This window comes from Hafnia sp. CBA7124, assembly GCF_002355555.1.
Taxonomy (GTDB): domain Bacteria; phylum Pseudomonadota; class Gammaproteobacteria; order Enterobacterales; family Enterobacteriaceae; genus Hafnia; species Hafnia alvei.
Map to the genome: position 1 here is coordinate 173,015 of NZ_AP017469.1, position 57,671 is coordinate 230,685.

The following is a 57,671-nucleotide window of genomic DNA, read 5'->3' on the forward strand; positions in this document are numbered from 1 at the left end:
CTTCTTCCAGCATGATTTTAGGGTTCTCGACCCTACTGGCGGTGGTGTTCCTGATAGCGGCTGAACCGATAAGCGTAGGTTTATTCGGGCACGCAGACTATCAACCAATAGTCCGCGCCGTGGCGTTTATCCAGATGGGGATTGCCTACGCCAACTTCTTCATGGCGGTGCTAAAAGGTTTCCGTGATGCACGTGGCAACGCGCTATCGATCATCGGCGGTAGTTTGCTGGGGGTGGTGGCGTACTATCTCTGCTATGCGTTTGGTGGCTATCCTGGCGCATTGGCTGGGCTGGCACTGGTTCCGGCCATCGTGGTGATCCCTGCGGCGTTCATGCTATTTAAACGCCAACATATACCGCTAAATTATTTTCGTCTCGGCTGGGATAAAGCCATTGCGAGTCATTTGGGCAAATTCACTATCATGGCGCTCATCACGTCGGTGACGCTGCCGGTGGCCTATGTGATGATGCGAAATCTGCTTGCTCGGTACTATAGCTGGGATGAAGTAGGGATTTGGCAAGGCGTTAGCAGTATTTCAGATGCCTACCTGCAATTTATTACGGCTTCCTTTAGCGTTTATCTGTTGCCGACGCTGTCGCGCTTGGTGAGTAAACATGAGATCAGCCGTGAAATTACGCGCTCGCTTATGTTTGTATTACCGGCGGTGGCCGCAGCGAGTTTTACCGTGTGGTTACTGCGCGATTTTGCCATTTGGTTGCTGTTTTCAAATAAATTTACGGCGATGCGCGATCTCTTTGCTTGGCAATTGGTCGGCGATGTACTGAAAGTCGGTTCCTATGTTTTTGGCTATTTAGTGATTGCTAAAGCATCGCTGCGTTTTTATGTCATGACCGAAGTTAGCCAGTTTATCTTGCTAACCGGGTTCTCGCATTGGCTGATCCCGCAGCATGGCGCTCTTGGGGCAGCTCAGGCATATATGGCGACTTACATCGTCTATTTCCTGCTCTGCACATCTGTATTCTTGATTTATCGTAGACGGGCATGACGACACTGATTCACGTTCTGGGATCGGATATCCCACACCATAATATTACCGTGCTGCGCTTCTTTAATGACGTTCTGAGTGAACGTGTGCCCGAGGGGCAGGCGCGACACTTTATGATTGCTGCACGCGATGCATCGGCTTTTAGCGCGTTTGATAAACTCGATATTGCCGTTTGGCCCGATAAAAAAAGCTTAGCTGAAGCGGTCATTAAGCGAGCTCAAGCCGATCGTTCGGTGCGTTTCTTCCTGCATGGCCAATTTAATCCCACGCTGTGGATTGCGATACTGATGGGGAAAATCAAATCGTCACAGGTGGCGTGGCATGTTTGGGGCGCAGACCTGTATGAGGATGCGACCAGCTGGAAATTCCGCCTTTTCTATTTGCTACGACGAGTGGCTCAAGGGCGAATTGGACACGTATTTGCTACGCGTGGTGATTTAATCCATTACCAGCAGCGCCATCCTCGTGTACCCGCCTCTTTGCTCTATTTCCCTACGCGTATGGATCCCGCGTTGACGCTGGAGAATCCAGCAAAATCACCGGATGGCCCGCTGACTATTTTAGTGGGGAACTCGGGCGATCGGACGAATCGTCATATTGAAGCGTTGGAATCCATCAAAGAGCAGTTTGGTGACCATAACCACATCATTATCCCACTGGGCTATCCGGCGAATAATGATGCTTATATTGCTCAAGTGAGAGACGCGGCTGAGCGTTTATTCCCTGCGGAGAATGTACAGCTCCTAACTGAGCAGGTGGCTTTTGATGATTATCTCAATATCTTACGTCGCTGTGATTTGGGCTATTTCATTTTCAATCGCCAACAGGGGATTGGGACTTTGTGCCTGTTGATTCAGTTTGGGGTGCCGTTTGTTTTGAGTCGTCAGAATCCATTCTGGCAGGATCTGGCCGAGCAGCATTTACCCGTTTTGTTTTACGGTGATTCGCTAGACCCAAGCGTGGTGCGTGAAGCACAGAGGCAGATGAGCGGGGTCGATAAGGGCCAAATTGCGTTCTTTAATCCAAACTATATTGATGGCTGGCAGCAAGCATTAGCCATTGCTGCAGGGGAGCAGGTATGACTCTAGCGCAATTAGGCGGGCTTTCGCTGGTCTACTTTTTCTCGGTCGTTTTCGTTCTATTTTTGACCTACAAAGAGTTTCGACGCGTACGTTTTAACTTCAATGTTTTCTTCTCATTGCTGTTTTTGCTGACGTTTTACTTTGGGTTCCCACTGACCTGCATGCTGGTATTCCGGTTTGATGTGACGATTGTTCCCGTTGAATATCTGCTTTATGCCCAGCTTTCAGCAACGGCATTTTATGCCATCTATTATGTTACCTATAAAACCCGCCTAAGACCGGTACAGAAGGTTAACGTTGAACGTTCGATGTTCAGTGTTAACCGTGTCGAAGCGCATTTGACATGGATTCTGCTGGCATTGATTGCGATTGGCACCGTTGGCGTGTTCTTTATGAACAACGGCTTCTTGCTATTCAAGCTGCATTCATACAGCCAGATTTTCTCCAGCGATGTATCGGGCGTGGCGCTTAAGCGCTTCTTCTATTTCTTCATTCCCGCCATGCTGGTGGTTTACTTTCTCAAGAAGGATCAGCGTGCGTGGCTGTTCTTTTTAGTGAGCACGGTAGCATTTGGTATTCTGACCTACGTGATTGTGGGGGGAACCCGCGCCAATATTATTATCGCTTTTGCGCTGTTCTTATTTATCGGCATTGTTCGCGGCTGGATCACGCTGTGGATGCTGGTGGCTGCGGGGGTTTTAGGCGTCGTCGGTATGTTCTGGCTTGCGCTTAAACGCTATGGCATGAACGTTAGCGGCGATGAGGCGTTTTATACGTTCTTATACCTCACGCGAGATACATTCTCGCCGTGGGAAAACTTAGGCTTACTGCTGCAGAATTACGACAAGATTGAATTCCAAGGGTTGGCGCCGATCATCCGTGACTTCTATGTTTTCATCCCAAGTTGGATGTGGCCGGGGCGTCCCGATCAGGTATTCAATACCGCCAACTACTTCACCTGGGAAGTGTTGAACAACCATTCCGGGCTGGCTATCTCGCCAACGCTGATTGGTTCTTTGGTCGTGATGGGCGGTGTTGCGTTTATTCCGTTGGGTGCCGTTGCAGTGGGCATGATTATTAAGTGGTTTGATTGGCTCTATGAAAAGGGCAAGCGCGAACCAAATCGCTACAAAGCCGCAGTGATGCAGGCATTTTGTTTTGGTGCGGTATTTAACATTATCGTGCTGGCGCGTGAGGGTGTGGACTCCTTTGTTTCGCGAGTGGTGTTCTTCTGCCTGATCTTTGGGCTATGCCTACTGCTGGCAAAACTACTTTATTGGTTGTTTGATAGTGCTGGGTTGATTCGACAGCACGTACGCCGGAATCGTACACCACGGGCTACGGCTCCGGTTGAAAAGGTATTACAAGGATAATGAACATGCAGACGACAAACCCCATTCCTAAATATGACATCAGGGGTATTGAGCTTTGGGGCTTCCGTGATATGCCGCACTTTCTTGAGCACCTATTTGATGACGGTGAACTGAAGACTGGTACTTTGGTTGCCATCAATGCTGAAAAGGTCATGACCGCTGAAGTGGATAAGCCTTTGCGCGACCTGATTGGTGCGGCGGAGTATAAATATTGCGATGGCATCAGCATGGTTCGTGCGATACGCCGAAAATATCCAAACGCGAATTTAAGTCGCGTAGCGGGTGCTGACTTGTGGGAAGCCATAATGCAGCGTGCGGGAGAACGTGAAATACCGATATTCTTGATCGGTGGTAAACCAGAGGTTTTGTCTGAAACCGAAGCTAAGCTACGTCAGCAATGGAACGTAAATATCGTGGGTAGCCAAGATGGCTACTTTAAACCAGAAGACCGTGCGGCGTTGTTTGAGCGCATCCGTTTGAGTGGCGCAAAGATTGTGACCGTCGCGATGGGCTCGCCTAAACAGGAAATCCTAATGCGCGACTGTCGTAACGTTTATCCCGATGCACTTTATATGGGAGTCGGTGGAACCTACGACGTATTTACTGGACACGTTAAACGAGCGCCTAAAGTCTGGCGAGAGCTTGGCTTGGAGTGGCTTTACCGCTTGCTGTCGCAGCCTACACGTTGGCGCCGTCAGCTGAAGCTGCTTAAGTTTTTAGGGTATTACTATGGCGGTCGTCTATAGCCAGCAGATCAAAGGGGCTTTTAGCCCCTTATTGTTGCCACTTTTATCTGCCAGCGGTATGTTCATTCGTCAGTGACGTCATGGATGAAAATCCATCGATAGCGGATAAACACTGATGATTTGATAGAAGTCGTAGGGTAAAGCGTCGACTTTTGCGTCAGAATGCGCAAAGTCTAATCAAACGCAATATTTATGACAAAAAGCACTAGACAGCATGGCACCAAGTCCGTAATATCCGTTCCCGCAACGGCGCTAAGCGCCCGTAGCTCAGCTGGATAGAGCGCTGCCCTCCGGAGGCAGAGGTCTCAGGTTCGAATCCTGTCGGGCGCACCAGTTTTATAAAAAGCTTTTTATTGAGCTTTGTGTGCAAGAGCTGCGGTGGTATTGAGGTAGTATGTAGTACAATACGATACCGCGTTAGAAGAATTGATGGTGGCTATAGCTCAGTTGGTAGAGCCCTGGATTGTGATTCCAGTTGTCGTGGGTTCGAGTCCCATTAGCCACCCCAGATTTAAGTGGCATTGCGAAGGTGGCGGAATTGGTAGACGCGCTAGCTTCAGGTGTTAGTGTTCTTACGGACGTGAGGGTTCAAGTCCCTCTCTTCGCACCACATCCAATCTAGAATTGGTAAATCTGTGAGTAGTAAAATGACTGAGGTCATTTAGCAGTACGAACTCTTGGTAGTCTAAAGAGTTATCGGCGAGTAGCGCAGCTTGGTAGCGCAACTGGTTTGGGACCAGTGGGTCGGAGGTTCGAATCCTCTCTCGCCGACCAATTTATGAAAGTGATTTCCTACAAAGAAATCTTTTTCAGACAGCTAGAAAACCATAATGTGAAGTTGGCATTATCGGTGAAAAGAATTGTATCGGCGAGTAGCGCAGCTTGGTAGCGCAACTGGTTTGGGACCAGTGGGTCGGAGGTTCGAATCCTCTCTCGCCGACCACTCTTGAGAAAGACCCCGCAATGCGGGGTTTTTTTTCGTCTAAAATATCTCCTTCTTTTGCACCATGTCCTATGAACCACTCAGTGATAGCTCTATCGTTTTATTTCTATTTAGCCTGTTGATTTAAAGAGACTATTTTTAACTCGTTGGCTATTCACGACAAAGGCCATATGTGATGTCTCTGAATTGAGACTTATAACTCATTAATTTAATTGAATAAATAATAATGAAGGTAATGGTGTCGTTTTTAGACGACATTTTATAGACTGAATATGAGTTCTACTATTTAGAACCACGATCTGAGCGTTAAATTCGCTGAAATCCCAACGTGCTATAAAAATGTAGCCACGCCTAAAGCCTCAGGCTTATCGAATCATGGAAAAATACGGTTTAAATTCCGTATAGAAAAAACTTGGCACGCCATGTGCATTAATTATCACGTAGATGCTCATTCACCTCCTTATGCTTGCGAAAGCTTCATAAACCTCCGAATGATGCAGAGCCAATTTACGGTGTCTATTGTCCGATTCTGATGATAGTGGTCTTGACCCTTCATCAAGCTACGGGCGTAACGTTGAGTGAGACACCAATCAGTTGTCCTAAGATCTGATTGTCCTTTTAAGCACTTGCCTTTTGGCAGGTGTTTTTTTTTGCCTAAAATAGAGCAATAAAAAAGCCCGCATAGCGGGCTTTTAAGAAGTGAAGCAATTGTTAGGATGGATTCGCAGGCTGCTCTTGTTTAAGCGTCAATAGCAATCCGTCACGTCGCATCTGCGCCGCTTCTTCTGGGCGGTGCAGTTTATCAAGTACGTCAGCCAGCCACGCGTAGTCGTAGGCGTCAGGACGCTGCTTCAGCGCGGCACGAAACGCATCGCTTGCCTGCTGCCATTCACCATGACGCATCAAGAGCTGACCCAAAGTGCTGTTAAGCAGCGCGCTTGCGCCGTGCTGCTTAATTTGCTGATTCAACAGTTTTTCTAACTGCTCAGGATTACCTGATTTCAGTTTTGGCATCAACAACACTAAACGTTCGTCAAACTTACGCTTCAAACCATCAACTAGAATTTGTTGAGCTGTATCGTGATCGTTGCATTCAATAAGATGCTCAATCATGGCCACCTGCAGCGCTGTTTCATGGCGTGTTTTACGGCTCTGGTCATTCCACCAACTCTTCAGCTCGAGGCTACCGCCGTTGGCCATACGTTCGTTCATTAGGCCAATGTAAGCTTGAAGTTGCAGCTTTTGGATCTCTTCATCGTTATACACGTTGGCTTTTGCCAAGCTCGGCAAGATCTCAAGCAATGACTGATATGCCTGCGTTTTAACATACGCCTGCTCGGCTAAACGAAGAACCTCGGGGTGGCGCGGAGCTACGTTAAGCAGTGCATCTACGCCGTGGCGGGCAGCATGATTTTCACCACGCGCCAACTGAATACGTACTCGGGTAATATCAACAGGCAGCTGGTTGCTATCAGCAACTTCTGACGCGCGTTCCAAATACTGGTTTACGCGTAGATCATCACCGCGCTGCTGAGCGGCTTCTGCGGCCAGTAAATAGTTAACGACAGGCTGTTCTGCGTGATCCGCATTGCGTGAAAGCAGTTTTTCAACCTGAGTGTAATCACCCTCGGCTAACTTCATTAAGCCTTCACGTGTTTGTTTGCGAGCGCGAGTACGCTTGCGGCCAACAAACCAACCGCGAGTGCGGGCACCGGTGCGGAATACGCGGCGCAGCACCCATTCAATCGCGAAAAGCACAACGATCAGCAGGATCAACATGATCACTAGCGATGTGACGCTGGTTTCAATGTTGTAGGTATCCGTTTGGATAAGAACATAGCCTTGATGACCAGCAAACATCGGCCCCAGAACGATCCCTGCGATCAGGATAATAAACAGCAATAAAACTTTAAGCATGTCTATTCCCCCTGCGTTGCGGGTGCTGCGGCTGGCACAGAAGGTGTTGCCATCAAATTACGCACGCGGGTTTGCATCAGCTTTTCCAACAACGGCTGGCTTTTCAGCTCTGTAGGAACATCCATATTGATGGACTGTTGGCTGAGTTCATCCAACTGGCTTAAGAAGGCTTTGGTTGTCGGGTCGTTCATGTCGAAGTAGGCACGTACCCACGTTGAGACAGTTTCAAGCGACTGTTGATAAACCTCGTTTTGATGGCGAGGAACAGCCTGTGCGGCAACCAGAAGGCGAGAACGAATATTTTCGCGTAGATAGACGTCCTGATTTGGGGCTAACAAAGGTTCGGCACTGCTATCACGACGGCGCACGGTAATAAATTCCGACATAAAGTTATGCCAGCTTTTCACCAGATTCTGTCGCCATTCGGTCAGTGAGCTCGATACTTCACCATTGTCTTCATCCATCGGCGCTTCGTCGGTGTTGTTATCTGCCAAACGCAGATCGTCAACTTGGTTTGAGAGCTGATTCAGCTTGAGAATAATGCCATCGAAGTCAATTTGGCTAACGCTGGCCAGCGAGGCAATGTCTTCGGTAATGGCGCGACGAACGTCAATCAGGCTTGGGTCATTCATTTCAGCCAAGCTTTCATCTGCGCTTTTCAACAATGCGCCCGCGGTCGTCACATCCTGATCGCTCCACAGCTTGCGGCCCGCAAGCTTGACGAGGAAGTCAGCCTGAGCCAGCAGCCAGTTTTTCGCATCACTACCGGAAATTGCGGCCACTTTCGCTTCCAGCTCTTTTAGCTGCTGCGACTGCGAGGTTTGCAACTGATCGGTCACGCTGAGCGCTTTGTTTTGCTGGTTGATTAACGCATTAATGCGCAGCTTTTCTTGAGCCTGTTCGGTATGCAATGCGGTCAGTTGGTCGCTGAGCTCATTGTTTTCAGCTTGTTGAGCCAGAGCTTGCTGATGGCCGTGATAATACAAGCCTGCGCCGAGAGCGATTGCTATAACGATAGCGATAGCACCGAGCACCGGCCCTTTTGCGGATTCTTTTTTCACAGTTTTAGCGACCTGCTCACCAGAAGTATTGTTATTGAGATTAGATGCTGGCTGGATCTCGTGTTCAGTCGCGGTGTTCGTTTCCTCAACCTTTTCAGGCGGGGTTGTCGGTTCCGTCATCTTGGCACTTCCCATAGTCAGTTATTGTAGCGCGCGGATCAGCGCGTCATTATCAGCACTTTCAGCTACCTGAATGTCTTTCCAGCCCAATTCCTGGGCGAGGGTAGCCAACCGTTCGCTAACCACAATCAAGCGGCAATGTAGAAACCACATTTGCCGATCGTAATCAGGAACTAAATCATACAGTTGTTGCAGCATTTCGCCACTTGTCACGACCAGCGTTGAAATGCCCTGTCGTCGCCAATGTGCGCTTTGCTCTGCACCATTATAGTGGATAGCACAACGTTGGTAGCATTCTGACAGTGTTACGCTCACGCCGCGTTGGGTCAATGTTTCTGCCAACAGCTCTCGTCCACCGTTGCCGCGCAGAATTAATGCCTGCTTACCCGCGATATTTCTCAGTTCTGGTAGCAATAGCAAAGATTCAGACGTTTCGGGAGGTTGAGGGTAGGCAACCGGCAAACCTGTCGCCGTATGTAAACGCAGCGCGGTTGGGCGGCCAATGGCAAAATAGTTGAGTTCGCGTGGCCATGCTATCGCGGATCGTTGTAGATACGAATGCGCATAGCGTACTGCGTGCTTCGATAGAACAAAAACTAAATCGCCTTGCTGAAGCTGTGCCAGAAGGTCTGGTAGCGCAGCGAGGCCAGTTCCCGGAGTAAAATCGATTAATGGAGCATGATAGGCCGCTCGCCCTAGGGTTCGTAGTCTACTGACTAATTCCTCACCCGCAGGTGATGGGCGAGTTACCAGGATACTCATCGTGGCGTTTGTCCTTGATACACGTCGTCTAAAATTTCACGCGCGCCGCGCTCTAGCAGTTCTTCTGCTAGCGAAACACCTAATTCAGCCGCCTGAGCGCGTGGCCCACGGCGTTCGCCACGAATAATCAGAGTGCCATCAGGCTTGCCCACCAACGCTCGTAGCCATATTTCGTCGCCATTAAGCTCTGAATAGCTGCCGATAGGAACCTGACAGCCGCCCTCTAAACGCGTGTTCATGGCGCGTTCAGCGATAACTCGAGTCGCGGTATCGCTATCGTTTAACGGTGCGAGCAAGGCTTGGGTTTTTGCATCGTCCAATCGACATTCGATGCCGACGGCGCCTTGGCCTACGGCTGGCAAGGATTGTTCTGGTGGTAATGCATAGCGGATACGCTCTTCAAGCTCTAAGCGTTTTAAACCGGCAGCGGCCAGAATAATGGCATCGTAGTCGCCGTTATCCAGTTTGGCTAATCGCGTACCCACGTTGCCACGAAGATCGCGAACGATCAGGTCGGGACGAATTTCTCTAAGCTGGCACTGGCGGCGCAGGCTTGATGTGCCGACGATACTGCCTTCAGGAAGATCTTCAAGTCGAGCATACTTCGGTGACACAAAAGCATCGCGTGGATCTTCGCGCTCGCAGATAGTCACAAGCCCCAAACCTTCAGGAAAAGCGACCGGCACATCTTTCATTGAGTGAACGGCAATATCCGCGCGCCCGTCCAGCAAAGCAAGCTCCAACTCCTTGACGAACAGGCCTTTGCCACCAACTTTTGCCAGTGGTGTATCTAATAAAACGTCACCACGCGTCACCATAGGCACCAGTTCCACGGTCAAATCCGGCCAATGGGCCTGTAGATGATCGCGCACATAATAGGCTTGCCATAACGCCAGCGGGCTTTGTCGGGTGGCGATACGGAGGATCTGATGTGGCTGAGGGGTTATTTCTAGCATGTGAATATCCATTTTTATCCTATGCTTCATCCTATCATTTTGTTCGCAAACGTGCAGCGCTGGAACCTAATGGCTGTTTGGCGGGAAAATAATCAGGAAGGAGAATGGATGAAATAGTCGGTAAGATCAAAGACAAGAAAGGCGCAACAATAAGTGTGTGGCTTTACATACTTTACGGTCAACCAGCAAGGTGTTAGATTGATCACGTTTCCAGCAATTTCTTATTAAAACATTTCTTACCAGAAAAACGGTAAGGTACGGAAACAGGCTTCTCTCAGACACTGGAATAATCAGGCGAAACGTCTTGTACCTCTACATCGAGACACTGAAACAGAGACTGGATGCGATAAATCAACTTCGAGTTGATCGCGCTTTAGCGGCCATGGGGCCGGCCTTTCAACAGGTTTACAGTCTGCTGCCAACCCTATTGCATTACCACCACCCGCTGATGCCGGGTTACCTTGATGGTAACGTTCCCCACGGCATTTGTTTCTACACGCCTGATGAAAATCAGCAAACCTACTTACATGAAATCGATCTTCGTTCTCCGGGTTCCATCGCGGCAGATCACCCAGGCCAATTGCCGATCACTGGCGTTTACTCAATGGGAAGCACCTCTTCTATTGGGCAAAGCTGTAGTTCGGATCTGGATATTTGGGTTTGCCACCAATCTTGGTTAGATGGCGAAGAGCGCAATCGATTACAGCAAAAATGTACACAGCTGGAGAAATGGGCTGCATCGCTGGGCGTTGAAGTGAGCTTCTTCCTCATCGATGAAAACCGTTTTCGTCATAACGAAAGCGGCAGTCTGGGTGGGGAAGACTGTGGGTCTACCCAGCATATCTTATTGCTTGATGAGTTCTATCGCACCGCGGTGCGTCTGGCGGGCAAACGTATTCTGTGGAATATGGTGCCAAGCGAAGAGGAAGCGCATTACGACGAATATGTCATGTCGCTGTACTCGCAGGGCGCGCTTACGCCAAACGAATGGCTCGATCTTGGTGGTCTAAGCTCGCTGTCTGCCGAAGAATACTTTGGCGCTAGCCTGTGGCAGCTCTATAAAAGCATCGATTCGCCGTACAAAGCTGTCTTGAAAACGTTGTTGCTGGAAGCTTACTCATGGGAATACCCCAACGCTGAACTGTTGGCGATCACCATCAAACAACGTTTACATAAAGGCGAAATTGTCTCGTTCGGACTCGATCCTTACTGCATGATGCTGGAACGTGTGACGCACTATCTTGAGCAAATCAATGATACCGCGCGTCTCGATCTGGCTCGCCGTTGTTTCTATCTCAAAGTGTGTGAAAAATTATCGCGTAGCCGCGCCTGCGTTGGCTGGCGGCGTGAAATTTTAAGCCAACTGGTTGAGTCTTGGGGCTGGAGTCAAGAGCGTATCGAAGTGCTTGATGACCGCGCCAATTGGAAAATTGAACGCGTGCGTGAAGCGCATAATGAACTGTTAGATGCGATGATGCAGAGCTATCGCAACCTCATTCGCTTCGCGCGCCGTAATAACCTAAGCGTCAGCGCTAGCCCGCAAGATATTGGGGTATTGACCCGTAAGCTTTACGCTGCGTTTGAAGCGTTGCCGGGTAAAGTGACGCTGGTAAACCCGCAAATTTCACCGGATTTATCAGAAAAGAACTTAACGTTTATTCATGTGCCGATTGGCCGCGCTAACCGCACCGGCTGGTACTTGTATAACCAAGCGCCGACTATCGATACCATCATTAGCCATCAGCCGTTGGAATATAACCGCTACTTAAACAAATTAGTGGCGTGGGCCTATTTCAACGGATTGCTGACGGCGGACACTAAGCTACACATCAAGAGCAACAACAACCTGTGCGATATCAATAAGCTTCAGGGCCTAGTGCATGATGTGTCGCAGCATTTCCCGATTCGCTTGCCTGCGCCATCACCGAAGGCGTTATACAGCCCGTGTGAAATCCGCCATTTGGCGATTATCGTCAACTTGGAAAATGATCCAACGGCGGCCTTCCGCAATCAGGTGGTGCATTTTGATTTCCGTAAGCTGGATGTCTTTAGCTTTGGTCAGCAGCAGCAATGCTTAGTTGGCAGTATCGACCTACTGTATCGCAACTCGTGGAATGAGGTGCGTACCCTACATTTCAGCGGTGAACAGGCGGTATTAGAAGCGCTGAAAACGATCTTAGGCAAAATGCATCAGGATGCCGCTCCGCCGGAGTCCGTTGAGGTCTTGTGCTACAGCCAGCATTTACGCGGGTTAATCCGCACGCGTCTACAGCAGCTGGTTTCTGAATGTATTGACCTTCGCTTGTCTAGCACTCGTTTAGAGCCGGGTCGCTTTAAAGCCGTACGCGTCGCTGGGCAAACGTGGGGACTGTTCTTTGAACGTCTGAGCGTATCGGTGCAGAAATTGGAAAATGCGGTTGAGTTTTATGGTGCCATTTCTAATAACAAGCTGCATGGGCTTTCTATTCAGGTAGAAACCGAGCAGGTACATTTGCCCGCCGTGGTTGATGGTTACGCCAGCGAAGGGATAATCCAATTCTTCTTTGAAGATGGGGATAACGATGGGTTTAACATCTACATTCTGGATGAAACCAACCGTGTGGAAGTTTATCACCACTGTGAAGGCAGCAAAGAGGAGCTAGTGCGCGACGTTAGCCGTTTCTATTCGTCATCGCATGACCGCTTTACCTACGGTTCAAGCTTTATCAACTTTAACCTGCCGCAGTTCTACCAGATCGTAAATGCCGATGGACGTTCTCAGGTGATGCCGTTCCGTACCAACGTGTTGCCACAGTGCAACGTCAATGACGACAACGACGGCACGCCGCTTAAGCAGCAGTTCCAGCTGCATTAATCGTAAATACAGCACCACTCCAATTCTTCCCTATTCAGCGGAGAGTTGGAGTGGGCGCTGATGCCGCTCGCGTTTCGGCTTATGCCGAAATTACCACATCTTCTTCGCCAGACTGCGCTCTGCATGCGGTTGACAGCAAAGCATAAAACTCTTCTCCGCTGCGATCGCAAATCCAGCTATTATCACGCAGGCTGAAGTGGTAACCGCCTGCTTTAGTGGCGAGCCATACCTGATGCAAGGGCTCCTGACGGTTGATCACGATTTTGCTGCCATTTTCGAAGGTCAGCGTCATCACTCCGCCATTGGTTTCATAGTCGATGTCGGCATCACCTTCATAAGCGTCAATGGCCTCTTCGATGTTTAACATCAGCTTATCTGCTAACTGGTGAAACTCGGTATCGTTCATAATCATTTCCTATTGCTTTTCAGGGTCCAACTGCGATTATAGAGAGCTTATAGGTAGGATTCACACGCATTAATACAATAAATGGTAATGACCATGAAAAAACAATTTCGTTGGGCCTTGGTGGCTATTTCCCTATTCGGCCTTGCTGGTTGCGGTTTGAAAGGGCCTTTATACTTTCCTCCGGCTGATGCCCCAGCGGCGTCGAAGAGCCAGCCAGATACACAAACTAACGCGCCTGCTGCAAATCAGGGCGCGAATACACCGTCTAATATTGCCGGTGTAGAACAAGGCCAATAATCCACGATAGCGAGAACTGTCAGGATGTTAGTTCGGTGACCACGGAAGTTAAGGCGTAGGGTGAGAGGTAGTTATGCAGTTCTCTAAAATGCACGGTTTAGGCAACGATTTCATGGTCGTTGATGCTGTTACACAAAACGTATACTTCTCGCCGGAGCTTATCCGCCGTCTATCCGATCGACATAACGGCGTTGGTTTTGATCAGATGCTGATCGTTGAACCGCCTTACGATCCTGATTTAGATTTCCATTATCGTATTTTCAACGCCGATGGGAGCGAAGTTGCGCAGTGTGGTAACGGCGCGCGCTGTTTTGCTCGTTTCGTGCGTTTGAAAGGGTTAACCAATAAACGTGAAATTCGCGTAAGCACGCAGAATGGTCGGATGGTGCTCAAGGTCAGCGATGACGAGCTGGTCACGGTAAATATGGGCGAGCCGATTTTCGAGCCGTCCAAGATCCCGTTCAAAGCCGTGAAAGCGGAAAAGACCTATATCATGCGTGCGTCTGAACATACTATTCTGTGCGGCGCGGTATCGATGGGGAATCCCCACTGCGTGCTTCAGGTTGATGATGTTGAAACGGCGCTGGTGGAAACCATCGGTCCGGTACTTGAAAGCCACGAACGCTTCCCTGAACGCGTTAACGTAGGATTCATGCAGGTCATTAACCGTAATCAGATCAAACTACGGGTGTATGAACGCGGCGCAGGTGAAACTCAGGCCTGCGGCAGCGGTGCCTGTGCGGCGGTTGCCGTGGGGATCCAGCAAGGTTTGCTGGATGAAAACGTTCAGGTTGATCTTCCCGGTGGGCGTTTGCACATTCGCTGGAAAGGGCCTGATAACCCCCTATTTATGACAGGCCCTGCGACCCACGTTTATGATGGATTTATACACCTGTAATTCATACGTTTATGAGTGAGCGATAGACAACTATGAGCGACATCGAAGATCGGGTATTGGATAATCTGGCGCTAAGTGACGCGCAGGTGATGGAGTATCTGCAACAGAATCCTGACTTCTTCATTCGTAATGCACGCAATGTTGAGCAGATGCAGATCCCTCATCCGGTGCGTGGTGCCGTTTCATTAGTTGAATGGCAACTGAACCGACAACGTCAGCACATCTTCAATTTAGAAGAGGAGATCACGTTGCTGATGGAACAGGCCAGCGCCAATGAAGTTCTGTTTAATCGCCTGCTAGAGCTCCAAGGGCATCTTGCGGGCGCAGAAAGCCTTGCTGATTTTCTCCAACGATTTAACCGCTGGGCGCGTTCTCTTGGGCTCGCCGGTGCCAATATTCGTTTGTTTAGCGACAAATGGTATCTGAATGCGCCTTCTGACTTTGCGCATTTGGCTTTGTCGCGCAATGAATTTGAAATGATGCGAATTCAACGATTGGGGAACCAAAACCACTATCTCGGTACTCTGAATGGCCCTGAGCTATTGCTGGTTTTGCCTCAGGCGAAAATGGTGGGCTCGGTCGCGCTTTCTTTGATGGGTGAGTTTGGTGACTTAGGTCTGATTATCTTCAGCAGTCGCGATAGCCATCATTATCAGCAAGGTCAAGGCACCGTGTTGCTTGATCAGCTCGCATTGCTGATGCCGGGGCTAATCAGCCGTTGGATTGAACGCCAATGAGCAGTGATACTCAGGCGCTGGAACTGCCGGTTGAGGCATTCCTGCGCTTTTTGCGCGTTGAGCGTCAGCTCAGCCCGCATACCATCGAAAGCTATCATCATCAGCTGACTGCCATTATTGAGATTGTTGCCCCCGCTGGTTTACGCGATTGGCGGCAACTCGATGCAACCCAAGTGCGTATGATAACCGCGCGTAGCAAGCGAAAAGGCCTTGAGGCTGCAAGCCTTGCCCTACGTTTGTCGGCGCTACGCAGCTTTATCGATTGGCAGGTGAGCCAAGGCGTGATGTCGGTTAATCCGGCGAAAGGCATTAGCGCACCGAAACAGGCTCGCCACTTACCCAAAAATCTCGACGTTGATGACGTAAACCGTCTGCTCGACATAGATGCGAGCGATCCCCTTGCCGTGCGCGATCGCACCATGCTGGAAGTGATGTATGGCGCGGGTCTGCGTCTTTCCGAACTGGTGGGATTAGACTGCCGCCACATGAATATGGCCTCAGGCGAGGTGTGGGTGATGGGGAAGGGGAGCAAAGAGCGAAAGCTGCCGATTGGACGTACGGCCATTCATTGGCTGGAACAGTGGCTGCCACTGCGTGAGATTTACGATCCGGTAGATGACGCTGTTTTTGTGTCTAAGCTGGGTAAGCGAATTTCGGTGCGAAGCGTGCAAAAGCGCTTTGCTGAATGGGGCGTTAAACAAGGCGTCACCAGTCATATTAACCCGCATAAGCTCCGTCACTCTTTTGCAACGCATATGCTTGAATCCAGTGGCGATCTGCGTGCAGTGCAAGAGCTGCTAGGTCATGCGAATCTGACCACCACTCAAATCTATACCCACCTCGATTTCCAACATTTGGCGAAGGTGTATGATGCAGCGCATCCACGCGCGAAACGAGGAAAATCCTGATGTGCTCGACGCTTCATTTCTATCGCCCGCTCAACGCGATCGGGGCTTTTACCTTCGATCTGGACGATACGCTTTATGATAATCACCCCGTGATTATGCGTACCGAGCGAGAGTCTCTGGCATTTTTGCAGCAAAACTTTGAACCGCTGCGCGATTGGCAAAGCATTGACTGGCAACGCCTGCGCGCTGAACTGCGGGCTGAAAATCCTGAAATTTATCACGACGTCACCGCCTGGCGATGGCAGGCTGTGCATCTGGCGTTAACGCGAAACGGTTTTAACCACGCCCAAGCTAGCGCTGGCGCAGATTCTGCGATGGAAAACTTTGCCTACTGGCGTAGCCAAATCACGGTGCCGGAGTCGACGCATAAGACGCTGCAAGCGTTAGCGGAGAAAGCGCCGTTAGCGGCAATTACCAACGGTAATGCGGATCCGAACCTATTTGGTTTAGCGGACTATTTTGCGTTTATATTGCGCTCAGGTCCTGACGGACGCGCTAAGCCTTACAACGACATGTATTGTGCCGCTCAGCAGCGCTTAAACGTTCCCATCGGAAATATTCTGCATGTGGGCGATGACCTCACCACCGACGTGGCGGGAGCCGTGCGCTGCGGCATGCAGGCCTGCTGGATCAACGACCGTGAGCGCAGCCTAACAACCGCTTCAGATAGCCGTTTGTTACCTCACGTTGAGATTTCACGGTTGGATTCGCTCACCGCGCTGATATAATCTCCAATAATCTGTATAAATTCCCAGTGAAAAAGACGTATTGCGTTTAGCGACGCGTCTGTTTCCCCATTTTAAAACGGTGCCTATGGACGTTTCCGATCTGCTCAACAGCCTTAACGATAAACAACGCGAAGCCGTTGCTGCGCCACGCAGTAATCTTCTGGTGCTGGCTGGAGCCGGAAGCGGCAAGACGCGCGTATTGGTGCATCGCATCGCGTGGCTGCTGTCGGTAGAAAACTGTTCGCCGTTTTCGATTATGGCCGTCACCTTTACCAACAAAGCCGCGGCGGAAATGCGCCACCGTATCGAACATCTGATTGGCACTAGCCAAGGCGGCATGTGGATCGGTACTTTCCACGGTTTAGCGCACCGCCTGCTGCGTGCGCACCATCTGGATGCCAATCTGCCGCAGGATTTCCAAATCCTTGATAGCGATGACCAGCTACGTTTGCTTAAACGTATCGTTAAGGCATTGAATCTGGATGAGAAACAGTGGCCGCCGCGTCAAGGCATGTGGTACATCAACAACAAAAAAGATGATGGTCTGCGCCCTCAGCACATTGAAAGCTACGGAAATCCGGTAGAACAGACATGGCTGCGCGTCTATCAGGCCTATCAAGAAGCCTGTGACCGTGCGGGGCTGGTGGATTTTGCCGAGCTGCTATTACGCGCTCACGAGCTTTGGCTCAACAAGCCTCAAATCCTCAACCACTATCGCGAACGTTTCACCAATATTCTGGTGGACGAATTCCAAGATACCAACCGGATTCAGTACGCATGGATCCAGATGTTGGCGGGCAATAGCGGCAAAGTGATGATTGTTGGCGATGACGATCAGTCGATCTATGGCTGGCGTGGCGCTCAGGTTGAGAACATCCAACGTTTTCTGGATGATTTCCCCGGTGCTGAGACTATCCGCTTAGAACAAAACTACCGTTCAACCAGCAATATACTGAAAGCCGCCAACGCCTTAATTGAAAATAACGATGGGCGCTTGGGTAAAAAGCTGTGGACCGAAGACGGCGACGGCGAAAAAATTTCGCTCTACTGCGCGTTTAATGAATTGGATGAATCACGTTTTGTGGTGAATCGGATTAAAGCGTGGCAGGACAACGGCGGCTCTCTTAACGACTGCGCCATTCTTTATCGTAGCAACGCCCAATCGCGTGTATTGGAAGAGGCACTGTTACAGGTGGCGATGCCATACCGTATTTACGGTGGACAACGATTCTTCGAACGTCAGGAAATCAAAGATGCGTTGGCGTATTTACGCCTGATTTCCAACCGTAATGACGATGCGGCGTATGAGCGTGTGGTTAACACGCCAACGCGCGGTATTGGTGATCGTACGCTGGACGTTATCCGCCAAGCCGCCCGCGATCGTCAACTGACGTTATGGCAGGCCACACACGAGCTGATCCAAGAAAAAGTGTTTGCTGGGCGAGCCTCAGGCGCACTACAGCGCTTTATCGAGCTGATTGATGCCTTAGCCAGTGATACGGCTGATATGCCGCTGCATGTACAGACAGACCGCGTGGTGCGCGATTCGGGTCTGCGTCAGATGTATGAGCAAGAAAAGGGTGAAAAAGGCCAAACGCGTATTGAGAACTTAGAAGAACTGGTGACCGCTACGCGTCAGTACAGCTATGAGGATGAAGACGAAGACTTGCTGCCGCTGCAGGCATTCCTGTCACATGCGGCGCTTGAAGCCGGTGAAGGGCAAGCAGACGCTTATCAAGACGCGGTTCAGCTCATGACGTTGCACTCGGCGAAAGGTCTGGAATTCCCACAGGTGTTTATCGTGGGGATGGAAGAGGGGATGTTCCCAAGCCAAATGTCGCTGGATGAAGGCGGTCGTTTGGAAGAAGAACGCCGCTTGGCCTACGTTGGGGTGACGCGAGCGATGCGAAAACTGACGATCACCTATGCGGAAACTCGCCGTCTGTATGGCAAAGAGGTTTATCACCGCCCATCTCGCTTTATTGGGGAATTACCAGAAGAGTGCGTAGAAGAGGTGCGCCTGCGGGCAAGCGTTACCCGCCCCGTTAAACACGCCAGTATGGGAACCCCAATCAGCGCCAATGACAGCGGTTTCAAACTCGGTCAGCGGGTGAAACACGCCACGTTTGGTGAAGGTACGGTGATCAATCTGGAAGGCAGCGGTGAGCATAGTCGCTTGCAGATTGCGTTTCAGGGCGAAGGCATTAAGTGGCTGGTTGCGGCTTATGCCAAGTTAGAGGCGATGTAATCCTGATTGAGTCCCTCTTTCCAATCTCCCCCTTTTCAGGGGGAGCGTTTGGGCGCTTATTCGGCAATCGAATATTTATCCCCAACTTGTGCCTGCGAATACCACACCATCAGTTCCTGAGTGCCAGCCTCGCCCTCTGCGGGGGCCCAAGGCGCGGAATCCTGCTCGGTGACGGGCTGATAGCCACCATGTTTAACTTCAAAAATCACGCCGCCGTGATCCAGTGACAGTACCGAATGCCAGGTTCCGGCATCCATCTCTAGAGCCACACACTCTTCGCCGAGTACCACGCGACGACTTACCACGCCTTGCTCGTCAAAATTCAGTATCACAAAGCGGCCGCTCAGCGGCAGCAAAAGCTCGAAAGTATGCGGATGGCGATGTGGACGGATGTAAGTTCCGGGCTCCATCGCGATGGCAAGACGCTGCACCGGATCGCTCAATTCTGGGTGAAAATTGCGGTGAGCGCGTAAACGAGGTGCGCTGGCCGCAGCGGCGCTCTGTTGTTTCAGATCATCAAACGTGATTTGTTTCATAGGGTGTGCCTGATTTTAGGAATAGTGGAGTCTAATGGGTGAATGCATTGCTATAAGGTAATAGATGGGTCAAGCTAGAGATATAATTTTTACCTTACATTTCCGATTGCAGCATGGTTGTCGAAAGCAAAATCCATAAATGTTTTGGTATAAAACATCCTGAGTGAATAATGTTCTGGAATTAGTCACAACGCCAGTTGACAGGCTTTTTCGTATCGGCGTAACATGCGCGCACTATTATCTGTGAGGACATACGCCTTGGACACACCCAGTAGATACTGGCTCAATGAACCCGTTAGCGGGTACAACTTCTAAGGCTATCCACTTATGCTGATAGCCTTCGTGGTTGTCAGCGACCTCTATACGTCGCTATGAGTCAGATCTGATATGGTCTGAAACAGCTGGGTGACGCTACCCCTCGTTTGTTTCCTGTGCTCCATGCGTGATCCTTAATGTCACCGCAACGGAGTTTAAAAGCATGCTAAGTGCATTTAGATTAGACAACAGCCGCTTATCCCGTCTGGAGCTGGATGACACGGAAGATCTGACTTCATCTCTGTGGGTCGACTTAGTCGAACCTGAAGAAGATGAGCGTCAACGAGTTCAAGATGAGCTAGGTCAAAGTCTGGCAACTCGCCCAGAACTGGACGATATCGAAGCATCAGCACGTTTCTTCGAAGATGAAGACGGCCTGCATATTCACTCCTTCTTCTATTATGAAGATGCGGAAGATCATGCCGGTAACTCCACCGTGGCATTTACCATCCGCGATGGTCGCCTATATACGCTACGCGAGCGCGAACTGCCGGCGTTTCGGCTGTATCGCATGCGCGCCCGTAACCAGATGCTGGCCGATGGAAACGCCTATGAGCTGTTACTCGATCTGTTCGAAACCAAAATCGAACAACTGGCAGATGAAATCGAAAACATCTACAGCGATCTGGAAAAGCTCAGCCGCGTGATTATGGAAGGTCATCAGGGCGACGAATATGATGAAGCCCTTTCGACACTGGCTGAACTGGAAGATATCGGTTGGAAGGTTCGCTTATGTTTGATGGATACCCAGCGAGCACTGAATTTCTTGGTGCGTAAGGCGCGTTTACCGGCCAGCCAGTTGGAGCAGGCGCGTGAAGTCTTGCGAGATATCGAATCCCTGCTGCCGCATAACGAATCGCTGTTCCAGAAAGTAAACTTCCTGATGCAGGCGGCAATGGGCTTTATCAACATTGAACAGAACCGCATCATCAAGATCTTCTCGGTGGTATCGGTGGTATTCCTGCCGCCAACGCTGGTGGCATCAAGCTACGGGATGAACTTTGAGTTCATGCCTGAGCTGAAATGGTCGTTCGGTTATCCGGGGGCGATTGGTTTGATGATTCTGGCGGGGCTTGCGCCGTATTTATACTTCAAGCGCAAAAACTGGCTTTAATCTGTCTCTTCTTTTCCTCCCCATCGCAGGGGAGGAAAGTCTGCTTTAGCTGCGCAATTTTCTCTGCGTATACAGCGCATCCATAATAAACAACAGCAGTGCCGCCCAAATAAAACCGAACGCCACCAGTTTGTCCTGCGTCATTTGCTCGTTGTAGAAGGTAATCGCCAGAATAAACATCAACGTTGGGCCAAGGTATTGGAAGAATCCCAGCGTAGAAAGGCGTAAGCGTGTTGCAGCGGCTGTAAAGAACAGCAATGGAATGGTGGTGACAATGCCGGCGGCCACCAACAGCAGGTTGAGCGACATGGGATTTGCACTCAAATGGCTGGTTGCGCTGTCGGCAAAGCCAAACAGGTAAATAGCCGCAATTGGCAGTAACCATAGGGTTTCAATCAGCATGCCGGTTTGAGCATCAACCGCGATTTTCTTACGAATCAGTCCGTAAAATGCAAAACTAAACGCCAGCCCAAGTGAGATCACCGGCACCGAGCCAAACTTCCAGAGCTGAATCAGTACCCCGCAGACCGCCAGCGCCAGCGCAATCCACTGCATCCGTCGGAAGCGTTCACCGAGGAAAACCACGCCCAGTAATACGTTAACCAATGGGTTGATGAAGTATCCGAGGCTGGCTTCCAGCATATGGTGATTATTCACTGCCCAGATAAACAACAGCCAGTTTCCGCCAATCAAACAAGCGCTTAGCGCGAGAAGGCCAATCTTGCCGGGGGTTTTGCCCAGAGCTCTTACTTTGGACCAATTTTTAGTCAGCGAAAGCAAAATCAGCATAAAGAAGAATGACCAGATCACGCGATGTGTCAGGATCTCGGTGGGCGGAACCTGCTGGATCAGCTTAAAGTAGGCAGGGGCGATACCCCAAATAAAATAGGCTGCCAGAGCAAACAAGATGCCTTGGCGAGTTTGTTGCGAATCCATGAAACACTTCCGAAAAAATGAATAGGCGCTGAGTCTACTGTATTTTTCTGGAATGTTTCATAGTAGTAACAGAGATGATTCAATTAAGCCTAACTTATCCCAAGATTTCACAGAAATCTGGTAAAAAATGCTACCTAGCCGACCATATACGTGGCAGTGGCTGAAGCAATATGTAGGTTTGATTCGTTATGAAGTTCAACGCGTGCAACCGCGACTTTATTACCCGCTCTGAGCAGGCTACCGCTAGCCACAAAACGTTCACCACGGCCGGGGCGTAGATAGTCCACTCGCATATCGATTGTGCCCATTTTAGACAGTCGTGCCAGCAACTCTTCCTGTGTGATTTCGTCATGGCGCAATAGGGCTGAACCCACACACACCAAGCCTGCGCAAACATCCAATACCGATGCGATAACACCGCCGTGCAAAATTTTCTGATGAGCATTGCCGACCAGCATTTCTTTGGAATCGAAAACTAGCTCGGCATAGTCTGCCTCGAAACGCTGAAGCTCTAGCCCTAACGCTCGATTAAATGGCATGTGATAAACGAAAATTTCGCTAATGAGGGCGCTAGCAGATTCGCGCGTGAGGAGCGTGGCTGACATGGTTCTGTCCTTCTTCTTACAGGTGGATAATGAATATTATTGTTAATTTTATGTTGATATTATGCTTAATTATTGTTTGGTTCCAGCACCAATAAGAATGATGAACGTTCCTGCAGAGTCCCTAACGTGTAGAATGTCGCCTTTGAATCATTGATGGCGTAACTATTAGGGGTAATAACGATGCGTAAGGGATGGATGATGTTAGCGGGACTGCTGGCGGTTCCTGCTGCGGTTCAGGCTGAAGAGGCAACGATAAAGCAGGTTCATGATAAGCCGCAGGTGAAAGGCAGCATCATCGCGAACATGTTGGTTGAACACGATAACCCATTTACGCTCTATCCTTACGATACGAACTACCTGCTTTATACTGAAACCAGCGATGTAAACAAAGAAGCCATTCAGTCTTATTCTTGGGCTGATGACGCACGCAAAGACGAAGTTAAATTCCAGCTCAGCCTCGCGTTCCCTATCATCCGTGGAATTGCCGGTGATAACTCGGTGTTAGGGATGTCTTACACGCAACGCTCGTGGTGGCAGGCTTTCAACCGTAGCGCATCTTCTCCGTTCCGTGAAACCAACTATGAGCCACAGCTTTTTGTCGGCTGGGCAACGGATTATCAGTTAGGTGATTGGACGCTTCGCGACATAGAAACCGGCTTTAATCATCAGTCTAACGGACGCTCTGATCCAACGTCGCGCAGTTGGAACCGCGTCTATGCGCGTTTAATGGCGCAAAACGGCAACTTCCAAGCGCAGATTAAACCGTGGTATCGCATTCCCGAAAGCAGCAGCAAAGATGATAACCCTGATATCACCAAATATATGGGTTACTACGAAGCCCAGATAGGCTATGAGTGGGGTGAAAGCGTCTTTACGGCGAAGGGCCACTATAACTGGAATACCGGTTACGGCGGCGGTGAGCTGGGATGGAGCTATCCGATGACGAAAACGTTGCGTTTCTACACGCAGTTGTATAGCGGCTACGGTGAATCAATGATTGATTACAATTTCAATCAAACCCGTTTTGGCGTGGGCATTATGCTCAACGATTTCATGTAATTTGCGCGCAACGCATATCCGCTAACGACAAAACCGGTGCATACGCCTAAAATAGCGCCGGTCTTAATTTATCACCCCTTTGGTTGAGGAGCAGCGTGGCAACGGCAGCCGTAATCAATGCAGAAATGCTGGCAGAGCAGGTTTTGCGCGATACTTTTGGGTATCAGCAGTTCCGTCCTGGACAGCAAACTATCATCAATGCTGCGATCGCGGGACGGGATTGTCTGGTTGTGATGCCAACCGGAGGCGGAAAGTCTCTGTGTTATCAAATCCCTGCGTTGGTGATGGATGGCTTAACGCTGGTGGTTTCTCCGTTGATTTCCCTGATGAAAGATCAGGTCGATCAGCTACAGGCGAACGGCGTTAGCGCAGCCTGTCTTAACTCCACGCAGAACCGTGAACAGCAGCAAGAGGTATACGCTGGCTGTCGCAGTGGGGCGATAAAGCTTCTCTATATCGCCCCAGAACGACTGATGATGGATAACTTTCTCGATCAGCTTCCGCACTGGCGACCTGCATTATTGGCGGTAGATGAAGCCCACTGTATTTCACAGTGGGGCCATGATTTCCGTCCTGAATACAGCGCGCTAGGTCTGATTAAGCAGCGTTTCCCTGAGATTCCGGTTATTGCGCTCACGGCCACCGCCGATGATGCCACGCGTAATGACATCGAGCGTTTGCTGTCGTTAAACGATCCGCTGGTTCAGGTTAGCAGTTTTGACCGCCCAAACATTCGTTACACGCTCATCGAAAAATTTAAACCGCTGGATCAACTGATTCGTTTCGTACAGGAACAGCGCGGCAAATCGGGCATTATTTACTGTAACAGCCGAGCCAAAGTCGAAGACACCACGGCGCGTTTGCAAAGTCGGGGCTTTAGCGTTGGGGCTTATCACGCAGGGCTCGATCACGAACATCGCTCTTCGGTACAGGAAGCATTTCAACGCGACGATCTGCAGATTGTGGTGGCAACGGTTGCGTTCGGCATGGGCATTAACAAGCCCAACGTGCGTTTTGTGGTGCACTTTGATATTCCACGTAATATCGAAGCTTACTATCAGGAAACCGGTCGCGCTGGGCGCGATGGTTTACCCGCTGAAGCCGTTCTGCTCTATGACCCTGCTGATATGGCTTGGCTGCGCCGTTGTTTAGAAGAAAAACCTGAAGGGCAGCAGAAAGAGATTGAACGCCATAAGCTAAACGCGATGAGCGCTTTCGCTGAGGCGCAAACCTGCCGTCGTTTAGTGCTGCTGAATTACTTTGGCGAAGGACGGCAAGAATCTTGCGGCAACTGCGATATTTGTCTCGATCCGCCAAAACGTTACGATGGGCTAGAGGACGCGCAAAAGGCGCTGTCAGCGATTGCTCGGGTTGGTCAGCGGTTTGGTATCGGTTATGTTGTTGAGATCCTGCGTGGGGCGAATAACACCCGTATTCGCGAGTTTGGTCACGACAAGCTGAAAGTCTATGGCCTAGGGCGTGACCATACGACCGAACACTGGGTCAGCGTATTACGCCAGCTTATTCATTTGGGCTTAGTGACGCAAAATATTGCGATGCATTCCGCGTTGCAGCTGACTGAATCGGCGCGTCCTGTTTTGCGCGGCGAAGTTCCACTTCAGTTGGCCGTGCCACGCGTCATCAATCTTAAATCACGCAGCAGCAGTAGCCATGCCAGCAAAAACTACGGTGGAAACTATGACCGTAAGCTGTTTGCCAAGCTGCGTAAGCTACGCAAAGCGATTGCTGACGAAGAGAATATCCCGCCATACGTGGTATTTAACGATGCTACGTTGCTAGAAATGTCAGAGCAGATGCCGATTCGCGCCAGCGAATTGCTGAGCATTAACGGCGTGGGGCAGCGTAAACTGGATCGCTTTGGTGCACCGTTTATGACGCTGATCCGAGAACACGTTGATGGCGATGATGAGTAGTTTTACGCGCTAACTCTGTCTCCCTCAATGTTGCTCAGGGAGACAGACAGCAGTGACTTCAATTATTCAGGCACAATCCATTCAACTTTGGCATGACCAGTACCTTCGGGTACCAGTACTTTATGCAGCCAAGGCAGAACGTCGCGCATCTGTTGTTCTAGCTTCCACGGCGGGTTGATCACAATCATGCCGGAAGCGGTCATACCGCGCTGATCGCTATCTGGGCGAACCGCCAATTCGATTTGCAAAATGCGACGAATACTGGTGTCTTGCAGATCGCGAGTCATGCGTTTGATTTGCTGACGCAGCACCACGGGATACCACAGCGCATAGACGCCGGTGGCAAAACGCTTATAGCCTTCCTGAATACCTTTCACCACGTCTTGATAATCGGTTTTCATCTCATACGGCGGATCGATCAACACGAAGCCACGGCGTGACAATGGAGGAAGCTGTGATTTGAGCTGCTGATAGCCATCGGCTTTCATTACTTTTGCGCGCTCGTCTTTAGCAAACTCATTGCGCAGCAGCGGGAAATCCGTTGGGTGCAGTTCGGTTAGATGGATTTTGTCGAAATCGCGCAGCAGCTGGCGCGCAATCAATGGTGAACCTGGGTAGTAACGCAGTTGTTCGCCACGGTTAAAGTGTTTTACCGCGCTCAGGTAGGCTTCAAGCTCGGCAGGAACATCGTCGCGTTGCCAAATACGTGCGATACCTTCGAGGTATTCGCCGGTTTTTTCTGCATGCTCACCACTGAGCTGATAACGCCCCGCGCCGGAATGCGTATCCAGATAAAGGAAAGGCTTATCCTTTTCTTTCAGCGATTCAATAATCAAACTCTGAACGGTGTGTTTGAGGACATCGGCGTGATTGCCGGCGTGAAAACTGTGGCGATAACTTAACATGTGAGGCTTCTCCTGCTCTGGGATGGCATTATCTATCAAAGCGATTGAACCCGCCAGCCATTGATTTTCGCTACACTTAACCTCATCTTAGATCTAAACAATCTTTTCAAACCGGTTGCCCGACGAATTGGGGGGCTGGTTAAGTCGATTTATACGCCGCACTGATGCGGCCAAGACCGTTAGCCTTCGTTGTTAATGGCAAAACTATATAGGACGCTTTCTTATGACCAATCCGTTACTGACGCCGTTCGACCTGCCACCATTCTCTAAAATCAAACCTGAGGACATCGTTCCTGCGGTGAAAAGCGCATTGGCAGATTGTCGTGCCGAAGTGGAGCGCGTGGTCGCGCAAGATGCGCCATTTACTTGGGATAATCTGTGCCAGCCGCTGGCTGAGGTTGACGATCGTCTGAGCCGTATTTTTTCCCCTGTCAGCCATTTGAATTCCGTGCAAAACAGCCCTGAGCTGCGTGAAGCTTACGAACAGTGCCTGCCATTGTTGTCTGAATACGGCACTTGGGTAGGTCAGCATGAAGGGCTGTATCAGGCCTACCGTAGCCTGAAAGACGGCGCGGGTTTTGCTGCGTTAACCAAACCGCAGAAGAAAGCGGTGGAAAACTCACTGCGTGATTTCGAGCTGTCTGGCATTGGTTTGCCGAAAGAAAAACAGCAGCGCTATGGCGAAATTATGGCGCGCCTGTCCGAACTGGGTTCTGCATTCAGCAACAACGTATTGGATGCGACCATGGGCTGGAGCAAGCTGATTACTGATGAAAAAGAGCTTTCAGGTCTGCCTGAAAGTGCGCTCGCGGCCGCGAAGGCGCTGGCTGAATCCAAAGAGAAAGAAGGCTGGCTGTTAACGCTGGATATCCCAAGCTATCTGCCGGTGATGACCTATGCGGACAACCGCGAGCTGCGCCATGAGATGTATCAGGCGTTTACCACGCGTGCATCCGATCAGGGGCCAAACGCAGGTCAGTGGGATAACAGCGAAATCATGGCTGAAACTCTGCAACTGCGTCACGAATTAGCTCAGCTGCTTGGCTTTAAATCCTATGCCGATAAATCATTGGCAACCAAAATGGCAGAAAACCCACAGCAGGTTCTGGCATTCCTGAATGACCTAGCCGAACGCGCTCGTCCTCAAGGTGCGCAAGAGCTGGCTGAACTGCGTGAGTTTACGCGCCAGCACTTTGATGTTACCGAGCTGGAAGCGTGGGATATCACCTACTACAGCGAAAAACAGAAACAACATCTGTACTCTATCAGCGATGAACAGCTGCGCCCTTACTTCCCTGAACAGCGCGTATTGAGCGGTTTGTTTGAGGTGGTGAAACGTATTTACGGTATCACGGCGAAAGAGCGTCATGATATTGACGTGTGGAATCCAGAGGTTCGTTTCTTCGAGCTTTATGATGCGACCGGCGAGCTGCGCGGTAGTTTCTATCTCGATCTTTATGCCCGTGAGCATAAGCGTGGCGGTGCGTGGATGGATGACTGTGTAGGCCGTCTGCGTCGTGCCGATGGTAGCCTGCAGAAGCCAGTTGCCTATCTGACCTGTAATTTTAACCGTCCAATCGGCGACAAGCCTGCGTTGTTTACACATAACGAAGTGACCACGCTGTTCCATGAGTTCGGTCATGGCCTACATCATATGCTGACCACGATTGAAACCGCAGGCGTTTCAGGGATCAACGGTGTGCCATGGGATGCCGTCGAGTTGCCAAGCCAGTTTATGGAAAACTGGTGCTGGGAGCCGGAAGCGCTGGCCTTTATCTCGGGTCATTACCAGACCAATGAGCCACTTCCGCAGGAGATGCTGGATAAAATGTTGGCGGCGAAAAACTATCAGGCCGCGCTGTTTATCCTGCGTCAGCTCGAGTTTGGGATGTTTGATTTCCGTCTGCATACTGAGTTCGATCCTGCGCAAGGCGCTCGTATTCTCGATACTCTGAAAGAAGTTAAAGCGTTAGTGGCGGTGATGCCGTCGCCAAGCTGGGGCCGTTTCCCACATGCGTTCAGCCATATCTTTGCTGGCGGCTATGCGGCGGGTTACTACAGTTATCTGTGGGCAGAGCTGCTGTCTGCTGATGCGTTCTCTCGCTTCGAGGAAGAGGGTATTTTCAACGTAGATACCGGCCGTGCGTTCTTGGATAACATCCTGTCGCAGGGTGGTTCCGATGAGCCAATGAACCTGTTCAAAAACTTCCGTGGCCGTGAGCCGAAAATTGATGCCATGCTGCGTCACTACGGTATCAAGGGCTAATGCGTTGAGTATTCAGTTAGTGTTAGAAGAGGGCGCCGACAGCGGCGCCTTATCTCATTTAGCCGAGCGCTGGGGATTGGTTCACGATCCTGACGCGATAATGGCGTTGGTATTAACGCCTGAGCATTTAGAACTCCGCAAGTTGGATGAACCCAAGCTGGGCGCGATTTTTGTCGATTTTGTCGCCGGGGCCATGGCGCATCGCCGCAAGTTTGGCGGCGGCCGTGGTGAAGCAGTGGCAAAAGCCGTGGGTATCAAAGGCAGCTATGTGCCGAGCGTTGTGGATGCGACCGCAGGATTAGGGCGCGATGCCTATGTCTTGGCATCGGTCGGGTGCCATGTGCGCATGTTGGAGCGTCATCCCGTGGTGGCGGCACTGCTTGATGATGGTTTGCAACGTGGCTATGCAGATCCTGAAATCGGCGGCTGGCTGCAAGAGCGCCTGACTTTGCTGCATGCCTCCAGTATTGATGCGTTGAAAGATCTTAGCCCTGCGCCAGAAGTGGTGTATCTCGATCCGATGTATCCGCATAAACAGAAAAGTGCGCTAGTGAAGAAAGAGATGCGTGTGTTCCAGTCACTGGTGGGTGCTGACTTGGATGCCGATGCATTATTAGCTCCTGCGCGTGCGCTGGCGACGAAACGTATCGTAGTAAAACGCCCTGATTATGCTCCGCCACTGGCGGATGTGCCTGCACATGCTGCCACTACCACTAAAAATCACCGCTTTGATATTTACACGCCGCTGAAATAGTTCTTCATGTAAATAACCCTCCCCTTCGCAGGGGAGGGAACTGTGCAGTGAGTACCGAAGAAGCTCGAATGGCCCTTTCTCTGCTAAGGGGGCGCTGGCGAGGGAGCCAATATTACCGAGTCGTAAATTAATAGCCTGAACTCGTTTTCTTCAGCGTATCGCCTTGCTTGATCGGTTTTTTATCCATCTGATCTTTGCTCATTTCATCTTGTTTAGGCGCTTCGCCTTTTTGCATTGCGTCCAAGTGCTGCTTTTTCATTTCCTGCGGCTTTTTACTCATGTGATCCATTTTATGCGGCTCTTGCTGCATACCATCGCCGGATGCACTTGTTGTATCAGCGGCGAAAGCGAATCCGCTACCCATCAGTAAAGCGCTACACGTCACAACCGTAATAATTTTTCTCATGGTCAGATCCTTATTGATAGTGGGGTCAGGGCCAGTATTGCGTTCACTTGTTCAGCAAAGCCTCACAGAGTTATAAATTATTTGTGATAACTCAGGGCACAAACCCTGTGTAGACTAATTATAAAAATGCACTTGGAGCCAGAACGCGATGGAAGGAATGAAGCGAATTCTAATTGTAGAAGATGACTCGCATATTGCCGATTTACTGGCGTTGCATCTGCGTGATGAGGGCTACCACATCGAGCACGCGGCTGATGGCATTGCCGGTATGGCGATGTTGGAGCAGGGCGGTTGGGATGCGCTCATTCTCGATCTGATGCTGCCGGGCATTGATGGGCTTGATATCTGCCGTCGCGCTCGCAGCATGACACGTTATACACCGATTATTATGATAAGCGCCCGCTCCAGCGAAGTGCATCGGGTTCTGGGATTAGAGCTAGGTGCCGATGACTATTTAGCCAAACCGTTTTCGATGATTGAGCTGGCCGCACGCGTTAAAGCGCTGTTTCGTCGTCAGGAAGCGATGAGCCGTAATTTACAGATGGATGCAGGGCGTTTGGACATTGCGGATCTGGTCATCGATCCTATTGCGCGAGCGGTTTGGAAGGATCAACAGCCTGTCGATCTCACGCCGCGTGAATTTGATTTGCTGTATTTTTTCGCTAAAAATCCAGACAAAGTTTTTTCTCGTTTGCAGCTTCTCGATCAGGTCTGGGGCTACCAGCACGATGGTTATGAGCACACGGTTAACACCCATATCAATCGGCTACGTATAAAAATTGAAGCCGATCCTTCCGAGCCGCAGCATATTCTGACCGTTTGGGGCTCTGGCTATAAATTTTCGGCGTTAGGTATGGGGAATTAAATGAACCGATTAAGTCTATCCCAGCGCTTAACGCTGGTGTTTGCGTTGTTGCTGGTCGCGTGCTGTGCGGTATCGGGTTGGCTTCAGGTGCGCAGTAATACGCAATATAGTCAGCAGGTTATCCAGCGCTTGTCCGTTAATCTTGCTCAGCATATTACGGATAATAACCGGCTACTCGGTGAGCAGGGGCTAAATCCTGCCTCGGTAAAAAAGCTGTTCGATCAGTTGATGTCGGTAAATCCGAGTGTGGAAGTGTATCTGCTTGATAAGCAAGGACACATCATTGGTGATGCGGCGCCAGAAGGGCGAATTAAGCGTCGTGATGTGAGCCTTCAGCCCATCAATGCGCTCATGCAGGGGCAAAGTATGCCGGTTTATGGCGACGATCCGCGCAGTGTCGATGGGCAAAAGGTATTTAGCGTCGCGCCGCTACAGGTTGAGGGAAAAACCGAAGGCTATTTATACGTTGTTTTGCTGGGCGAGGATTACGCTCGGTTAACCGATGATGCGCGTATTGGCTCGACGGTTTGGACCGTTGTAGGGTCGATGGGATTGATTGTGCTGTTTGGTTCACTGGCCGGTTGGTTGGCTTTCCGCTGGGTGACGAAACCGGTGCGTCAGCTTACGCGTCAGGTGAGTAAGCTTGAACAGGAAGGGCTGGATTACGCTCGGGTTATGGCGCTAAGCGTGCCTGAAGCTGATGTGAAAAGTGATGAAGTGACTCAGCTTAGACGCGCATTTGTTTTGATGGCTAGACGCATTGCCGAGCAGTGGAAAACTTTGGCGGAACAGGATCAGCAACGGCGTGAATTTATTGCCAATATTTCACACGACTTGCGCACGCCGTTGACCTCTTTGCATGGCTATCTCGAAACGCTATCCGTGAAGTCGGCGAGTTTAAGCGAGGTGGATCGTAAGCGTTATCTGGATATCGCCTTGGCGCAAAGCCTTAAAGTTGGGCGACTAGCGCAGGAGTTATTTGAGTTAGCTCGCTTGGAATATGGCGCGGTTAAACCGCAGAAAGAACGCATGTCGTTTAGCGAGCTTTTGCAGGATGTTTTTCAGAAGTTTGAGCTGGCGGCAGAAACTCGCCAAATTAAGCTTACTGCGGATATCGCCAAAGGTTTACCGTTGGTCAACGCCGATATTTATATGATGGAGCGCGTGTTAACCAATCTGTTGGATAACGCGATCCGCCATACTCCGCAGGGGGGAAATATTGCGGTGAAACTTTGGCATCAGGAAGGGCAAATTTGGGTTCAACTGACCGACAGCGGCGTAGGTATTCCTGAGGAGCTGAAACCGGGGCTGTTTGAGCGCCCATCATTGCTCTCAGGCGCACGGCGCCAGTCCGCGGGGGGATTGGGGTTGATGATTGTGAAACGAATGCTACAGCTGCACGGTGGCGATATCATGCTGGTTAATGAGAATGAGCAAGGCGCTTGTTTTCGTTTAATGCTACCCGTGTGATCGCTGCCTTAATTATTCACAGACTTAGTGGTAGCATGAATTTCCCCCCTAATTATAAGAGTTAACTCCGATGATGTTGTTTTTGACGGTGGCATTGGTTCATCTGGTGGCTTTAATGGCTCCCGGACCTGATTTCTTTTTTGTTTCCCAAACGGCGGTCAGCCGCTCTCGTTCTGAAGCAATGCAGGGCGTAGTGGGGATTACACTGGGTATCGTCATTTGGGCAGCAGTTGCGCTGATGGGGCTCCATCTGCTGCTGATGAAAATGGCATGGCTGCATAGCATTATCACCGTGGGCGGTGGTTTATATCTGACGTGGATGGGCTATCAACTCCTTAAATCTGCGCGTGCGAAAGGCCAGTTAGACAGCGGCGAAGAAGTTAGCATCACGCTGCCTGCGCGTGGAAAAACGTTCCTGCGTGGTTTTCTCACTAACCTGTCGAACCCAAAAGCGGTCATTTATTTCGGTTCTGTGTTCTCACTGTTTGTCGGCGACAATGTGAGTACGCCAGAACGTGTTGGCCTGTTCGTGATGATAGTGGCGGAAACCTTTGTTTGGTTCAGTATTGTGGCATCGGTATTTGCGCTGCCGGTGATGCGTCGTGGTTATCAGCGTTTAGCCAAGTGGATTGATGGCGTTGCAGGCGTCTTGTTTATCGGCTTTGGTTTGCACCTGATTTTCTCTCGTTCGTAATCATCTTCAGTGAACATAAAAAAAGGCGGGCTAATTAATCATTAGCCCGCCTTTTTTGTATTCGCAAATATTACATCACAGCGAAGAAGATCATACCAACCACTGCGCCCGTGGTGCCTAGGATGGTTTCCATCACGGACCAGGTTTTCAGGGTTTGTGCTTCGGTTGCGCCGGTAAATTTACCGAACAGCCAGAAGCCGGAGTCGTTAACGTGGCTCAGTACGATAGAACCCCCCGCGATACAGATGGAAAGTGCTGCCATCTGTGCGCCGTTGTAGCCCAGCTCGCCAATAACCGGCAGAACCAAACCTACGGTGGTTAAACAGGCAACGGTAGCAGAACCTTGAATCACGCGCACCGCAGCGGCTAGAACGAAGCAGGCAACCGCAATTGGCAGTCCTGCACCAATCAGAGAGTTACCTAACGCTGGACCAACGCCGGAATCCACCAGAATCTGTTTGAATACGCCACCGGCACCGGTAACCAGAAGAATGATACCTGCTGGCTGAATTGCCGCAGAACACACTTCCATCACTTTCTCTTTGCTCATGCCACGACGGATTGCCAGACCATAAATCGCCACCAGACAGGCGATCAGGATTGCCGTGAATGGGTGACCGATAAATTCCAGCCATTTGTGCAGTTCAGTGCCGGTTTCAACAAAGCGTGCACCGATGGTTTTCATACCAACTAGAACCAGCGGGAATAGAACCAGCGCCAGACTAAAACCGAATGAAGGCAGTTTGCTCTTATCCAAGCTTGGCTCTTGGATATCTTCAGGCAGATCCAGCGTCACGTGTTTGCTGATGAAGTTACCAAACAGAGGACCGGCTAAAATCATGCCTGGAATCGCTGCGCACAGACCAATCAGGATCATCCAGCCATAGTCAGCGCCCATCTGGGAAGCCAGCAGCATCGGTGTTGGCCCTGGCAGCAAGAATGCCGCCGCGCCAGCAACACCGGCAAACAGTGGGATAGCCAGTTTCACAACGTTGCCATTGGTACGACGGGCAACGGCGAACACCACGCCAATCAACAATACGATAGCTACGTCGAAGAACAGCGGCAGCGCACACACTAGACCGGCGATACCCAACGCATAGTGGGCACGTTTTTCACCAAAGCTATCTAGCAACTTAGCGGCTATCTGATCTAACGCGCCGGTTTCATGCAGGATTTTGCCGAACATGGCACCCAACGCAACCACGATGGCGAGGAAGCCTAATGTGCCTCCCATGCCTTTTTCCATGGTTTTAGCAATATCATCCAGCGGCATGCCAGAAAAAATACCCGCGCCGATAGAGACCAGCATCAGAGCAACGAAGGCATGCATACGGGCTTTCATCACCAAAAACAGCAGCAGTAAGACCGAGCCTACTGCGGTAAATACGAGAGTAAAAGTACTCATTATGACCCCTGAGAAATCACAGATTTAATGGTTTTAATTGTGTTTTCAACAACGCCGTCCAGAGGGAGGCTGATGTCGACAGCGTGAACGTCCTGCTCAACGCTGGTAGGTTCTTCTAACGCTTCAAATTGAGAAACAAGCATCTGAGGTTTAAAGAAGTGGCCTTTACGTGCCAGCAGACGGCTTTCAATAAGATCGAAATCGCCTTTCAGGTAGATAAAGGAAACGTTTTTGTTGCCGTCGCGCAGCATGTCGCGGTAGCGCTTTTTAAGCGCGGAGCAAACGATCAGAGAGACATCGTTCGTTCGTTGCATAGCGAAAATGGCGTCATTAACCGCTTTCAGCCATGGCGTGCGGTCTTCATCATTCAGCGCGTGGCCTTCAGACATTTTTTGGATATTGGCACGCGGGTGCAAGAAGTCGCCATCCAGAAAACCTGCGTTGAGCTGTTGGGCTACGGAGGTTGCTACAGCAGATTTACCGCTGCCAGATACGCCCATCAGAATAAAAACGTGGTGTTGTGGTTTTTTATCGCTCATTTCTACTCCAGAGAGGGGACGGTTTTCCATCCACTAAATGCAATGTTACTGGTAACTTGTTATGGGTAACATTGTCTGAGCAGCGATAATAATTAGCAAGATTTGTGACAAAGTAGCTTCAATAACTGTGAGGTTACTCTCAGTTACTAACGGGGATTAACTAATATGAGGGGGACAGCTGGGTAATTAGATGCTGCCACCATAAAGTAGCGTGAAACCGACATCGACCATCTGGGATGAAATGGCTTCACCGCGCAGACGAGACAACATCCGTTCTGCTGCGATTTGTCCCATACGCTGACGTGGCGTCAGTACGCTGGCTAATTTAGGCGTCATTACCTGACCGATGTCATGGCCGTGGAACCCGGCAATCGCCATATCTTGAGGAATACGTAGGCCTAAACGTTGGCACTCGAAAGCCGCCCCGGCCGCTAAGTCATCGTTGGTGCAGAAAATACTGTCCATATCAGGATAACGATCTAGCGCTTCGCGCAACAGTTCACTGCCCACCGAATAAGAAGAGCCGCGCGGTATCATGACGCTACGTGGCTGCAAACCGGCATGATTCATCGCCGCTTCATAGCCCTGCTGTTTGATGACGGTACGTTCATCCTGACGAGCGCCAAAGTAAACAACTTTGCGATGCCCGCGGTCGATAATGGCCTGTGTCATTTGTCGAGCGGCTTCAAAATTGTCGAACCCAACGGCGATATCAATGCACGGCGTAATGCAGTCCATCATTTCGACGACCGGAACACCGGATACTTCGATCATTTTACGCGTGCGCGCGGTGTGGTTTCTTTCAGATAGGATCAGCCCATCAACGTTATACGAGAGCAGAGAAAGCAAACGCTCCTCTTCTTTTTCTGGCCGATAACCATAGTGCGCCAGCATGGTTTGATAACCATGTGCGTCGGTGACGCTTTCGATTCCGCGAATCACATCGGCGAAAACTTGGTTGGTCAGAGAAGGAAGCAGTACGCCAATGGCGCGGCTGGTAGAGTTGGAAAGAATATCCGGTGCGCGGTTAGGGATGTAGCCCAGTTCGTCCAGCGCCACTGCAATTTTCGTTTGAAGTGCAGCAGAGACCTGTGATGGGTTGCGCAAATAACGGCTTACCGTCATTTTTGTCACACCAACTTTATCTGCCACATCTTGAAGTACAGGGCGTTTTTTCTTCATTTTCAATGAAATAACTAATGTTCGGACGGATGCACACAGTTTAGCAAAAAAACAATGTGACGTATAAAACAAATGTGGACTGAAATCGCAGCCGTTTAGCTGCGATTTCAATAAACAATGTCAGTGACTTAGCGAGGAATCACATTAAAAACCATTCGCGCGCGAAACCTGTGCAAACCATTCACCGCTCTTTTTCACGCTGCGGGTTTGGGTTGCGAGATCGAGCTGAACAAAGCCGTAGCGGTTTTTGTAGGCATTACACCAAGACCAGTTATCAATAAATGTCCACATGTGATAACCCAAACATTGGCTGCCTTCCTGAATCGCTTTATGCACCCATTGCAGATGTTCACGCACAAATTCGATGCGATAGTCGTCTTGGACTTGCTCGTTTTCGATAAAACGCTGCTCATTTTCCACGCCCATGCCATTTTCAGAAATAAAGCAGCGCGGATTACCGTATTCAATACGTAGATTGGTCAGAATGTCGTAAATGCCTTTCTCATAAATTTCCCATCCGCGATGAGGGTTCATTTTACGACCTGGCATTTCATAGTTTTCAAAGAACCATTCAGGCATAAATGGACTATCGGGATTAACTAGGCTATCGCGGCATTTAATGCGCCGTGGCTGATAGTAATTGATGCCCAAAAGTGAGACGACGCCTTGAGCCAATAGCTCACGGTCACCGCTGCGGCACTCCGGTAGCTTATGATGAGATTTCAGCAAGTCCACTAACTCATCGGGATATTTCCCTAAAAGCGCTGGGTCTAGGAAGCTGCGATTAAACATCAGATCGGCAATGTTAGCCGCTTTCACGTCAGCAGGATTTTCAGAACGAGGGTATGACGGCGTGAGGTTGAGAATGATGCCGATGTCACCGCCCTGATCCAGCTGGCGATAACGTTGCACCGCCTGAGCATGCGCGATCATGGTGTGATAGGCCACGGTGGCCGCGCGTTTGAAATCCACCACGTTAGGGTAATGGAAGTCATATAGATAACCGCCTTCCACCGGAACAACCGGCTCATTGAAGGTAAACCAGTGGTTAACGCGGTCACCAAACAGGCGGAAACAGGTTTCGGCATACTCCGCGTAGGCATCTGCTACTTCGCGATTTTCCCAGCCGCCGATCTGCTGCATCGCCATAGGCATATCAAAATGGAAAAGGTTAATGAACGGCGTAATGCCCTGAGCGAGCATTTCATTAATCACCTGATTATAAAACGCGACGGCTTCAGGATTGACTGCCCCACGACCTTCAGGAATAAGCCGAGCCCATGAAATCGAGGTGCGAAAGCTATTGTGCCCAACGCGTTTTAACAGCGCGATATCTTCGCGCCAGTGCTGGTAAAACGTTGACGTGTCCTGTGGACCAACGTTCTGATGAAAACGGTTTGGCTGCTCGGCAAACCAGTGATCCCATACGGTAGCACTTTTGCCGCCACCAAGCGTATTACCTTCCGTCTGCGGTGCCGAACTGGCGCTACCCCACCAAAATCCTGTTGGAAATGAATGTGTCATAAATGCTCCTGTTATGAATTTCTCGCCAGTTCATTGGCCCATTTGTTCGCCCTTGCATCAGGGCTGCTTTCGCCGTTTTGCGGCTCCCAAAGGCCAAAAAGACGACTTGCAGAGCCTCATTGGATAGGTTTTTGAAACCGGTTTCTATAAAGAAAGAAGCAAAGCGAGAGCGGGGTTCAGGAATGAGCATTCATGGCGATAAAACTGTGGGGTAGGTCACGGATTGGGGTTAGTTACACTCCGTATTAAGAAAACTTGTGTATTACTCCTTTTGTTTTATTATTTTTACTTTATCAACATAATTCCCTGATTGATCGATCCTTTCATATTCAGCTGTACACATCTCTTTCTCATACCCTGAGAATTCTGAACTCGATGATGGGTGGTTATTTATGTTCACATCAAGAGTGAATTTATATTTATCAAAGAGATTTACCATGCCAGCAGTGGGTTTGAGATCGTGGATGTTAATAATGACTTTCATTCCTTGAACAAAAAACACTCGTTCATGTCCATATTCTGGATGATTTCTACATCCTCCAATAATCGATGACACATCAAAACGAGCACGCGTTACCGATGATCGCCAGCTTATGTCAGGGGCTAATACATCGGCCCCCAAACGACCGTTCTTTATGATTTGTATCAATTTACACTGATAAAATCCCGAGAAATTACCGAAGTCTGATTCATTATAATAATCGCCATCTCGGCAAACAAATTCATATGCCTTTATTTTTTTCTCAGATAACAAGTAAAATTCAAAAGCAGTATTTTCTGAAGTTATTTCAGCTTGTTTGTGTACGGGGATGATGGGTGGATAATCTGCTGATGTAGCAGGAAAGTTTAGAGAAAAAAGCATATAACAAAGTAATGAATTTATTTTCACTTTTTTTTCCTCTAGGCAAATTCATGTTTGTCAGATAATTTTAGCGGTGCTCAGCTATTCGGCAGGGGGACGAGAATCTGGCCGAATGCGGTTTAGCCCCCAGATCGCTGCAATCGTGTCTAGTTTCATGTTGCTAGAGCAGCAGGGTGTCGTTGTAGTGTAAGTTCGTCATTTTTATCTTGTATTTTTATACCTTGTCGACCAGAAAATCACTTGTCATTCCTCTATTCTCCGTGACTAAAAGTATTAATTTCCCCAGTGCGTTTTTTTATTTTTATTGTGAACACACCACCAGCAATGTTTTTATGTAAACTTCCAGATACAACCCAGTACTCATTTTCATCTTTTATTAAATATGGCTTTTCATTTTCTGAAACATCTTTTCCGTATATGTTTTTAATATAAGATTCAGCTACATCTGAGGCCATTTTTTCATTGCTAATCAGCTTTAGTTTATGTCTCCATTTTTTGGGGGGGGTAAAACTTATTGTAAGATGTTATTTTTATCTGCATAAAATGTGCGCTGGATTTTTGATTTCCCACATCAATCATTACTCATCCATCTATCTATATTTCCTTCGTTTAATAAATTAACTATTGCATCTTCGTTGATTTTGTTTTCTGAACATCTATGTTTTTTTTGTCTTTAAAGGTAAGCATTCCGTTGTTATCTATAAAGTATTCATGGTTGTCATTTTTGATCTATATACGAATGTTTTTTTGTCAAAAAAAGAACAGTTACCTTTTTGGTTTCTTAGTATTAATGATATTTTTTCACTGTTTTTTAATGATGTTTTTTGCATTCCATTTTTTGATGCAAGTTCTTTAATTACTTCCATTGTGATTGGTGTGTATGTTTTAATTCTAAATGGAATACGGTAATAAAACATTTACGCATCACAATGTGATGAGTAAATGTAGAAGAGAAATACCAATACTATTTTCATCAATACTTCATCCTGTCTGGAATTCCCATTTCTTTTCTAACAGGGTTCTCATACTTTTTGACATTATTCATATGGCCTGGGCCATCATCTTTTTCTCCCATTGCATGCCCCATTTCATGAGCAATAACTACGCTTAATGGAGTTGGCGTCATTTTACATGCTTTATCTTTTCCTTGAGATTGGCATGAGCTATGGTCTGAGTCTTTCTCAATGTAAAAAATAAACTCAGTAGGGTCGTAACACGTATGTTCCATACCTTTTCTTGGCTCTCTAAATATATAGGTATGGTTCGATGATTCCAGTTTATCTATCATTTCCTTTCCATGTTTTGTTTTTCTCACCGACTCATATGCGTCTTTCATCGCTTTTTTTTGTTCCTCATTACCATTAAAAACTACCGTCAGTCCTAATGGATCTATATTTGTGACTGTGTTTAGCGGATAGGTGTACAGGTTTAAACTATGGATACCCGACATGCGTATTATACTTTTACAAGTTCGTAGAGTAAAATTATATAAAATATGTGAGTTAATTCCACTTAAAAGTTGATTGAAAATAGTATGTTTAATACGGAAATATTCTATTTGCAACATTTTATTATTTGATGAAGTTGTATTTCTCGGATTCAAAAAATTAATATTTGGTTATTTTATTAATGTAGAATAACAAAACTTTCCCTGTAATTAATATCATCGATAAAAGCCAAGCATATAATGCAATATATGGTAGGGATAAACCTATTGCTATGCTGTCTAAAAGGTTATTCATCATAAGTTGTGGTGAAGTTTGCATAGATATATATATAAAACTTATTACCGATGAAATATAAGGGGCAATAATATAAGCTGCAATCTCTAATAAGAACGTTCTTCTTGAAAAAAATAAAAAATAAAAAAGCATTAGTGATATGTAAAATATTAATAGATAATCGTAAGTATATTGGTGTAGTATTTTAAAAACATATGCTTTGGCAATAAAGAAATGGCTAATTATTGCGAAGGGGAATAATGATAAATAGATAGCTCTCATAATTAATGCCTCTAGAATGCTGGCGATATGAACCATGATCCAAATGGCAAGTTAGGCGTGGGGTAACGGATTTTTGACATAGCATCATTCATTCCCCAAGGCGTACGTATCGCCCCCAAGTTTTTAAAAGGACCAATGCCATTTAAAACATTACTGGAGCATAATGCACAATATAATGGTGAGCACCCACCCTGTTCATCTATAGCAGTTCTAATCTTTTTATCTTCATCTGGGGTTATTTCAAAACTATATACTCTGACGTCAGGGCCATCAGCATACTGGTATTTTAAAAAATCATTCAAACTGGCATCACTTCCAGTGAAGGTACCCCCACTCCCTGAAGGTATTCCCTGTGGGGTAACAAAAGAACCGCCTGGATCATATAATAGCTCGTTATCACCTGTTCCCATATGCAAGCCAACATGGCCTATCCCATTATTATTCACAATGACATCTACGCTATTTAATCCTTGGGGGTCTATAGCCAATATCGGATTTAACGGGTACGCATACGCGTTCATCCCTCCACTCAACCCAATCGGATCCTGAGTAATATACCGCCCTATCGTCGGGTCGTAATACCGATGGCGGTTGTAGTGCAGGCCGGATTCTTCGTCGTATTGCTGGCCCTGCATTCTGATTGGTTGGTGCAGCTGATGCGGGTTTTCTTCGCTGAGCGCATTGCCCCAAGCATCCAGCGTGATGGACCAGTCGATATCGCCGTTGAGGTTGATAAGCTGCTGCGGCGTGCCGAGGTGGTTGCAGTCGTACAGCTGGGCGGCGTAGGGCGTATCCGGCAGCGGGTCGAGCAGGGTGACCAGATAGTCAGGGCTGAGCTGAATCTGATTGAGCCACGCGTGTTGTTCCTCGCTGAGGCGGTTGGCGCGCAGCGCTAGCTCGATGTGGTGCAGGGTGTGCTTGAAATCGGGCGGCAGGGTGATACCCACTTCCTGCTCAAGTTTGTCGGCCAGTGGGGCGATTGTCGGCGGCTTATCGCCTTCAAAACGCAGTAAGGGCACAAAGCTGTGGGGCAAATAGACCGTGTGGATGCGGGTGCCATCGCGTTCGGTGAGCACCAGTTTGTCGCCATCCCAGCCGAACCAGCTGATGTGCTTGGGCTGGTTGCGCTGCATGAGCTGTTTGCCGATGCGTCGCCCCAGCGGGTCGTAGCAGTAGCGGCCGCCGCGCAGGGCTTCACCGTCTTGATAACAGAGGTAGCTGATGAGCCGATGGCTGCGGTCGTAGCGGTAGTGATGCACTTCGCCCGCGTCGTGTTTGCTGACTTTTTGGCTGAGGTTGCCGTGGGCATCGTACTGATAATAAAAATGCGCATCTTCGCTCAGGCGATTGCCCGGATGGCGCATGTCGGCCATAAAGGCCTCGGGCATGTAACGGTTGATGAGCCGGTTACCCGCAAGGTCAAGGTGATAGTCGGTGTGGCGATGGGCGCTGCGCTCGTGGATGAGGCGGCCGGCGGCGTCATATTCATAATGCAGTGATGCGAACGGGCTGACGATGTCGCTTAGCTGACCGCGCGGCGTATAGCGATATTCCTGTGTGCGCGGGTCGGCGTTGGGCGTGCTCAGCGTGAGGCTGTGTAGTCGTCCGACCTCGGTATAGCTCGTTTCCAGCACACTCTCGCCAAAGCGGCGTTGAGTCTCGCGGTGTAAGGTATCGCGGTCAAATTCCAGCAGGCTCTGCTCGCCGAGCGCCACGCCGAGCAGATGGCCGGGGCCGTAGGTGTGCCAGTGCAGAGTCGGCAGTCCATCGGGCGTGGTGAACAGCAGGGCGCTGTTGGCATCATAACGGTGCTGAATGCGGTGTTGCCACAACACGCTGCCGTCGGGCGCGCAGACAATCTGCTGCTCTTGGTTAATTTGCCCGGACAGATTGCGTTCAAACAGTACGCTGACGGGGTAACCTTCACTGACGTGGTGCGCGGCCATCAGTTGGCCGTCGAGGTTATATTCCCAACGCGTTATCTCGTTTTCTGTATTTTCTTTGCCTTCATCATCGTGACTCACTGCGTGGGTGCGACTCACTAATCGCCCCAAAATATCATGCTGCCACTGGGTTATCAGGCCGGCATCGTCGCTTTCTATTAATTCCCCAGCCGCGTTGTATCGGTAGCGCTGAACCCGTCCGTCAAAGCCCACTTCTTCCACCAGTCGGTCCATCACGTCATAGCTAAAGCGCATCTGGGCATCGTTTTCATTGGTGAGCGTAATTAGTCGGTCGGCAGCGTCATAGGCAAACTGCTGGGTGGCACCGCCGTGTGTGCGCGTGAGCAGACGGCCGTTGTCATCGTAGGTCATCACGGTTTGACTGCCGTCGGGTTCGGTCAGCGTGACTAAGTCGCCCGCGAGATTGTAGTGATACTGGGTGCGTTCACCGGCGTTATTTTCCGTGCTTATCAGACGGCCACGGGTATCGTATTCATAACGCTGCGTGAGGCCTTCGGGGCGGCAAATCTCACGACGCTGCCCCCAGCGGTCATAGCGGTATTCGGTGGTGTTGCCCGAGCAGTCGGTGTAGCGAGAGAGCTGGCCGCTGCGTGTCCATGTGAGGGATTTTTGCCCGCCGCCGGCATCGGTCATCGTACAGGGCTGCGAGCTGGCGTCGTCGGCATAGGCATAGCGCACGGTGCGGTTAAGGGCGTCACTTTCAGCGGTCAGACGGCCAAGCGCGTCATAGCTGCGCACGAGGCGACGGTCATCGGGCAGTATCGTTTGAGTGAGTAAGCCGTGGAGATTATAGGCAAAGCGGGTGCGGTTGCCGTCGGGGGACACAATGCTGGTGAGCTGACTGGTGGTAATATCGTGGGTGAACGCCGTTTTTCGCCCCAGCGCATCGGTTTGCGCCATCAGCAGATAGCCCGCCACCTCATTGTGGCTTTCACTGCCGTTGGCGTAGGTGCGTTTTATCACCCGCTTAAGGCCTTTCTCGCCGGTGTAATAGTAGGTTTCACGACGGCCCAGACTGTCGGTTACCGTGGTGCTGTCGGCGGCATAATCGAACTGATAATCCAGCCCGTTGGGGTTGCTTTGGGTCACGGCGCGACCCTGCGCGTCGTAAGTATATTGGCTGACGGGGCGACCCAGATAACGGTGGGCGGTCATGCGCCCGAGTAACTCGGGATGATAGGCAAACTGACGAATGGCTTGCCCGCTGCGGTCATACACGGTTTGCAGCTCACCGCGGGGGGTGTATTCGTAACGCACCAGTGGGTCGGCAGGCACATCGGGAAAGTCGGGGTCATGCACCAAATACACCGCCGACAGGCGAACGCCGTTGTCACGCCCCCAGCCGCCGCGCTGCGTACAGACCGCCTCGGCGATATGCTGGTGCTCTAGCCGATAACGCCGCCCCACGCTGTCCTCGACCTCAGTGATGACGCCAGTGTCATCATAAAAGTACTGTAATTCCTGCCCAAAACGGTCACACATGCCGCGTAAAAAGCGCCGCGCTGATAAGGGCGCAGGGAGTGCGGTGCGGCCTTCGTCTTCTGAAATACCGAGTACCCACCACGGGCCGAGGGCGTCGGCGGTACATAAATACAGATGTGAATTTAAGCGCCACGACTCGGGTAGGGTGTGCCAGAGCATCGCTAGCGGATGGTTTTTGTCACGCTCAAGCAAGCCGCCGCGCACCAGCCATAGGGATTCGCTGCGGCTGAAATGTGCCTCACCGACGGCCAGCGTGTTGAAATGCAGGCTGCGTCCGCCGTTGTCGTTGAGGATAAGACCGGTTTTAGTCACCAGCAGGCTGATGCCGCTGGGCAATTGCCAGCCGGGGCCAAGTAGGCCCACGGGGGCGGGGGTATCGGTTTGGTAGCTGCTGTAGCTGCGGGACAGGATAAAAGGCACGGCGGCCGGTAAGGCAAAGTCGGTTTCAGCAGAGAGAACTTTGGCGCCCAATAGCGGATTAACGGGCTTACCGACTTTAATTCCCCCAGGGCAGGTCGAACAGGCCACGCCGCTGGGTGCGCCAATCAACACGCCTAACGAGCCCTGCGTGATAGGGCCGCCGATTGTGGTTTCGTCTGTTTGACGTGCTGCGGGTAATCCGATCATGTTATACCTTCCTTAGTATCGACAGCATTTAGTAGCATCCTGGTCTACCACCACCACCACCCATTACGCCATCTAAACCATCGGGATCGCTGTCCTTAGGCAGTTCTGGAGGCGACAATGTGGCTCCGCAATTCCAGTTAATCAGCGTCGAATCGCCGCTCAAGGCGAGCGAAGACTGAAGATTAATGGTGTTTCCAATGAAGTGGATATTTCCTTGTTTGGTCAGAACAATTCTTGCGCCGCCGCAGGAAAGCTCCAGATGCTCACCAGCAGAGTAGACCTATACCTTGCCAGCGCTTTCGGTTTTACGCTCACCGACGCTGACTGCCATTTTCTTTCCAATATTCGCGGTATAGTTTTTTCCCACGCTAAGGGATTTCATGACCCCAACCTGCAGTGCTTCAATCAGCGCGACCGAGGTGTTCATAATGCCGCCAACAACGGTTTGATAGAGGGAACCCACGCTGAGAATTTTGGCAACGCCAATCGTCTCTTTTTTAGCGATGTTTACCGTTTCCATTTCATTTTTATGCACATGAATAATCTGGTTTTTTTTCACCGTTGTTATCTGGTTTTTATCAACGGTAACGGCCTGATTCTTTTTCACATGCTCGGTATGATTGGCGTCAACGGTAGTGCTGCGGTTATTGAGAACGTCAGTATTCATGTCTTTTTGGGCATGGATGTAGACCTCCTCACGACCTGCTTCATCCTCAAAACGAAGCTCATTAAAGCCGTCACCTTTGTGTGTTTTGGTTTTAAACGTGGTTTTTGTTTTTTCTGCGGGCAAATTTAGCGGAGGACGATTATTTCCGTTGTAGGTACATCCCGTGATGATGGGACGATCGATATCACCATTGAGATAAGAAACAATGACCTCTTGGCCAATTCGAGGCGTTGCGAGGAAGCCAAATCCATTACCGTTCCATCCCTGAGCAACACGAACCCAGCATGAGGCTTTGTCATCTTCATCGTCGTAACGATTCCAATGGAAAAACACTTTAACGGCACCATCGGCGTCTACATAAATTTCTTCCCCTTTGGGGCCAACAACTTCGGCAACTTCATCTCCATCAGCCTGTGGTTTGAAGATGAAGGGCGCCCGCCAGTCTGCTTTTCCGCTCATAAAACAGAAACTATTGGTTAGTGTGGTGCCACCATGATTATCTTCTTCTTCCAACGCTTCAGGCATCTTGCCGTGGTGTTCAATGGCCGTTACTTGCCAAAGATCGTTCATGGTTTGGAGTGGATGTTCAGTGATCCTGAACATGTAGCCCGGCATCAAACGGATGCAGTTAGATTGCGCATGCCCAGTTCGGCTGTTTGAACGAAGTTCCTCAAGGCGATATTTCACCATAGGCGCTGCTTCGGCATCTTTTTGAAAGCGGCCATAGCTTTCAAAAACCGTATGGGTATTTGATCTATTTTCTGTCTCGGCCGAATGCTCTAAGAAGTAATCAGGGATGTGGTAGTTGCGGTCTTTATGCGCCGTTTTGCCCGGGCGCATTGAGGCGCCAAAGCGTAAGCTATGGATAATATCGCCATCCATAGCTGTTTTAGGGTGTGGGTTATAGAATAATAAATCGGTACCAGACATCGCTAAATGAGTATCGCTATACTGCATTCCATCGGCGTTGAACCAAAAAACCACCCCTTCTTCAGACGCAAGGCGGCAAAAAAATTGATAGTCTGACTCTCTTTTTTGAGTCACAAATTCACGCGTTTGATGTGCGTCTTTTAATTGAACGCAGGAGGCTTGAATCTGATTTTGCTGTAGTAGCTCGGTTAAAATTTGCGGTACCGAACGCTGATGGTAAATTCGGCTTTCTTGGTTTAGCGTCATCGTCCACATTTCGGGACGAATCGTTAATGTATAAAACGTGCGTCGAAATCCGCTATCTCCGTGCTCAGCACGGGCAACGATACCGGTTATTGTTCGTTGCTTAATATCATTAACTGTTATTGTTAATGACGCAGGCAAAAGAAGTAAGTCATCAATATTAATGTTCGCGTTATGGCTAACCAGCGTTAGGGTTAGCTCAAATAGCTCTGAGAGTTTTTCGTTTAAATGAAACTCTGCTACATCAAAAGTATTCGCTGGTAACCCACCAATTTGGCACGAAAAATACAATCCATTTTTCATCGTGAAGTGTCCTTACACTATTTTCCGTTGACCAGATACATGACGCCAAAAAGCTATTGTTGCTTTGGTTAAGAGCAAATAAATAGCTCAGTGCAATCGCGAAAACATATACCTTGCTGTCAGGTCGAATGTTGACATAGTTTGCGATGAACCATTTTTAGGCGATTTCAAACTGCGCTATGTCTTTCACTGCTTGTGTCGGTATCCAGTATGAACATAAAACACAGGAGCGAGCTTTACGTGTGGATGCGTATGCGGGTTAATTTATAACCTGATGGGGATTTATTAAAATTAATTGATAATTAAGAAAAAATTAATTTTCTCGATAAAAAAAAAGGCCACTGCAATCAGTGGCCTGTACGTTATTTCTTATTTGTTACCACGGTGTTTGAATCACACCGGTGGCAAATCAAACAGCAGAATTTCTACTTTGTCGTCTGCATGGATCGAAATAGCTGCTTCGTCCCAAATTGCCACACCGTCTGCGGTACTGACGTGCTGGCCGTTGATAGAAACATTACCTTTAACCACCTGAATCCAAACGCGGCGATCGGCCTGCATCTGATAGACGCTCTGTTCATCTTTCAACAGCGCCCAGCGGGTCAGCGTCATGTCTTGGAATACTTTCAGCGAGCCATCACGTGCATCAGGAGAAAGCACCAACTGGCGGCCCTGTGGGACATCAAACGCTTTTTGCTCGTAGCGAGGCGTCAGGTTTTTTTGATCTGGAATAATCCAAATTTGATACAGATGTAAATCGCGATCCTGATGAGCATTAAATTCAGAGTGGCGAATACCGGTACCGGCGCTCATGATCTGAAACTCACCGGCGTTAACCTGTTCTTTATTGCCCATGCTGTCTTGGTGAGCAACCGCCCCTTCCATTACATAAGTCAGGATTTCCATATCTTTATGTGGATGGGTTGGAAAACCTTCACCCGCCGCGATTTTGTCGTCGTTAATGACGCGTAATGCGGAAAAACCCATGAAGTCTGGATCGTAATAATCGGCGAAAGAAAATGAGTGCCAGCTGTCCAGCCAACCATGATTTGCGTGACCACGGTCATTTGCTTTACGGATATAAATCATAATCAAAATCTCCTATGAGCCAGCCAATCAGGCTCTTGTTGTTGAAATCTAGTTTAGACCTAAGCCGATAATATGAAAGCGTAAAAAACTCATCCCTCTGTTCAAAAAATCAGAACAAGATCTCCATTTAAGGCCAGAAATTGGTTTTTAGCATGTATGAAAAACAAGAATTTTTCTCATTTAAACCCTTGACTCTGGAGTGGACTCCAAGGTGTAGACTGCTATTAAATCTCGATTATTTCTCTTTTCCGTTTAGCGGATAACCTCACGGAGGTCAGCATGTCTGAGCATATTCACCATTCACATGGAACGAATCCTACACACGAGCATAGTCATAACCATGCGAGTTCTTCATGCGGCTGTGGTCACAGCCATAGCAAAACTCAACATGGTTGCTGTTCTGATAAGCCCGCATCGCAAGATAACCATGCTAGCTCGGCTTCTGAGGGGGATAGCTGCTGTAGCGGCGGCCATTGTCACGACGATTGCGATGATGAGGACGAACACCCCTCGGCATCACCTCTTACTCCTCCTCCGATAGGCAGTCAGCGTTTTAGCTGGAAAATCCGCGGTATGGACTGCCCTAGCTGTGCCAAAAAAATAGAAACCGCGGTAGGTGGCATTCCCGGCGTGGAACGCGCCGCCGTGCTGTTTGCCACTGAAAAACTGGTTGTTGATGCAGGGCATGACGTTAGCCAAAAAGTACAGACTGCGGTGGAAAAAGCCGGTTTTGTGTTACTCGGTGCGGGTGGTACGAAAGCTCAGCCTGAAAACGGTTTTTGGAAAGAATACGGTCTGTTGATCTCGTTAGTAGTCATGATGATCGTCAGCTATGGCATAGAACAGCTTAGTCCAGCATTAGGCCGTATCGCATTTATTGCCACTACGTTAGTCGGTTTGGCTCCGGTGGTTCGACAAGCGTGGAACCTGACGCGCAGCGGTACGCCGTTCGCAATCGAAACCTTAATGAGTATTGCCGCAATTGGCGCACTCTTTATTGGTGCGACCGAAGAAGCCGCGATGGTGCTGTTGCTGTTCATGATCGGCGAACTCTTAGAGTCTTACGCCGCGAGCCGCGCACGTAAAGGCGTGACGGCGCTTATGGCGCTGGTGCCGGAAGATGCCGTCGTGGTCGAAAACGGGCAACGTAGAACGGTTGCGGTGTCGTCGTTGATGCCGGGACAAATTATCGAAGTTGCGCCGGGCGCACGTATGCCTGCGGATGCTGAATTGTTGGCAGATGGCATTAGCTTTGATGAAAGTGCTCTGACCGGTGAGTCGGTGCCGGTTGAACGCCAAAGCGGAGAGAAAGTGGCTGCGGGTTCGCTGGTGGTGGATCGTGTTTGTCAGCTTCGCGTGGTATCGGAACCGGGCAATAATGCGATTGACCGTATCCTTCAACTGATTGAAGAGGCCGATGAACGTCGAGCACCTATTGAGCGTTTCCTCGATCGCTTCAGCCGTTATTATACGCCAGCAATTATGTTGTTCTCGCTGTTGGTGATTTTGGTGCCGCCGCTGTTATTTGCCCAGCCTTGGGATACTTGGATTTATCGCGGCCTAACCATGCTGCTCATTGGCTGCCCATGCGCGTTGGTTATTTCGACTCCAGCAGCCATCACCTCGGGTTTGGCTGCCGCAACTCGCCGTGGTGCATTAATTAAAGGCGGCGCTGCGCTGGAACAGCTGGGAAGAGTCACCACTATCGCTTTCGACAAAACCGGTACGCTGACTCAGGGGACACCACAGGTAACAGACGTGGTTGCGCTGTCGGATACCCAGACCGATCAGATTTTAACCTTAGCCGCCGCGGTTGAAGTAGGCTCTCATCATCCTTTGGCGCAGGCGATTGTCCGTAATGTTGCTGATAAAAAATTAGTTATGCTCACCGCCGACGATCGTCAGGCGAAGGCCGGTGTTGGGGTTGAAGGCGTGGTGAACGGCGCACTGGTTCAGGTGATGGCACCGACTAAGCTGCCGCAGGATGCCTTGAGCGAAGACGCACTGGCGCAGATCCACGCGTTAGAGAGCGCGGGGAAGACGGTGGTTGTGGTGATTCAGGCACAGCAACCCATTGGTGTTATTGCATTAAGTGACACCTTACGTGCAGATGCCGTAGAAGCCTTAGCACAGCTGAAAAAAATGGGGATCAGCGGTGTGATGCTAACCGGCGATAACCCGCGTGCAGCGGCTGCGATTGCCAGTAAGTTGGGCATTGAATTCCGCGCAGGCCTGCTGCCAGCCGATAAAGTCGATGCTTTGACGGCGCTCAGCCAAAAAGCGGATACGGCGATGGTCGGGGACGGTATTAACGATGCGCCTGCTATGAAGGCGGCGAGTATTGGGATTGCGATGGGCAGCGGATCTGATGTGGCGCTTGAAACCGCTGATGCAGCATTAACGCATAACCGTCTCACCGGATTGCCGGAAATCATTGCGCTGTCGCGCGCGACACATGCCAATATTCGACAAAATATCACCATTGCGCTGGGGCTAAAGGCCGTCTTTATGGTGACAAGCTTATTAGGATTGACGGGGTTATGGTTGGCCGTTTTGGCGGATTCTGGTGCAACAGCCTTGGTTACCGCTAACGCTTTAAGATTATTAAGAAAGTCGAAGTAACGTAATAACGCCCTGTTATTACTAGAAAATAGATCGCGGCTAAAGCCTACTTTAGCCGCGATGCGCATTTTATGACTTACGATACACACATAGTTTATTGGTATACTCGCGCTCGTAATTATTTTCTTGGTGAATCTCTATTGAGTTTCCACGCATATTCTCATCCTTAAAATCTGATAAAAAATGAAAAACTCTGCGCTGTTTGTGCTGCTTCCTGCTGCAATTATTTCCTCCTCAGCCTTTGCTGATACACCAGCTACGCCGGCTTCGACTCAGGCCATGATTGATCAGGCGGCAACGCCGGTTCTTATGGGAAGTGATGCCCACACGACGACGACATCATCAGCGCCGGTTGCTGCGACGCCTGAAAAAGAATCTTCTATCCTGCCTATTTGGGGAGATGAAGCGCGCGCACTCGGCTATGATTTACCGCTGCCGTTTGGTGTCAGCGTTAGCCATATGAATATCCGCCAGAACATTAATGTGGATAGCATTAATTTCAATGGGTTGGGATGGGATAGTTACCAGCTTCCATCGAGTTTATTCGATATAAAAGTAGATAAGACTCGCCAGAAAAGTAAAACCGATACGTTGAAATTGGATATGTGGCTGTTGCCATTCATGAACGTGTACGGGATTGTGGGTCATACCAAAGGCAGTTCTTTATCCAAAGTGTCGGTTAATTCCGATCCTTCGAAATACCCTATGGGCAGCATGGACTGGATTATCGCCCAAGTCGTAAAAGGCATGCATGATAGCGGCCAACTTCAAGATCTCGATTTCAAATTGAAATTTAAAGGCACAACCTACGGTGCTGGTACGACTTTTGTCGGAGGTTATGAGGACTGGTTCGCGATGGTTGATATGAACTATACGCAAACTCGTTTTGATATTTTAGACGGCAGCATTGACGCTTTCACGCTGTCTCCGCGTGTTGGCTATCGTTTTACTATCCCTGCGATTGATGCCTTGCACATGGCACCAAGCAAACTAAATGTCTGGGTCGGAAGCATGTATCAGGACGTTCAGCAGGAGTTCAAAGGAAGCCTATCCGATCTCAATATGCCGGGCGATTTGGCTGGTCTGATGAACATCGCCGATCCTGACGGTAAAGGCCGCTTTGATGTCAAACAGCATCTGCAATCGCCTTGGAACGTATTGGTTGGCGCACAGTATGAAATTACCCGCAACTTCAATGTATTAACTGAAATTGGTTTTGCCGAACGTAATAGCTTCTTTGTCTCCGGTGAGTACCGCTTCTAATGCGGGGTATTGGCGGGCTTTGGCTCGTGGTTTGCCTTAGCATTTCTTCTTTCGCACAGGCAGGAGATCTCCTGCCATCGCGTCAGCAGGTGGATGGGTGGTTAAAAGGGCTCGGTTCGGACAACCAGTTTAACCCTGATAAAGGTATTGATTGGGGCGTGATGCCGGGCCCTTTTTATACGCCAGAGTTAGGGTTGGGCGTCGGTATGGCCATAGTTGGCATGTATCGTCCGGACAAAAACGATCACGTTAGCCAGAACTCAACGCTCTCATTGAGCGGATTTGCCAGTTCTACCGGCGCTTTCGGTTTAGGTTTAGAGAACTACAGCTTTTTTGCTGACGACGCATGGCGCTTTTATCTCAGCGGCGCACTCAACGATATGCCGACCTATTACTGGGGGACGGGATTTAGCGCTGGCCGCAACGATGATGATAAACAGAAATACACCTCGCAGGAATTCAGCGCTAAGCCCGATCTGCTCTACCGAATTGCACCGAACACCTATTTAGGCCTTGGTTGGTCATTTTCCTCCGTCCATGCTGCATCAATTCAAGATAAAGATCGCGGAACGCTAGAGCGCGAAAAAGCGGGTACTTCGGTGCTGAGCTCGGGCGCTAGCGCAACGTTTACCTACGACACCCGTGATTTTGTTTCCAATCCCCAGCATGGTCAGTTGGTGAATTTAACCTATACCTATTATGCTCCTGGGCTTGGCAGTGATACCCGCTTTGACTCTTTGGACAGCCGCTATGCGCTTTACCACGCATTGGATGAAAAAAATGTGCTGGCATGGGAGGTTGATGGCCGCTTCACGCAGGGCGATGTTCCATGGAATATGCTGCCGTTGTTGGGCAGCAACAATCGGATGCGTGGTTATTATGAGGGACGTTATCGCGATCGAAACGTGGTGAGCACGCAAATCGAATATCGACGCAAGTTAGATTGGCGTCATGGCGTCGTTGGCTGGCTGGGAACGGGCACCATGGGGCCAAATACGCGAGATTTAGGCCAAAGCGCATGGCTGCCCTCGGTGGGCGTGGGCTATCGTTTTGAATTTAAGCCGCGTATGAACGTTCGTCTCGATCTTGGCGTCGGTAAAGGCAGCACGGGATTCTATTTTCAGGTAGGGGAAGCATTTTGAACATTGTGCTCAAATATGGACTATCGAGTCTGATCTTGCTGACATCTGCCTGCTCAGCGAACGTAAAATTGCCGATTACGCCTGATCTATCAACTGCGCCTCAGCAGAGCGCTACGCGTGTGTGGCCAACGGTTGAACGGCTTTCTGCCCCCGATGGATTACGCCCGTGCTGTGCTTTTGGCTATAACTTAAAAGCACAGGCGCTGGGGATCCCGGTTCCCTTTTATCAGCTTAATAACGTGGTAGAGGCTGATTCATTGGGGGAACACCACTATAACGACAGTCTGTTTGGTGCGGTTGCCAATCTCATGGGGATCAGCAGCGAACAAGATGGTTTGCTGTATACCACGCGGGGTGGATTCATCGATATTGCGCATGTGCGTGATACGGCGGATATGACGCTCTATCTGTTCAGCCATATTTGGCCGCAGTTGGGTCAGGCGCAAACTATTGAACTTAGCCAAGAACTCGCGAAACGCCAAATCACGCTGTTTGCATTCACGCCTCCGCAGGACGAAGCCGAGCGCTTTACGTTGGCCGCTTATCTCTCGAGTTACTTAGCATTCCAAGTAGCCGCGTGGCATGAAATTGCTCAGTGGTATGGTTTTGAGTCGGTTCCCGGATTTTCAGAAGGAATTTCTGCTTTTTCACCGGAAGATCTCTATTCGAACTTAGTCGGTGCTCGTTTGGCAACGTCGCTGATTTTGCAAGGACACACGGCTTCGGTAGAACAGTTTAATGTGGCTATGCAGACAGTTTTGCCGGATGCGTTGCATCGTCTAGGTGCGGTTGAAGCCAGCGATACGCGTTTCCAATTCGATATGCTGGATGGTAATTGGTGGAATAGCCATCGCGCTGTACCGGAGAAATTTCTGGTGTTGAAGCGTAATTACCTAACGGAAGACGATCGCGTTCCTACGCCGGTACCGGGTGAGCAGGCGAAGCCGCTGCGCCTACAGCTTCCTCATGAATGGGCTGGTTTGCAGATGCAAGCGTTGGGAGAGCTTCAGCTCTGGCCCGGTCGTTCCATGAAGCAACTGCCTGCGCCTGCCAAATACTATACTTTCCGTGATTTTCCCGCCTTGGCGCTTCATGCCAGAGTGGAGGATGCCGTGGATTTGAGCGCGCAAAAATAGCAGTGAGATGTAGCGAAAGGGACGTAAGTGTGCGTCCCTTTTTTGCAATGTTTAGCCGATTAATTTGCTGTTTCGTCAATCACTTCGCGAGCGATAGCGAACAGCGATTGGTAATGACTTTCGCGATCGGCAATGTCTTCTTCAACGCCTATGGTGTTGTAGAGGAAGGTAATTTTAATGTCCTCAACGCCTAAGTAGCTGCCACAGCTGGTGAGGAAATCGGTGATATTTTTTTCCCAACCGTATTTCACAAAGCCTGATTGTGAGCCGCCAACCAACGCTACCCAACGAATTTTTCTCGCCGGAAAACCTTTCCCTCCGTAGGCCAGTCCATGGTTCCAAACGCGATCCATATACCCTTTAATCATGGCCGGATAGCTGTACCACCAGAGTGGAAAGACGACTACCAGCGTGTCGTGGCCTTCCAGTTCGCTATACAGCTGATGCACGTCGGGTGAGTATTGCTTGTTTGGATTCTCCCAGTCAGGCTCATCCTCAACGTCTAGCACGGGATTAAACCCTCGGCGGTAAAGGTCGAGTGTAGTCACGTCGATAGCATGGCGTGCGGCTTGGCTCTGCATGGCCTCAACAATATGTGCGGTCAATGAATCAGCGCGTGGATGCGCCCATACAATATACATTTTCTCTGATTTCATGGAGTTATCTCAATCTCTTAAGGTGTGGCTGACACTTTACGAGGGAAAGATAATTCTGTAAAAGTGAGTATTTGGGATAGGTTGATGAAGGATTTTCACTAATGCGGCTGAACTTTTCCGATTTTGCGCCGTTCATCGTTGTTGCGCGGCATAAAAGCTTTCGTGCGGCGGGAGATGAGCTTGGCTTATCACCTTCGGCGATAAGTCATGCGATTAAGCAGCTTGAGCAGCGGCTTAAAATCCGGCTATTCAACCGTACCACACGCAGCGTTGCGCTGACCGAAGCCGGTAAGAGTTTGTACGATCGAATGCGTCCCGCGTTTGATGAAATCAATACCATGATCGATGAAGTGAACTGCTTTCGTGATTTGCCGATGGGGACATTAAAAATTAATGCCGCTCGTGTGGCAGCCAAGCTGTTTTTGATTCCGCTGGTTGTCGGTTTTTCTCGCCAGTATCCTGATATCAAAGTAGAAATCACCACCGATGATAAACTGGCTGATATCGTGGGTGAGGCTTTTGACGCAGGGGTTCGCCCAAGTGCGATTGTGGAAAAAGATATGATCGCCATTCCTATCGGCCCACCGGTTAAGTTTGCCGTGGTCGCCACGCCGGATTATTTCATCCAGCATGGAAAGCCTATTCATCCGCGTGAGCTGGTGGATCATCAGAGCGTTATCTTCCGTTTCCCCAGCGGCCGGCCTTATCACTGGGAATTTTATGGGCCTGAAGGAAAGCTAGAGGTCGCCCCTAACGGCAATATTATTTTAGATGACGTAGATGCGATGTTGGATGCCACTTTGCTCGGGGCGGGTATTGGCTTTTTGTATTATGACCAAGTGAAGTCTCATCTTGAAAGTGGCCGGTTGGTTTCCGTGCTCGACGAGTGGTTACCGGAGCGGCCAGGATTCCAGCTGTACTATCCGAGTCGGCAGTATATGACCTGCGGTTTGCGTGCCTTTGTCGACTATATTAAATCCGCTTGAACGGATGGCTGAAAATCATTCAGATGTAAACCTACTTCGCCCAACATTCATACGCATCCTTGAGTAGAATTACTGCCTAAATCTGCAATGGGCATAAGACTTCGTGATTTTATTACTTCTCACCACCGTGTTGTGGGCATTTTCATTCAGCTTGATTGGCGTTTATCTGGCCGGTCAGGTTGATGGTTGGTTTGCGGTATTAGTGCGAGTCGCGCTTGCTGCGCTGGTCTTTTTACCCTTCTTGCGCTGGCGCGGGGTACAGGCCAAACAGGCTTTGCTGTATATGGCGCTCGGTGCCTGCCAGCTCGGGGTGATGTATCTGTTTTACTACCAGTCCTTCTTGTATCTTTCGGTGCCAGAAGTTCTGCTGTTCACCATCATGACGCCAATTTACGTCACGTTGATCTACGATCTGATGCAGGGAAACCGGCTGCGCTGGGGATATTTATTCAGCGCGTTGCTGGCGGTTTTAGGGGCGCTGATTATTCGCTATAACCCGTTAAGCCCGCAATTTTTGCTCGGCTTTGCTCTCATTCAGGGCGCTAATATCTGCTTTGCGATAGGGCAGGTGGGTTATAAGCGCGTGATGGAAATCAGCCCGATGCCGCAGCGCAACGCGTTTTCATGGTTCTATTTAGGCGCACTTTGTATCGCTTTACCGGCGTGGCTGCTGTTTGGTCATCACCAGATGATGCCCACCACGGGGTTACAGTGGGGGATTTTGATCTGGCTGGGCGTGGGGGCTTCCGGTATGGGCTACTTCATGTGGAACTATGGGGCAACGCAGGTGGACGCCGGTACGTTAGCCATCATGAATAACGTGCTGATCCCTGCGGGGCTGCTGGTTAATCTGGCGATCTGGCAGCAGCACCCGGACTGGATCAGACTGATTGCCGGTGGCGCGGTGATTGCGCTTTCTCTATGGGTGCATCGTCGATGGATTGTTCGTCGTGAGATAAAGCATCACGGGTAATCTTGCCGTGATAAACCTGCGCATCACGCACGAATGGCAGATGCTCACAGGCATGACGGCGGGCGGACTGAATAAATGCTTCGGTAACGGGCTGATTTTGTTCACCGTCACGAACCGCAGAGTACAGACGGCTCCACAAACCGTCACCGAGAGGCTTGGTGACGACTAAGCCTTGGCGTTCCACATTCTCTACCACCCAATGCGGCAGCGCAGCGATGCCCATTCGTGCCGCAACCATTTGAATCAGCAACAGCGTGTTATCTACACTTTTTAGTGCAGGCGTGACGCCAGCTGGCTGTAGGAAGTGGCGCCATACGTCTAGGCGTTGGCGTTGCACTGGATAAATCAGCAACGTTTCATCAGCTAAATCCTGCGGCGTTATTTCAGCTTTGCTTGCCAAAGGATGGTCGGGCGAAAGCACCAACCGAACCTCATAGTCAAACATCGGCGTGTAATGCAAATGACTGCGCGGCAAGATGTCTGACGTCATGACCAGATCCAGTTCACCCTGTTGCAGCGCTGGCTGGGGATCGAAGGTGACGCCGGAGTGAAAATCGACGGAAACATCCGGCCAATGCTCACGGAATTTATCTAGCGCTGGGGTAAGCCATTGGATACAGCTATGACATTCAATGGCGATGCGCAGCGCACTTTGGTGTGGCTCGTTACAGGCTTTTAACGCCTGTTGGATCTGCGGTAAAACCTGCTCCGCCAACCTCAACATAATCTCACCCTGCACGGTAAAACGCAGCGGCTGACTTTTACGCACAAATAAGCGATAGCCCAAGCGTTCCTCTAAATCACTGAACTGATGTGAAAGGGCGGACTGCGTTTGATGCAGCTGCGCTGCCGCAGCGGCTAGAGAGCCCGTATTTCTCAGAGCCTGTAGCGTCCTTAAGTGTTTCAGTTCGATCATGAGAGTCTTTCACCTTGAGTGTGAATAATTTGCGCTTGTTCGATATACAGTACCTGTGGATTATGGATGTGTAAACATCTAGATGGCTATACACATCATAATTCAAGTTGCAGATGCGTTGGTTAAGCTTGTTCACCCCTAGTGACATCGCGATCTACCTCCTAGGGACTGACAAGTTTTTCGCCGGTCTTCAACCCGAATTATTCAGCTTATAGCCACAATAATTCCGACGCCGAACGCGGCTATATCGGT

Annotated in this window: 47 protein-coding genes and 5 tRNA genes (1 of these 52 cut by a window edge); 30 read left to right on the plus strand and 22 right to left on the minus strand. The window is 49.7% G+C overall.

Translation table 11 applies throughout. From position 1 onward, the window contains the following. From wzxE to CPY98_RS00870, 9 genes are all read left to right on the plus strand, one after another. On the plus strand, positions 1 to 1,007 hold the 3' portion of the coding sequence (gene wzxE, locus CPY98_RS00830) for a lipid III flippase WzxE (protein ID WP_096385979.1). It extends 244 nt beyond the left edge of the window; only the last 1,007 of its 1,251 coding nucleotides appear in the window; its start codon lies off the left edge, out of view; the stop codon is at positions 1,005 to 1,007. Further along, positions 1,004 to 2,089, plus strand: a complete 1,086-nt coding sequence (locus tag CPY98_RS00835; protein WP_096385982.1) for a TDP-N-acetylfucosamine:lipid II N-acetylfucosaminyltransferase — start codon at positions 1,004 to 1,006, stop codon at positions 2,087 to 2,089. Before wzxE ends, CPY98_RS00835 begins: the two co-directional genes overlap by 4 nt. Next, positions 2,086 to 3,462 carry an ECA oligosaccharide polymerase gene (gene wzyE / locus CPY98_RS00840; protein ID WP_096385984.1) on the plus strand — a complete coding sequence of 459 codons (1,377 nt, stop codon included), beginning with the start codon at positions 2,086 to 2,088 and terminating at the stop codon, positions 3,460 to 3,462. The genes CPY98_RS00835 and wzyE overlap by 4 nt, the downstream gene beginning before the upstream one ends. Beyond that, complete coding sequence (gene wecG, locus CPY98_RS00845) at positions 3,462 to 4,208, plus strand: lipopolysaccharide N-acetylmannosaminouronosyltransferase (RefSeq protein WP_046450403.1); 747 nt, start codon at positions 3,462 to 3,464, stop codon at positions 4,206 to 4,208. Before wzyE ends, wecG begins: the two co-directional genes overlap by 1 nt. Positions 4,209 to 4,464: 256 nt before the next feature. Continuing rightward, positions 4,465 to 4,541, plus strand: a tRNA-Arg gene (locus tag CPY98_RS00850). A gap of 99 nt (positions 4,542 to 4,640) precedes the next feature. Continuing rightward, a tRNA-His gene (locus CPY98_RS00855) sits at positions 4,641 to 4,716 on the plus strand. A 15-nt stretch (positions 4,717 to 4,731) separates the two neighbouring features. Further along, positions 4,732 to 4,818, plus strand: a tRNA-Leu gene (locus tag CPY98_RS00860). Positions 4,819 to 4,905: 87 nt separating this feature from the next. Continuing rightward, positions 4,906 to 4,982, plus strand: a tRNA-Pro gene (locus CPY98_RS00865). A gap of 92 nt (positions 4,983 to 5,074) precedes the next feature. Then, positions 5,075 to 5,151, plus strand: a tRNA-Pro gene (locus CPY98_RS00870). A gap of 711 nt (positions 5,152 to 5,862) precedes the next feature. Here the strand turns inward: CPY98_RS00870 and hemY are convergent. The 4 genes from hemY to hemC are packed head-to-tail and all read right to left on the minus strand — an operon-like array spanning position 5,863 to position 9,967. Continuing rightward, on the minus strand, positions 5,863 to 7,068 hold the full coding sequence (hemY, locus tag CPY98_RS00875; protein WP_025802125.1) for a protoheme IX biogenesis protein HemY: 1,206 nt from the start codon (positions 7,066 to 7,068) through the stop codon (positions 5,863 to 5,865). 2 nt (positions 7,069 to 7,070) lie between these two features. Further along, positions 7,071 to 8,249: a uroporphyrinogen-III C-methyltransferase gene (gene hemX / locus CPY98_RS00880; protein ID WP_043490220.1), complete on the minus strand. Its 1,179-nt coding sequence runs from the start codon at positions 8,247 to 8,249 to the stop codon at positions 7,071 to 7,073. A 21-nt stretch (positions 8,250 to 8,270) separates the two neighbouring features. Next, a complete protein-coding gene (hemD, locus tag CPY98_RS00885) occupies positions 8,271 to 9,011 on the minus strand; it encodes a uroporphyrinogen-III synthase (protein WP_096385989.1) in 741 nt (246 codons plus the stop codon). Further along, on the minus strand, positions 9,008 to 9,967 hold the full coding sequence (gene hemC / locus CPY98_RS00890) for a hydroxymethylbilane synthase (protein ID WP_043490264.1): 960 nt from the start codon (positions 9,965 to 9,967) through the stop codon (positions 9,008 to 9,010). The genes hemD and hemC overlap by 4 nt, the downstream gene beginning before the upstream one ends. 304 nt (positions 9,968 to 10,271) lie before the next feature. On the opposite strand from hemC, the gene CPY98_RS00895 reads away from it, so the two are divergent. After that, a complete protein-coding gene (locus tag CPY98_RS00895; protein ID WP_025802132.1) occupies positions 10,272 to 12,821 on the plus strand; it encodes a class I adenylate cyclase in 2,550 nt (849 codons plus the stop codon). A gap of 79 nt (positions 12,822 to 12,900) precedes the next feature. Here CPY98_RS00895 and cyaY read toward each other — a convergent pair whose 3' ends face one another. After that, positions 12,901 to 13,227: an iron donor protein CyaY gene (gene cyaY, locus CPY98_RS00900; protein WP_043490222.1), complete on the minus strand. Its 327-nt coding sequence runs from the start codon at positions 13,225 to 13,227 to the stop codon at positions 12,901 to 12,903. A 93-nt stretch (positions 13,228 to 13,320) separates the two neighbouring features. On the opposite strand from cyaY, the gene CPY98_RS00905 reads away from it, so the two are divergent. From CPY98_RS00905 to uvrD, 6 genes are all read left to right on the plus strand, one after another. Further along, entirely contained in the window at positions 13,321 to 13,524 is a 204-nt protein-coding gene (locus tag CPY98_RS00905) for a lipoprotein (RefSeq protein WP_096388699.1), read from the plus strand. Positions 13,525 to 13,597: 73 nt separating this feature from the next. Further along, positions 13,598 to 14,422 (plus strand): diaminopimelate epimerase, encoded by an 825-nt coding sequence (dapF, locus tag CPY98_RS00910; RefSeq protein WP_025802138.1) that lies wholly within the window; start codon positions 13,598 to 13,600, stop codon positions 14,420 to 14,422. A gap of 32 nt (positions 14,423 to 14,454) precedes the next feature. Continuing rightward, positions 14,455 to 15,159, plus strand: coding sequence for a DUF484 domain-containing protein (locus CPY98_RS00915; RefSeq protein WP_040046686.1), 705 nt, complete (start codon positions 14,455 to 14,457; stop codon positions 15,157 to 15,159). Further along, on the plus strand, positions 15,156 to 16,067 hold the full coding sequence (xerC, locus tag CPY98_RS00920; RefSeq protein ID WP_043490227.1) for a tyrosine recombinase XerC: 912 nt from the start codon (positions 15,156 to 15,158) through the stop codon (positions 16,065 to 16,067). The genes CPY98_RS00915 and xerC overlap by 4 nt, the downstream gene beginning before the upstream one ends. Continuing rightward, the gene (yigB, locus tag CPY98_RS00925) at positions 16,067 to 16,795 is read left to right on the plus strand and encodes a 5-amino-6-(5-phospho-D-ribitylamino)uracil phosphatase YigB (RefSeq protein ID WP_096385992.1); all 729 of its coding nucleotides are present in this window, start codon (positions 16,067 to 16,069) and stop codon (positions 16,793 to 16,795) included. Before xerC ends, yigB begins: the two co-directional genes overlap by 1 nt. Positions 16,796 to 16,880: 85 nt before the next feature. Beyond that, positions 16,881 to 19,043, plus strand: coding sequence for a DNA helicase II (uvrD, locus tag CPY98_RS00930; protein ID WP_025802146.1), 2,163 nt, complete (start codon positions 16,881 to 16,883; stop codon positions 19,041 to 19,043). 56 nt (positions 19,044 to 19,099) lie between these two features. Here uvrD and CPY98_RS00935 read toward each other — a convergent pair whose 3' ends face one another. After that, positions 19,100 to 19,579 (minus strand): WbuC family cupin fold metalloprotein, encoded by a 480-nt coding sequence (locus tag CPY98_RS00935; protein ID WP_096385994.1) that lies wholly within the window; start codon positions 19,577 to 19,579, stop codon positions 19,100 to 19,102. Positions 19,580 to 20,057: 478 nt separating this feature from the next. On the opposite strand from CPY98_RS00935, the gene corA reads away from it, so the two are divergent. Next, positions 20,058 to 21,008: a magnesium/cobalt transporter CorA gene (gene corA / locus CPY98_RS00940; RefSeq protein ID WP_025802150.1), complete on the plus strand. Its 951-nt coding sequence runs from the start codon at positions 20,058 to 20,060 to the stop codon at positions 21,006 to 21,008. Positions 21,009 to 21,053: 45 nt separating this feature from the next. Here the strand turns inward: corA and rarD are convergent, their stop codons facing one another. Together rarD and CPY98_RS00950 are read right to left on the minus strand one after the other, a co-directional pair. Further along, positions 21,054 to 21,944, minus strand: a complete 891-nt coding sequence (gene rarD, locus CPY98_RS00945; RefSeq protein ID WP_096385997.1) for an EamA family transporter RarD — start codon at positions 21,942 to 21,944, stop codon at positions 21,054 to 21,056. A gap of 134 nt (positions 21,945 to 22,078) precedes the next feature. Beyond that, the gene (locus CPY98_RS00950) at positions 22,079 to 22,549 is read right to left on the minus strand and encodes a thioesterase family protein (protein WP_025802154.1); all 471 of its coding nucleotides are present in this window, start codon (positions 22,547 to 22,549) and stop codon (positions 22,079 to 22,081) included. Positions 22,550 to 22,729: 180 nt separating this feature from the next. Here CPY98_RS00950 and pldA point away from each other — a divergent pair, with 180 nt between their 5' ends. Both pldA and recQ read left to right on the plus strand, forming a co-directional pair. Continuing rightward, the gene (pldA, locus tag CPY98_RS00955) at positions 22,730 to 23,608 is read left to right on the plus strand and encodes a phospholipase A (protein ID WP_043490234.1); all 879 of its coding nucleotides are present in this window, start codon (positions 22,730 to 22,732) and stop codon (positions 23,606 to 23,608) included. Positions 23,609 to 23,703: 95 nt separating this feature from the next. Further along, positions 23,704 to 25,542: an ATP-dependent DNA helicase RecQ gene (gene recQ, locus CPY98_RS00960; protein ID WP_096385999.1), complete on the plus strand. Its 1,839-nt coding sequence runs from the start codon at positions 23,704 to 23,706 to the stop codon at positions 25,540 to 25,542. 62 nt (positions 25,543 to 25,604) lie between these two features. Here the strand turns inward: recQ and CPY98_RS00965 are convergent, their stop codons facing one another. Then, a complete protein-coding gene (locus CPY98_RS00965; protein ID WP_096386002.1) occupies positions 25,605 to 26,447 on the minus strand; it encodes a 23S rRNA (adenine(2030)-N(6))-methyltransferase RlmJ in 843 nt (280 codons plus the stop codon). A gap of 223 nt (positions 26,448 to 26,670) precedes the next feature. On the opposite strand from CPY98_RS00965, the gene prlC reads away from it, so the two are divergent. Then, entirely contained in the window at positions 26,671 to 28,713 is a 2,043-nt protein-coding gene (prlC, locus tag CPY98_RS00970; protein ID WP_046360344.1) for an oligopeptidase A, read from the plus strand. After that, positions 28,679 to 29,467, plus strand: a complete 789-nt coding sequence (gene rsmJ / locus CPY98_RS00975; protein WP_172625138.1) for a 16S rRNA (guanine(1516)-N(2))-methyltransferase RsmJ — start codon at positions 28,679 to 28,681, stop codon at positions 29,465 to 29,467. The genes prlC and rsmJ overlap by 35 nt, the downstream gene beginning before the upstream one ends. A 127-nt stretch (positions 29,468 to 29,594) precedes the next feature. Here rsmJ and CPY98_RS00980 read toward each other — a convergent pair whose 3' ends face one another. Further along, the gene (locus CPY98_RS00980) at positions 29,595 to 29,873 is read right to left on the minus strand and encodes a hypothetical protein (RefSeq protein WP_043490239.1); all 279 of its coding nucleotides are present in this window, start codon (positions 29,871 to 29,873) and stop codon (positions 29,595 to 29,597) included. Between the two features lie 148 nt (positions 29,874 to 30,021). Between CPY98_RS00980 and CPY98_RS00985 the strand changes: the two genes are divergently transcribed. The 3 genes from CPY98_RS00985 to rhtC all read left to right on the plus strand — a co-directional run bounded on the left by CPY98_RS00985 (position 30,022) and on the right by rhtC (position 32,902). Next, complete coding sequence (locus tag CPY98_RS00985) at positions 30,022 to 30,738, plus strand: response regulator transcription factor (protein WP_025802166.1); 717 nt, start codon at positions 30,022 to 30,024, stop codon at positions 30,736 to 30,738. Next, positions 30,739 to 32,208, plus strand: coding sequence for an ATP-binding protein (locus CPY98_RS00990; protein ID WP_043490241.1), 1,470 nt, complete (start codon positions 30,739 to 30,741; stop codon positions 32,206 to 32,208). Positions 32,209 to 32,278: 70 nt separating this feature from the next. After that, complete coding sequence (rhtC, locus tag CPY98_RS00995) at positions 32,279 to 32,902, plus strand: threonine export protein RhtC (protein WP_040046673.1); 624 nt, start codon at positions 32,279 to 32,281, stop codon at positions 32,900 to 32,902. Positions 32,903 to 32,972: 70 nt separating this feature from the next. Here rhtC and gntU read toward each other — a convergent pair whose 3' ends face one another. The 10 genes from gntU to CPY98_RS01060 form a co-directional block, all read right to left on the minus strand. After that, entirely contained in the window at positions 32,973 to 34,310 is a 1,338-nt protein-coding gene (gene gntU / locus CPY98_RS01000) for a gluconate transporter (protein ID WP_043490246.1), read from the minus strand. Further along, positions 34,310 to 34,849, minus strand: a complete 540-nt coding sequence (gene gntK / locus CPY98_RS01005) for a gluconokinase (RefSeq protein ID WP_043490247.1) — start codon at positions 34,847 to 34,849, stop codon at positions 34,310 to 34,312. The genes gntU and gntK overlap by 1 nt, the downstream gene beginning before the upstream one ends. Before the next feature lie 186 nt (positions 34,850 to 35,035). Continuing rightward, positions 35,036 to 36,031, minus strand: a complete 996-nt coding sequence (gntR, locus tag CPY98_RS01010) for a gluconate operon transcriptional repressor GntR (RefSeq protein ID WP_025802176.1) — start codon at positions 36,029 to 36,031, stop codon at positions 35,036 to 35,038. A gap of 144 nt (positions 36,032 to 36,175) precedes the next feature. Further along, a complete protein-coding gene (locus CPY98_RS01015) occupies positions 36,176 to 37,555 on the minus strand; it encodes a glycoside hydrolase family 1 protein (protein ID WP_096386004.1) in 1,380 nt (459 codons plus the stop codon). Positions 37,556 to 37,817: 262 nt separating this feature from the next. Beyond that, positions 37,818 to 38,444, minus strand: coding sequence for a hypothetical protein (locus CPY98_RS01020; protein WP_130993466.1), 627 nt, complete (start codon positions 38,442 to 38,444; stop codon positions 37,818 to 37,820). A gap of 224 nt (positions 38,445 to 38,668) precedes the next feature. Then, a complete protein-coding gene (locus tag CPY98_RS01025; RefSeq protein ID WP_096386009.1) occupies positions 38,669 to 38,872 on the minus strand; it encodes an NTF2 fold immunity protein in 204 nt (67 codons plus the stop codon). Positions 38,873 to 39,390: 518 nt separating this feature from the next. Continuing rightward, complete coding sequence (locus CPY98_RS01035) at positions 39,391 to 39,867, minus strand: M91 family zinc metallopeptidase (protein WP_227743407.1); 477 nt, start codon at positions 39,865 to 39,867, stop codon at positions 39,391 to 39,393. Positions 39,868 to 40,431: 564 nt separating this feature from the next. Then, positions 40,432 to 44,493 carry an RHS repeat-associated core domain-containing protein gene (locus CPY98_RS01045; RefSeq protein ID WP_157743830.1) on the minus strand — a complete coding sequence of 1,354 codons (4,062 nt, stop codon included), beginning with the start codon at positions 44,491 to 44,493 and terminating at the stop codon, positions 40,432 to 40,434. Positions 44,494 to 44,773: 280 nt separating this feature from the next. Next, complete coding sequence (gene tssI, locus CPY98_RS01055; protein WP_231899428.1) at positions 44,774 to 46,636, minus strand: type VI secretion system tip protein TssI/VgrG; 1,863 nt, start codon at positions 46,634 to 46,636, stop codon at positions 44,774 to 44,776. Between the two features lie 393 nt (positions 46,637 to 47,029). Then, the gene (locus tag CPY98_RS01060; protein WP_096386017.1) at positions 47,030 to 47,725 is read right to left on the minus strand and encodes a pirin family protein; all 696 of its coding nucleotides are present in this window, start codon (positions 47,723 to 47,725) and stop codon (positions 47,030 to 47,032) included. A gap of 279 nt (positions 47,726 to 48,004) precedes the next feature. On the opposite strand from CPY98_RS01060, the gene CPY98_RS01065 reads away from it, so the two are divergent. The 4 genes from CPY98_RS01065 to CPY98_RS01080 all read left to right on the plus strand — a co-directional run bounded on the left by CPY98_RS01065 (position 48,005) and on the right by CPY98_RS01080 (position 53,888). Then, positions 48,005 to 50,347 carry a zinc/cadmium/mercury/lead-transporting ATPase gene (locus CPY98_RS01065; RefSeq protein WP_096386019.1) on the plus strand — a complete coding sequence of 781 codons (2,343 nt, stop codon included), beginning with the start codon at positions 48,005 to 48,007 and terminating at the stop codon, positions 50,345 to 50,347. Between the two features lie 309 nt (positions 50,348 to 50,656). Further along, a complete protein-coding gene (locus CPY98_RS01070) occupies positions 50,657 to 51,610 on the plus strand; it encodes a hypothetical protein (protein WP_369828308.1) in 954 nt (317 codons plus the stop codon). Beyond that, positions 51,610 to 52,752, plus strand: a complete 1,143-nt coding sequence (locus CPY98_RS01075; protein WP_096386025.1) for a BamA/TamA family outer membrane protein — start codon at positions 51,610 to 51,612, stop codon at positions 52,750 to 52,752. The genes CPY98_RS01070 and CPY98_RS01075 overlap by 1 nt, the downstream gene beginning before the upstream one ends. After that, positions 52,749 to 53,888 carry a DUF4056 domain-containing protein gene (locus tag CPY98_RS01080; RefSeq protein ID WP_157743831.1) on the plus strand — a complete coding sequence of 380 codons (1,140 nt, stop codon included), beginning with the start codon at positions 52,749 to 52,751 and terminating at the stop codon, positions 53,886 to 53,888. Before CPY98_RS01075 ends, CPY98_RS01080 begins: the two co-directional genes overlap by 4 nt. Before the next feature lie 59 nt (positions 53,889 to 53,947). Here CPY98_RS01080 and CPY98_RS01085 read toward each other — a convergent pair whose 3' ends face one another. Further along, positions 53,948 to 54,544, minus strand: a complete 597-nt coding sequence (locus CPY98_RS01085; protein ID WP_096386027.1) for an NAD(P)H oxidoreductase — start codon at positions 54,542 to 54,544, stop codon at positions 53,948 to 53,950. 101 nt (positions 54,545 to 54,645) lie between these two features. On the opposite strand from CPY98_RS01085, the gene CPY98_RS01090 reads away from it, so the two are divergent. Both CPY98_RS01090 and CPY98_RS01095 read left to right on the plus strand, forming a co-directional pair. Beyond that, positions 54,646 to 55,530, plus strand: coding sequence for a LysR family transcriptional regulator (locus CPY98_RS01090; RefSeq protein ID WP_096386029.1), 885 nt, complete (start codon positions 54,646 to 54,648; stop codon positions 55,528 to 55,530). Positions 55,531 to 55,633: 103 nt separating this feature from the next. After that, complete coding sequence (locus CPY98_RS01095; protein ID WP_046360352.1) at positions 55,634 to 56,503, plus strand: carboxylate/amino acid/amine transporter; 870 nt, start codon at positions 55,634 to 55,636, stop codon at positions 56,501 to 56,503. Here CPY98_RS01095 and metR read toward each other — a convergent pair. Then, complete coding sequence (metR, locus tag CPY98_RS01100) at positions 56,412 to 57,419, minus strand: HTH-type transcriptional regulator MetR (protein WP_096386032.1); 1,008 nt, start codon at positions 57,417 to 57,419, stop codon at positions 56,412 to 56,414. The two genes, CPY98_RS01095 and metR, sit on opposite strands and share 92 nt — an antisense overlap. Between the last annotated feature and the right edge of the window lie 252 nt (positions 57,420 to 57,671).

What these genes read in the sequence shown, in the direction of transcription:
- CPY98_RS01045 (WP_157743830.1), bottom strand. Translation starts at nt 44,493, where the DNA reads ATGATCGGATTACCCGCAGCACGTCAAACAGACGAAACCACAATCGGC.
- rarD (WP_096385997.1), bottom strand. Translation starts at nt 21,944, where the DNA reads ATGGATTCGCAACAAACTCGCCAAGGCATCTTGTTTGCTCTGGCAGCC.
- CPY98_RS01035 (WP_227743407.1), bottom strand. Translation starts at nt 39,867, where the DNA reads ATGTCGGGTATCCATAGTTTAAACCTGTACACCTATCCGCTAAACACA.
- corA (WP_025802150.1), top strand. Translation starts at nt 20,058, where the DNA reads ATGCTAAGTGCATTTAGATTAGACAACAGCCGCTTATCCCGTCTGGAG.
- CPY98_RS01065 (WP_096386019.1), top strand. Translation starts at nt 48,005, where the DNA reads ATGTCTGAGCATATTCACCATTCACATGGAACGAATCCTACACACGAG.
- pldA (WP_043490234.1), top strand. Translation starts at nt 22,730, where the DNA reads ATGCGTAAGGGATGGATGATGTTAGCGGGACTGCTGGCGGTTCCTGCT.
- wecG (WP_046450403.1), top strand. Translation starts at nt 3,462, where the DNA reads ATGAACATGCAGACGACAAACCCCATTCCTAAATATGACATCAGGGGT.
- CPY98_RS01085 (WP_096386027.1), bottom strand. Translation starts at nt 54,544, where the DNA reads ATGAAATCAGAGAAAATGTATATTGTATGGGCGCATCCACGCGCTGAT.
- rsmJ (WP_172625138.1), top strand. Translation starts at nt 28,679, where the DNA reads ATGCCATGCTGCGTCACTACGGTATCAAGGGCTAATGCGTTGAGTATT.
- gntU (WP_043490246.1), bottom strand. Translation starts at nt 34,310, where the DNA reads ATGAGTACTTTTACTCTCGTATTTACCGCAGTAGGCTCGGTCTTACTG.
- CPY98_RS00915 (WP_040046686.1), top strand. Translation starts at nt 14,455, where the DNA reads ATGAGCGACATCGAAGATCGGGTATTGGATAATCTGGCGCTAAGTGAC.
- CPY98_RS01015 (WP_096386004.1), bottom strand. Translation starts at nt 37,555, where the DNA reads ATGACACATTCATTTCCAACAGGATTTTGGTGGGGTAGCGCCAGTTCG.
- CPY98_RS00990 (WP_043490241.1), top strand. Translation starts at nt 30,739, where the DNA reads ATGAACCGATTAAGTCTATCCCAGCGCTTAACGCTGGTGTTTGCGTTG.
- prlC (WP_046360344.1), top strand. Translation starts at nt 26,671, where the DNA reads ATGACCAATCCGTTACTGACGCCGTTCGACCTGCCACCATTCTCTAAA.
- CPY98_RS00950 (WP_025802154.1), bottom strand. Translation starts at nt 22,549, where the DNA reads ATGTCAGCCACGCTCCTCACGCGCGAATCTGCTAGCGCCCTCATTAGC.
- uvrD (WP_025802146.1), top strand. Translation starts at nt 16,881, where the DNA reads ATGGACGTTTCCGATCTGCTCAACAGCCTTAACGATAAACAACGCGAA.
- CPY98_RS00965 (WP_096386002.1), bottom strand. Translation starts at nt 26,447, where the DNA reads ATGTTAAGTTATCGCCACAGTTTTCACGCCGGCAATCACGCCGATGTC.
- metR (WP_096386032.1), bottom strand. Translation starts at nt 57,419, where the DNA reads ATGATCGAACTGAAACACTTAAGGACGCTACAGGCTCTGAGAAATACG.
- gntK (WP_043490247.1), bottom strand. Translation starts at nt 34,849, where the DNA reads ATGAGCGATAAAAAACCACAACACCACGTTTTTATTCTGATGGGCGTA.
- dapF (WP_025802138.1), top strand. Translation starts at nt 13,598, where the DNA reads ATGCAGTTCTCTAAAATGCACGGTTTAGGCAACGATTTCATGGTCGTT.
- CPY98_RS01025 (WP_096386009.1), bottom strand. Translation starts at nt 38,872, where the DNA reads ATGGCCTCAGATGTAGCTGAATCTTATATTAAAAACATATACGGAAAA.
- yigB (WP_096385992.1), top strand. Translation starts at nt 16,067, where the DNA reads ATGTGCTCGACGCTTCATTTCTATCGCCCGCTCAACGCGATCGGGGCT.
- CPY98_RS01060 (WP_096386017.1), bottom strand. Translation starts at nt 47,725, where the DNA reads ATGATTTATATCCGTAAAGCAAATGACCGTGGTCACGCAAATCATGGT.
- rhtC (WP_040046673.1), top strand. Translation starts at nt 32,279, where the DNA reads ATGATGTTGTTTTTGACGGTGGCATTGGTTCATCTGGTGGCTTTAATG.
- CPY98_RS01075 (WP_096386025.1), top strand. Translation starts at nt 51,610, where the DNA reads ATGCGGGGTATTGGCGGGCTTTGGCTCGTGGTTTGCCTTAGCATTTCT.
- tssI (WP_231899428.1), bottom strand. Translation starts at nt 46,636, where the DNA reads ATGAAAAATGGATTGTATTTTTCGTGCCAAATTGGTGGGTTACCAGCG.
- CPY98_RS00905 (WP_096388699.1), top strand. Translation starts at nt 13,321, where the DNA reads ATGAAAAAACAATTTCGTTGGGCCTTGGTGGCTATTTCCCTATTCGGC.
- hemY (WP_025802125.1), bottom strand. Translation starts at nt 7,068, where the DNA reads ATGCTTAAAGTTTTATTGCTGTTTATTATCCTGATCGCAGGGATCGTT.
- hemX (WP_043490220.1), bottom strand. Translation starts at nt 8,249, where the DNA reads ATGACGGAACCGACAACCCCGCCTGAAAAGGTTGAGGAAACGAACACC.
- xerC (WP_043490227.1), top strand. Translation starts at nt 15,156, where the DNA reads ATGAGCAGTGATACTCAGGCGCTGGAACTGCCGGTTGAGGCATTCCTG.
- hemD (WP_096385989.1), bottom strand. Translation starts at nt 9,011, where the DNA reads ATGAGTATCCTGGTAACTCGCCCATCACCTGCGGGTGAGGAATTAGTC.
- wzyE (WP_096385984.1), top strand. Translation starts at nt 2,086, where the DNA reads ATGACTCTAGCGCAATTAGGCGGGCTTTCGCTGGTCTACTTTTTCTCG.
- CPY98_RS00935 (WP_096385994.1), bottom strand. Translation starts at nt 19,579, where the DNA reads ATGAAACAAATCACGTTTGATGATCTGAAACAACAGAGCGCCGCTGCG.
- gntR (WP_025802176.1), bottom strand. Translation starts at nt 36,031, where the DNA reads ATGAAGAAAAAACGCCCTGTACTTCAAGATGTGGCAGATAAAGTTGGT.
- CPY98_RS01090 (WP_096386029.1), top strand. Translation starts at nt 54,646, where the DNA reads ATGCGGCTGAACTTTTCCGATTTTGCGCCGTTCATCGTTGTTGCGCGG.
- hemC (WP_043490264.1), bottom strand. Translation starts at nt 9,967, where the DNA reads ATGCTAGAAATAACCCCTCAGCCACATCAGATCCTCCGTATCGCCACC.
- CPY98_RS00835 (WP_096385982.1), top strand. Translation starts at nt 1,004, where the DNA reads ATGACGACACTGATTCACGTTCTGGGATCGGATATCCCACACCATAAT.
- CPY98_RS00985 (WP_025802166.1), top strand. Translation starts at nt 30,022, where the DNA reads ATGGAAGGAATGAAGCGAATTCTAATTGTAGAAGATGACTCGCATATT.
- CPY98_RS00980 (WP_043490239.1), bottom strand. Translation starts at nt 29,873, where the DNA reads ATGAGAAAAATTATTACGGTTGTGACGTGTAGCGCTTTACTGATGGGT.
- cyaY (WP_043490222.1), bottom strand. Translation starts at nt 13,227, where the DNA reads ATGAACGATACCGAGTTTCACCAGTTAGCAGATAAGCTGATGTTAAAC.
- CPY98_RS01070 (WP_369828308.1), top strand. Translation starts at nt 50,657, where the DNA reads ATGGGAAGTGATGCCCACACGACGACGACATCATCAGCGCCGGTTGCT.